At 68.2% G+C, this 54,231-nt stretch carries 47 protein-coding genes, 2 tRNA genes and 2 CRISPR repeat arrays (1 of these 51 cut by a window edge); of the genes, 29 read left to right on the top strand and 20 right to left on the bottom strand.

The features are described 5' to 3' along the window. The 6 genes from ABD901_RS43365 to ABD901_RS43390 all read right to left on the bottom strand — a co-directional run. Positions 1-1,465, bottom strand: partial view of a hypothetical protein gene (locus tag ABD901_RS43365; protein WP_345136907.1) — the 5' portion only. Its footprint begins 350 nt before the window's first position; 1,465 of the gene's 1,815 nt are visible here — the first part of the coding sequence; its start codon is at positions 1,463-1,465; its stop codon lies off the left edge, out of view. Between the two features lie 110 nt (positions 1,466-1,575). Then, positions 1,576-1,974, bottom strand: coding sequence for a hypothetical protein (locus ABD901_RS43370; RefSeq protein ID WP_345136909.1), 399 nt, complete (start codon positions 1,972-1,974; stop codon positions 1,576-1,578). A 627-nt stretch (positions 1,975-2,601) separates the two neighbouring features. Next, complete coding sequence (locus ABD901_RS43375) at positions 2,602-3,333, bottom strand: DUF6082 family protein (protein ID WP_345136910.1); 732 nt, start codon at positions 3,331-3,333, stop codon at positions 2,602-2,604. Between the two features lie 343 nt (positions 3,334-3,676). Next, on the bottom strand, positions 3,677-4,678 hold the full coding sequence (locus tag ABD901_RS43380) for an ATP-dependent DNA ligase (protein ID WP_345137014.1): 1,002 nt from the start codon (positions 4,676-4,678) through the stop codon (positions 3,677-3,679). Between the two features lie 364 nt (positions 4,679-5,042). Next, positions 5,043-5,606 carry a GNAT family N-acetyltransferase gene (locus tag ABD901_RS43385; protein WP_345136912.1) on the bottom strand — a complete coding sequence of 188 codons (564 nt, stop codon included), beginning with the start codon at positions 5,604-5,606 and terminating at the stop codon, positions 5,043-5,045. Beyond that, a complete protein-coding gene (locus ABD901_RS43390) occupies positions 5,599-6,957 on the bottom strand; it encodes a helix-turn-helix domain-containing protein (RefSeq protein ID WP_345136915.1) in 1,359 nt (452 codons plus the stop codon). Before ABD901_RS43390 ends, ABD901_RS43385 begins: the two co-directional genes overlap by 8 nt. Positions 6,958-7,707: 750 nt before the next feature. On the opposite strand from ABD901_RS43390, the gene ABD901_RS43395 reads away from it, so the two are divergent. The 9 genes from ABD901_RS43395 to ABD901_RS43435 all read left to right on the top strand — a co-directional run bounded on the left by ABD901_RS43395 (position 7,708) and on the right by ABD901_RS43435 (position 16,824). Next, positions 7,708-7,869: a hypothetical protein gene (locus ABD901_RS43395; RefSeq protein ID WP_345136919.1), complete on the top strand. Its 162-nt coding sequence runs from the start codon at positions 7,708-7,710 to the stop codon at positions 7,867-7,869. A 70-nt stretch (positions 7,870-7,939) separates the two neighbouring features. Then, a complete protein-coding gene (locus ABD901_RS43400) occupies positions 7,940-9,157 on the top strand; it encodes an NsdA family TPR-like regulatory protein (protein WP_345136922.1) in 1,218 nt (405 codons plus the stop codon). A gap of 1,206 nt (positions 9,158-10,363) precedes the next feature. Next, positions 10,364-10,636 (top strand): hypothetical protein, encoded by a 273-nt coding sequence (locus tag ABD901_RS43405; RefSeq protein ID WP_345136924.1) that lies wholly within the window; start codon positions 10,364-10,366, stop codon positions 10,634-10,636. Next, a complete protein-coding gene (locus tag ABD901_RS43410) occupies positions 10,633-12,111 on the top strand; it encodes an APC family permease (RefSeq protein ID WP_345136926.1) in 1,479 nt (492 codons plus the stop codon). Before ABD901_RS43405 ends, ABD901_RS43410 begins: the two co-directional genes overlap by 4 nt. Positions 12,112-12,280: 169 nt before the next feature. After that, complete coding sequence (locus ABD901_RS43415; protein WP_345136928.1) at positions 12,281-12,967, top strand: hypothetical protein; 687 nt, start codon at positions 12,281-12,283, stop codon at positions 12,965-12,967. Then, positions 12,964-14,244: a histidine decarboxylase gene (locus ABD901_RS43420; protein ID WP_345136931.1), complete on the top strand. Its 1,281-nt coding sequence runs from the start codon at positions 12,964-12,966 to the stop codon at positions 14,242-14,244. Before ABD901_RS43415 ends, ABD901_RS43420 begins: the two co-directional genes overlap by 4 nt. Positions 14,245-14,355: 111 nt before the next feature. Next, on the top strand, positions 14,356-14,841 hold the full coding sequence (locus ABD901_RS43425; protein WP_345136933.1) for a hypothetical protein: 486 nt from the start codon (positions 14,356-14,358) through the stop codon (positions 14,839-14,841). After that, on the top strand, positions 14,838-15,698 hold the full coding sequence (locus tag ABD901_RS43430; protein ID WP_345136935.1) for a hypothetical protein: 861 nt from the start codon (positions 14,838-14,840) through the stop codon (positions 15,696-15,698). Before ABD901_RS43425 ends, ABD901_RS43430 begins: the two co-directional genes overlap by 4 nt. Positions 15,699-16,116: 418 nt before the next feature. Continuing rightward, the gene (locus tag ABD901_RS43435; protein WP_345136937.1) at positions 16,117-16,824 is read left to right on the top strand and encodes a hypothetical protein; all 708 of its coding nucleotides are present in this window, start codon (positions 16,117-16,119) and stop codon (positions 16,822-16,824) included. 7 nt (positions 16,825-16,831) lie between these two features. Here ABD901_RS43435 and ABD901_RS43440 read toward each other — a convergent pair whose 3' ends face one another. The 3 genes from ABD901_RS43440 to ABD901_RS43450 all read right to left on the bottom strand — a co-directional run bounded on the left by ABD901_RS43440 (position 16,832) and on the right by ABD901_RS43450 (position 17,870). Then, a complete protein-coding gene (locus ABD901_RS43440) occupies positions 16,832-16,990 on the bottom strand; it encodes a hypothetical protein (protein ID WP_345136939.1) in 159 nt (52 codons plus the stop codon). Beyond that, positions 16,987-17,532 (bottom strand): hypothetical protein, encoded by a 546-nt coding sequence (locus ABD901_RS43445; RefSeq protein WP_345136941.1) that lies wholly within the window; start codon positions 17,530-17,532, stop codon positions 16,987-16,989. The genes ABD901_RS43440 and ABD901_RS43445 overlap by 4 nt, the downstream gene beginning before the upstream one ends. Before the next feature lie 146 nt (positions 17,533-17,678). After that, entirely contained in the window at positions 17,679-17,870 is a 192-nt protein-coding gene (locus ABD901_RS43450) for a hypothetical protein (RefSeq protein WP_345136943.1), read from the bottom strand. A gap of 257 nt (positions 17,871-18,127) precedes the next feature. Here ABD901_RS43450 and ABD901_RS43455 point away from each other — a divergent pair, with 257 nt between their 5' ends. Then, positions 18,128-18,670: a hypothetical protein gene (locus tag ABD901_RS43455; protein ID WP_345136945.1), complete on the top strand. Its 543-nt coding sequence runs from the start codon at positions 18,128-18,130 to the stop codon at positions 18,668-18,670. 152 nt (positions 18,671-18,822) lie between these two features. Here ABD901_RS43455 and ABD901_RS43460 read toward each other — a convergent pair whose 3' ends face one another. Beyond that, positions 18,823-19,104 (bottom strand): hypothetical protein, encoded by a 282-nt coding sequence (locus ABD901_RS43460; protein WP_345136948.1) that lies wholly within the window; start codon positions 19,102-19,104, stop codon positions 18,823-18,825. 816 nt (positions 19,105-19,920) lie between these two features. On the opposite strand from ABD901_RS43460, the gene ABD901_RS43465 reads away from it, so the two are divergent. Further along, positions 19,921-21,513 carry an ATP-dependent nuclease gene (locus tag ABD901_RS43465; protein ID WP_345136950.1) on the top strand — a complete coding sequence of 531 codons (1,593 nt, stop codon included), beginning with the start codon at positions 19,921-19,923 and terminating at the stop codon, positions 21,511-21,513. Beyond that, positions 21,497-22,561, top strand: coding sequence for a UvrD-helicase domain-containing protein (locus tag ABD901_RS43470; RefSeq protein WP_345136952.1), 1,065 nt, complete (start codon positions 21,497-21,499; stop codon positions 22,559-22,561). The genes ABD901_RS43465 and ABD901_RS43470 overlap by 17 nt, the downstream gene beginning before the upstream one ends. Positions 22,562-22,915: 354 nt before the next feature. Here the strand turns inward: ABD901_RS43470 and ABD901_RS43475 are convergent, their stop codons facing one another. After that, positions 22,916-24,340 carry a hypothetical protein gene (locus ABD901_RS43475; RefSeq protein ID WP_345136954.1) on the bottom strand — a complete coding sequence of 475 codons (1,425 nt, stop codon included), beginning with the start codon at positions 24,338-24,340 and terminating at the stop codon, positions 22,916-22,918. A 1,243-nt stretch (positions 24,341-25,583) separates the two neighbouring features. On the opposite strand from ABD901_RS43475, the gene cas3 reads away from it, so the two are divergent. The 8 genes from cas3 to ABD901_RS43515 all read left to right on the top strand — a co-directional run bounded on the left by cas3 (position 25,584) and on the right by ABD901_RS43515 (position 37,051). Further along, positions 25,584-27,842, top strand: coding sequence for a CRISPR-associated helicase Cas3' (cas3, locus tag ABD901_RS43480; protein WP_345136956.1), 2,259 nt, complete (start codon positions 25,584-25,586; stop codon positions 27,840-27,842). A 125-nt stretch (positions 27,843-27,967) separates the two neighbouring features. Further along, positions 27,968-28,600, top strand: a complete 633-nt coding sequence (gene cas5c / locus ABD901_RS43485; protein ID WP_345136958.1) for a type I-C CRISPR-associated protein Cas5c — start codon at positions 27,968-27,970, stop codon at positions 28,598-28,600. Further along, positions 28,600-30,489: a type I-C CRISPR-associated protein Cas8c/Csd1 gene (locus ABD901_RS43490; protein ID WP_345136960.1), complete on the top strand. Its 1,890-nt coding sequence runs from the start codon at positions 28,600-28,602 to the stop codon at positions 30,487-30,489. The genes cas5c and ABD901_RS43490 overlap by 1 nt, the downstream gene beginning before the upstream one ends. Beyond that, positions 30,486-31,382 carry a type I-C CRISPR-associated protein Cas7/Csd2 gene (gene cas7c, locus ABD901_RS43495; RefSeq protein ID WP_345136963.1) on the top strand — a complete coding sequence of 299 codons (897 nt, stop codon included), beginning with the start codon at positions 30,486-30,488 and terminating at the stop codon, positions 31,380-31,382. The genes ABD901_RS43490 and cas7c overlap by 4 nt, the downstream gene beginning before the upstream one ends. Positions 31,383-31,394: 12 nt before the next feature. Continuing rightward, positions 31,395-32,036 (top strand): CRISPR-associated protein Cas4, encoded by a 642-nt coding sequence (gene cas4, locus ABD901_RS43500; RefSeq protein WP_345136964.1) that lies wholly within the window; start codon positions 31,395-31,397, stop codon positions 32,034-32,036. Further along, the gene (cas1c, locus tag ABD901_RS43505) at positions 32,029-33,060 is read left to right on the top strand and encodes a type I-C CRISPR-associated endonuclease Cas1c (protein WP_345136966.1); all 1,032 of its coding nucleotides are present in this window, start codon (positions 32,029-32,031) and stop codon (positions 33,058-33,060) included. Before cas4 ends, cas1c begins: the two co-directional genes overlap by 8 nt. Further along, positions 33,060-33,350 (top strand): CRISPR-associated endonuclease Cas2, encoded by a 291-nt coding sequence (gene cas2, locus ABD901_RS43510; RefSeq protein ID WP_345136968.1) that lies wholly within the window; start codon positions 33,060-33,062, stop codon positions 33,348-33,350. The genes cas1c and cas2 overlap by 1 nt, the downstream gene beginning before the upstream one ends. Positions 33,351-33,488: 138 nt before the next feature. Continuing rightward, positions 33,489-35,350: direct repeats of the CRISPR family, unit length 37 nt; unit sequence GCAGCGCCGGCGGTTCGCCGTCGGCGAGGATCTCAAC. Positions 35,351-35,442: 92 nt separating this feature from the next. Next, a CRISPR array of direct repeats spans positions 35,443-36,138; the repeat unit is 37 nt; unit sequence GCAGCGCCGGCGGTTCGCCGTCGGCGAGGATCTCAAC. Positions 36,139-36,685: 547 nt separating this feature from the next. Next, entirely contained in the window at positions 36,686-37,051 is a 366-nt protein-coding gene (locus ABD901_RS43515; RefSeq protein ID WP_345136970.1) for a hypothetical protein, read from the top strand. A 162-nt stretch (positions 37,052-37,213) separates the two neighbouring features. Here the strand turns inward: ABD901_RS43515 and ABD901_RS43520 are convergent. Continuing rightward, a tRNA-Lys gene (locus tag ABD901_RS43520) sits at positions 37,214-37,302 on the bottom strand. A gap of 136 nt (positions 37,303-37,438) precedes the next feature. Here ABD901_RS43520 and ABD901_RS43525 point away from each other — a divergent pair. The 3 genes from ABD901_RS43525 (at position 37,439) to ABD901_RS43535 (ending at position 39,588) form a co-directional block, all read left to right on the top strand. Continuing rightward, positions 37,439-37,903, top strand: coding sequence for a hypothetical protein (locus ABD901_RS43525; RefSeq protein ID WP_345136974.1), 465 nt, complete (start codon positions 37,439-37,441; stop codon positions 37,901-37,903). Positions 37,904-38,648: 745 nt separating this feature from the next. After that, on the top strand, positions 38,649-38,873 hold the full coding sequence (locus tag ABD901_RS43530) for a hypothetical protein (protein WP_345136976.1): 225 nt from the start codon (positions 38,649-38,651) through the stop codon (positions 38,871-38,873). Positions 38,874-39,030: 157 nt separating this feature from the next. Next, entirely contained in the window at positions 39,031-39,588 is a 558-nt protein-coding gene (locus tag ABD901_RS43535; protein ID WP_345136979.1) for a hypothetical protein, read from the top strand. A gap of 204 nt (positions 39,589-39,792) precedes the next feature. Here the strand turns inward: ABD901_RS43535 and ABD901_RS43540 are convergent, their stop codons facing one another. From ABD901_RS43540 to ABD901_RS43560, 5 genes are all read right to left on the bottom strand, one after another. Then, on the bottom strand, positions 39,793-40,134 hold the full coding sequence (locus ABD901_RS43540) for a hypothetical protein (protein WP_345136980.1): 342 nt from the start codon (positions 40,132-40,134) through the stop codon (positions 39,793-39,795). Positions 40,135-40,431: 297 nt separating this feature from the next. Further along, entirely contained in the window at positions 40,432-41,562 is a 1,131-nt protein-coding gene (locus ABD901_RS43545) for an NUDIX hydrolase (protein ID WP_345136983.1), read from the bottom strand. Between the two features lie 493 nt (positions 41,563-42,055). Next, positions 42,056-42,520, bottom strand: a complete 465-nt coding sequence (locus ABD901_RS43550; protein WP_345136986.1) for an N-acetyltransferase — start codon at positions 42,518-42,520, stop codon at positions 42,056-42,058. Between the two features lie 403 nt (positions 42,521-42,923). Continuing rightward, a complete protein-coding gene (locus tag ABD901_RS43555; RefSeq protein WP_345136990.1) occupies positions 42,924-43,226 on the bottom strand; it encodes a hypothetical protein in 303 nt (100 codons plus the stop codon). Positions 43,227-43,317: 91 nt separating this feature from the next. Then, positions 43,318-43,818, bottom strand: a complete 501-nt coding sequence (locus tag ABD901_RS43560) for a hypothetical protein (RefSeq protein WP_345136992.1) — start codon at positions 43,816-43,818, stop codon at positions 43,318-43,320. Positions 43,819-43,911: 93 nt separating this feature from the next. Here ABD901_RS43560 and ABD901_RS43565 point away from each other — a divergent pair, with 93 nt between their 5' ends. After that, complete coding sequence (locus tag ABD901_RS43565) at positions 43,912-44,640, top strand: DinB family protein (protein WP_345136995.1); 729 nt, start codon at positions 43,912-43,914, stop codon at positions 44,638-44,640. A 447-nt stretch (positions 44,641-45,087) separates the two neighbouring features. Here ABD901_RS43565 and ABD901_RS43570 read toward each other — a convergent pair whose 3' ends face one another. The 3 genes from ABD901_RS43570 to ABD901_RS43580 all read right to left on the bottom strand — a co-directional run bounded on the left by ABD901_RS43570 (position 45,088) and on the right by ABD901_RS43580 (position 48,481). Beyond that, a complete protein-coding gene (locus ABD901_RS43570; RefSeq protein ID WP_345136997.1) occupies positions 45,088-45,327 on the bottom strand; it encodes a hypothetical protein in 240 nt (79 codons plus the stop codon). Positions 45,328-47,334: 2,007 nt separating this feature from the next. Next, entirely contained in the window at positions 47,335-48,294 is a 960-nt protein-coding gene (locus ABD901_RS43575) for a tyrosine-type recombinase/integrase (RefSeq protein ID WP_345137000.1), read from the bottom strand. A gap of 110 nt (positions 48,295-48,404) precedes the next feature. Next, positions 48,405-48,481, bottom strand: a tRNA-Pro gene (locus ABD901_RS43580). A 105-nt stretch (positions 48,482-48,586) separates the two neighbouring features. Between ABD901_RS43580 and ABD901_RS43585 the strand changes: the two genes are divergently transcribed. From ABD901_RS43585 to ABD901_RS43605, 5 genes are all read left to right on the top strand, one after another. Further along, on the top strand, positions 48,587-48,982 hold the full coding sequence (locus ABD901_RS43585) for a VOC family protein (RefSeq protein ID WP_345137001.1): 396 nt from the start codon (positions 48,587-48,589) through the stop codon (positions 48,980-48,982). Between the two features lie 354 nt (positions 48,983-49,336). Then, a complete protein-coding gene (locus ABD901_RS43590; RefSeq protein WP_345137002.1) occupies positions 49,337-50,149 on the top strand; it encodes a hypothetical protein in 813 nt (270 codons plus the stop codon). 32 nt (positions 50,150-50,181) lie between these two features. Beyond that, positions 50,182-50,574 carry a hypothetical protein gene (locus ABD901_RS43595; RefSeq protein WP_345137005.1) on the top strand — a complete coding sequence of 131 codons (393 nt, stop codon included), beginning with the start codon at positions 50,182-50,184 and terminating at the stop codon, positions 50,572-50,574. A 161-nt stretch (positions 50,575-50,735) separates the two neighbouring features. Continuing rightward, a complete protein-coding gene (locus ABD901_RS43600; protein WP_345137008.1) occupies positions 50,736-52,712 on the top strand; it encodes a diguanylate cyclase domain-containing protein in 1,977 nt (658 codons plus the stop codon). A 216-nt stretch (positions 52,713-52,928) separates the two neighbouring features. Then, positions 52,929-54,231 (top strand): discoidin domain-containing protein (locus tag ABD901_RS43605; protein ID WP_345137009.1); only part of this gene is annotated, 1,303 nt, incomplete at its 3' end.

Raw genomic sequence — 54,231 nt, forward strand, 5'->3', positions numbered from 1 at the left:
CAACCAGCGCGCCGCCGAGCCGCCCGACCGGGCCGATGACCGTGAGGGGCCCGCCCGGCATCCACTGATACAGCTGCCATGCCAGCGGCTGCACCAGCGACGGCACCCCGGTCTCGTCCCAACCGATCAGCGCCGCCCCGACACCCGCCGTCACCACCGCGAAGAGGGGAAACCGCAACCAGTCCGCCCAAGCCTTAGCCGGCGGCACCGCATGCCGCCACATCGCCATCGCCACTGCGGCCAGCGCTACCGCAGCTGGCAGCACCGGCAGTACTGACCAGCGCAACAACCCACCGATATCCAGATCGAAAAAGCTGGCCGCCATCAGCGCGTATACCGCTGCCAGCACCGTCCCACCAGCCGCGGCCCCGACCAGGGCCACGGCCTCCAACCGGCCACGCACCCACCCCAGCCCACCGCTGTCGGGCTCATCGGCCAGGTGAGAGCGGTCCGCGGCCAGCAGGAGACCCCCAGCGAGCGCGACCAGGCCGAACACGGCAGCGAACGCCAACACACCCCACGGCGCCAGCAAGAAACCCGACTCCAGCTTCTCCCGCGGCCCGTACCGCTGCCCCCCAGCCACGAACTGCGCGAACAACCCCAACGACGCCACCGCCGGCAGCGCCACCCCGGCCACGTCCCGCCACCCGGCCCCACCACCCATCGGCTGACCACCCCAACCGGCGACCGGCCCGCGCTGCACCGCCCCCAGCACCGGCGCCAGCTCCGGCTCCGCCACCAGCATCGGCTCCACCCCACACACCTGCGCCAGCTGCCGCCCCACCCCCGCATCCACATCCGGACCGACCGCACACACCAGGTCGAACATCCCCGACGGCACCTGCGCACCCACCATCGCCCGCCGCACCACCTCCCGCACCAGCACGGCACCCGCCGCCGCCACCCCGTCGGCCAGCTCCGCTGCGACGGTGCCCGCGTCCACCGACGCCACCACCTCGAACCCCTCCGCCGTGCGCCGCAACACCGCCGCGGCACAACCATCGTCCATCGTCAACACCAGCACCGACGCCCCAGCCGCCAACCACACCCCGCCAGCCAGCAGATGCCAGCCGACCGCCACCGGCACCGGCACAACATCGACGGCCCCCAGCCCAGCGATGGACGCCGCGTGCCGCAGCATCGGCAACTGTCGAGGCCCCTGCCCAGGAGACACCACCACCGTCACCGACGCGGGCACCCCGCCAGCCACCCCTAACGCAGCCCGCCGTACCCGGCGGAACCGCTCCACCAGGTCCGGCCCAGCCAGCGGCACATCACGCCGAACCCCGTCCCGGCCGGCATCCGACATCACCCCAGCACCGCCCGACCCGGCGTCCGGCCATCCGGCACTGTCGCCCAGCGCGGCCCGCGGCAGCACTGCCACGGTCGCGTCGGGCCAGCTCACCACGGCGCGGACCCCACCGCTGTGGACCTCAATTCCGAGGCATGCGGCTTCCATCGACACATTGACATTCTGCACTGTCAGATCACCGACAGATAGCCCTGCCGTTGCATACCGTGACAAATGTCGGAACTGATCGCGCCGACCATTGAGTGCACCCGCCAGCGGCTGGGCTAGGGCTGCGTCGTGTCCCAACCGGTGGCCTCGGCACGGGCTGCACGGACGTGCGCAAGCCGATGCATCACCACGGCACGCAACATCTCGACCGACTCGGCCAGCGGTCCAGCCGCGCCAGCTGACGTCGGCCAGAACCGGTTCAAGACCGGAGCGGCCAGGGCGGCAAGCTCGTCCACGGCCGCTGTCGGTCCGGCAAGCACCAACTGGTCACGGAGTGCGGCGAGGATCTCGACACGAGCGCGGTCCTGACGTTCCGGCGTGCTCGGCAGCACTGCAAGCCAGGCATCTCCGCACAGCAGGACCGCGATCAGCACGGTCCTGATCTCCGCAGCGAGCGCGACGTCACTGACGCTCGCAAGGCGGCGGGTCTCGGCCCCAACGCACTCATCGTACATACGTTCGATCATAGGCGCGGTCGGACATCCTCGAGCGCGAAGCCGGACCGATCGCCCGCTCCTCCAGGGAGGTCCTCGCTGCGTGGCCTGGTCGGTGCTGGGTGATGCACGGGTAGACGTGGTGGACGGCGGCGACGGCCTCTTGCTGGTCCGGCATCGCACCCAGACCCGCGAACAGCGGCACCCTGGCTACGCGGGTCGGTCATGCTCACTTTCCGTCTTCGTAGACCAGTGCCGCCACCACGTCGTCGTGCCGGGTACGCACCGACCGCCCGAGCTGGCCAGCGCCGTCCGCGCCAGCATTGACGGTCTCGCTTCCGACAGTGCGACGTGTTGCCACGCGTTCGTCGGAGGAGCCGAGGGAATCCGGTATGAAGGCAACGAACGGATGGCTCGGCGGTGGGGTGGGTGATCGCCGGGTGGCCGTCGGCGACAAGGACGTGACCGTCATGGCGGACAGTCCGGGGACGGCACGTTATGCGCGATGACTGCCGCGATAGGAGAGCTGCTCCCAACTCGTCGCAGCACGACCAGCGTGCCGGACTTGTTGCGCCAGCCAGACGCCCCACGGGCCCGCACGCCCGCGGGGCCATGTTGGCGCGGGTTCCCAGTGCCGACACAACGTTCTCACCGCCGCCCGCGGTCGCGTCGCCGCCCGGCGAGGTACCCGAGCGCTGCTGCGGCGACGAGACCTGCGCCAAGTGCTGTGGCCTTCGGCCCGGCCCGTCCAGGCATGCCCGGTCGTGCCGGGCGGTCGAGGGGGACGGCTGGCAGCGCTGGCATCGCAGCTGGCGGACCCGCGTGCTCGGCGTGGGCGTATTCGTCGTTGAGTACGGCGAGAAATCGGCGGGCGATCGGATCCGGTCGGACGATCCAGGTCGCACCGTTGCAGGTCCAGAACTCGCGGCCAATGGCGCCACGGAAGAAGTTGGCTGCATCGTTGCGGAGATCCGCTTCGCTGAAGTTGCCAATCCGCCACAGCATGTACCAGTGCGAGACGACCAGGTTGCTGAAGGTGTGCAACCCTCTGTCGTATTGCGCGGGCTGGCCGCCCGGGGCCGGGGCGCCCCAGACATCGAGGTACTCAGGATTGTGGATCGTGAACGTCAGCAGGTCGAAGTGCCGCTGGCGGACGGCCTGCTGCTCGGCAACCCGATACTGCTCACGCTGCATGTAGATCGAGATCGCGATACCGCAGAAGCCGAGCGCCGACAGCACCGCCGAGACGGTGCCGTATGCCTGTCCGACATCGCTGAGCTCAGGCCAACTCAGCGGCCACGACGACACCCAGGCCAGCAGCAGCGGCGAGGCTACCACCGCGGCAATCAGACCGGCGCTGAGCCAGAGCTGGAACAGCAACCGATGAACCCGGTACCGCTCTCCGCGAGCTCGACGCGCAGCCATCGCCACCTCCGCCACCCCACGGTACGGATCCATAGCAAATCGTCGATGGGACCGGATTGGGGGCGCGGCCTTGGGGGCCGGGCGGCCAACGACATCCAAAAAGTCGGGTGCAAGGCCGGTTTGGGCGGGCACGGCCGTGGATCTAACTCAGCTAGCGAGCCGCGAGGTCCCTGTGAAGCTGGCGCAGCTGCTCCGCGTACAAGGCAACCCCCCGATGAAGGTGCAGTGATCCTGCGCCGCCTTGCCGGCGCAGGCGGACGTGTACGTCCGTCGGGAGCCCGGCGCGGGCCGCCGGGTCTCAGAATCCGGCGGCCTGCGTCACGTCGTACACCGACAGGTCAGCGCGTACCCGCACAAACCCAGCACGGTGACGCCACCGGCCGGCCTCCTCGTCGAACGCGGCGTCGACTGCAACCTCGACAACGACGGTCGGCTGGACGGGGATATAGGCCAGCGGCTGCCGCTGCCCCAACTGCCCGGACCACGCAGCCGGCAGCGGTACCGGCCACGGGTGTGCCACGGTGCCGCCGCGCTGCTGGGCAACGTACCGGACGAACGCTTGGCCGAGTTCGCCCCACTGGGCCGCTGGGACCGGGTTCGTGAGGCCGACGTAGCGGAGCCGGCCAGCGGCGTCGTACCGGCCGAGTAGCAGCGCGCCCGGCGCCGATAGGCTGCCGGTGACACCGCCGACGATCGCCTCCGTCGTCGACCTGGTCTTCACCTTGACCCAGCCGCGGCCGCCCGGCACATACCGGCCGGCGGGGTCTTTGGCGACGACACCTTCGACGCCGGCGTGCTGCCAGTCCGCCATCCACGTACGGGCCTCGTCCGGGTCTGTGGTCTGCGGGCACAGCTGCAACTGCGGCGGGGCGCCGGCCAGGAGTCCCTCGAGCCGGGCCCGGCGCTCGGCCAGCGGCAACCCGGTGAGGTCACCGCCGGCATGATGGAGCAGGTCGAAGACGACGTAGTGGGCGGGCCGGTCCCGTGCCTCGGCAAGCAGCCGACGGCCGGCGACGACCCGCCGTTGCAGAGCGACAAAGTTGGTCCGGCCCCGATCCGGGTCCCAGACGACAAGCTCCCCATCGAGAACGCAGTCGACAGGCAGGAAGGTGCGCAGCAGCCGGGTGACGTCCGGGAAGTAGGGGCTAAGGTTGCGACCGTGCCGGGATTGCAGCACCACTCGACCCGGGTAGATCCAGGCCAAGCTGCGCCAGCCGTCCCACTTCGGTTCATACACCGCACCCGCAGGCAACTGGCTGCGACGGCGTGCATCGGCTCCAACGGCGGCCGCATGAAGCACCCCCGTGAACAGCGGAAACACCTGAAACGCTACCCGCCGAGCTGACCAGCCGCCGACGTCAGAACGCGACCAGCGGCCCAGCCGCGGCAACGTCGTTGAAGCCGGGAGCATGGCCAGCAGGCAACCACCGGCTGATGGTGTCATTCTGCGAGTGGAAGTATGCGGTCACCCCGGGTGATCCACACGCCGCTGAGCGGCTCGGATGACACATTCCGCCCGGTACAGCTCGATCTGGGTCGCCGATGACCCGCGTCGGAGCGTAGAGGTGCAGAGCTCGGTCCTGCGCCCGAGTGGCCAACGCAAACGTGTCGGCCGTCGGCTAGCCGGACAGCGGCGAGCCGGACGTCGCCTCTGACATGCGAGGTTAGTCTGCGGACGGGATGAGCGGTAGGAGTAACGCGTCGTAGTTCGGTGAGTCCGGGTATGGCTTGAGCTTGCCAATCTTGGTCCAGCCCCATTTTGCGTATGCGACTTGGGCGGCGGTGTTGTCCTCTCGGACGAGAAGGGTTGCGCGATCTTCTGGGCGTTTGTGAAGAAGTTCGTCATGGATGGCGCGAGCGATGCCCAGGCGTTGCAGCTCGGGGCGCACCATCAGTTCGCACAGCGCGAACGTACGGTGCCCGTTTTCGGCGATGGCATCGGGATCGACATGTGTGGTCAGTCCCTGCCACCAGCGGGCGCCTTCGGGTAACGCGTAGCCGAGAGCGAGCCCGGCAGGTTCCGTCTCGATGGTTGCGATGACCAGTTCGAACCCTGGTGAGCGCATGTATCCCCGCACGCGTTGTAGGAAGCGGTCCGGGTCGTAGAAGGCGCTCGGGATGACGTCTGCGTGTGTGGCCGCGTAGATAGGTGCGACGACCGATTCGAGGATCTGTTCGGCGTCGGCGGCCAAGTAGTGGGCGATCGTCAGGCTCTGCGAGTCAGTCATGCCGCGTTGCCATCGAGGTGAGCATGTGACGAGCTTCGCAGACAGCGGGGTCGTTCGCCGCCTTCACGGGTATTGCGTCGACCACGTGTTGAGCTGACCGGCGGATCAGGGCGTCGTGACGCAGTGGGGAGGCCAGGCCGGTGAGTGTCCGGACGGTGTGGCGCGCGCCTTCGATCGGATCGCCGCCCGCGACGAGGCAAGTGGCCCGGTGGAGTTCGATCTGCGCGCGTCCCTGGTAGAGCTGAGTGGGGTAGAGCGCAAGTGCGGATTCTTGAGCCTGGGTCGCGCGCGAGGTGTCGCCAGCGTGAGCGTAGACGAAGCTCGCGACATGTAGCAGGCGCTGTTGACCCCAGCCCCATTGCGATCGCCGGTCGTCGACGGTTGCTGCCTCGAGGCGGTCGAACGTCGCCTCGAGGTGGCTGAGCGCTCGGCGGGCATCGTTATGCAGTCCCAATTGGGCGAGTCCTTGAGCACGTGCGGCATAGCCGCTGGCGGAGCCGGCGGTGGCTTGTCCGTCCGAGACAGTGACCGCGTCCTCGGCCAAAGTGAGCGCAGTTGTAACGGGCAGGTCGTCGTACAGCGCGAACACCGCACGTCTGCCGCGGATGCGGGCCTGCAGTTCGTGGTCCGTCGTCTGGTCAGCGGCGCGAATTGCAGTTCGCCAGAAACGCCTGGCCTGTCCCGGCAAGTCTGAAGCGATGAGTGTGATAGCGGTGAGCGCGCTGAGTTCCGCGCACACCCGCGCAAGACGGTCGCGGAGTTTGTCGTCGGCCTCGGTCAGTCGTGCGTGTGCTTCATCTAGGTCGACGAGGAGTTCTGGAAGCACTGTTGCCGGAGAGACGACGCCGACATCGCAGGCGTACTGCCAGGCTGTACGTTCCCATTCCTCGACATCGCTGGGGGTGACCGGCGCACGCAATCCCCGATCGACATTCCGGCGCACCGCTTCCATGCGATCGCCCGCCGGGAGCGTATTTCGGGCGACGCTGAGCGCGCCGACAATGCCGTACAGGACCGTTCGTCGGTGCAACGGCTCCTCCTCGTCATCGGAGCCCGCACGGCCGGCGCCGTTGGAGGACTCGGCGGCATAGAGGCCGGACGCTGGGTCTGGCGGGTCTGGCTCCGCGACGATCGAGCCGTGCAGGGTCGGATGTGTGAACCAGAGTAGGTCGGCGGGGATGCCGAGGAGTCGTGCCCAGTGGATGAGGCGGTCGAGGTGGTGTTCGGGTTGTCCGTTTTCCAGGCGGCTGATTTGGCCTTGTGTGACGCCTACCCAGCTGCCGACGATCTCTTGGGAGATGGGGATGCCGTGGTGTGGGTGCCGGCGGTAGGCCGCGATGAGGTGGCCCATGTGGCGTCGGCGTGCGGCGTCGCGGATGGTCGGGTGGGACCAGAAGTCTGCGGGGACGGCTGGCGGGTGCTGGCGTAAGAGGTCCACGGTGGCGTCGCAGGATGCGCAGTAGATGCCGTGGTTGTCGCTGGCCAGCGACGTTCGGCACCTTCCGCAACGGCGCCGTTCGGTTGACACAAGCCGACCTCGCCATCCGTCAATGTCGCTGACGCAGTGAGTGTAGCTGCACTTGAGGGTTGGACGTCGCCGTCAGGAGGTTGATCAAACTCGGATGATGATGGACCGGAGGATCTGTACGTGCGGGGATCACGCATGGCGCGACACGCATGATCGATATGCGCGAAATGCATAGGCGCCTGTTGGTTCAATGGTGGCGACCATTGATGCGTGAAGGTCAAGGAAAGCCCGTTCGCGGGACGGGCGGCAGTGGGTCGAAGTGCGGCGGCGTAGCTCTCGACGGCGTGGATCCGGTGGCCCGGTGGCCGTTGTTGTGCATGGTGCACGCGCTCGGCGACGTTCTGACGGGGTCGTTGAGCGCAATAAGCGCGTGCTTCGGCTGCCTCACCCTGGAAGGCCGGATGCACTCCTGTCGCGGAGTGCGGCGATCAGGTCGTCAGGTCGTCTCGAGCAGCGCGTGCGGTTGACCCTTTTCGGACGTTCGGGCGTCGGCGCGTATGAACCGGACGTTTTCGCATTTGAGATGCGTCGAAGACAGTGCGTTAGTACGTCTGTTCGACTAGCGTCGCGGCCATGACTGATGCCACGGGCACATGTCCCGCGACGAAGACAACCACGACAGCAACCGGCGACATCGAGGTTCGCTGCTCCAAGATCCTGAAGCACGTCGCTCAGGGTGACCCTGTGCACGAGGCGAAGTTGGGCGTCTTCCCGATCCGCTGGCGGGACGCGTAGGCGGCTACGCTCGGGGTGGCCGAGTTGACACACCATGTGTCACATCCGCACCCGCCGGGGGACGGTGAACATGACCGAGGTCGACCCGCGGTTCGCCGGCCGCCTGCGCGAGCTGATCGAGCTGCGGCTGACGTCGTACCGGGCGCTCGCTGCACGCGTCCACCATGGCAAGACCCACGTCCACGACCTCGCCACAGGCCGGAAGACGCCCACCCCCGAGGTCGCGCAGCGGCTCGACGACGCACTCGGCGCGGGCGGTGAGTTGGCGGCGTTGGCCGCCGCGCAGACCGGGCCGGTGGCCGCGCACGACGCCCCCGCGCACGATGCCGAGATCGAGGCGCTGGAGCTGGCCCGCCGAGTCGAGGCGTCCGACGTTAGCGATGGCACCCTCGGCCGCCTGGAGCAAGTCGTCGACCGGTTAGCCATGGCGTACGCGGGCTCGCCGCCGGCCGAGCTGCTGCCGCGGGTCCGGCGGCACATCGCGTACGTCACGAAGCTCAGCCAGGCGCGCATGACCCTCGCGCAGCGGCGCCGACTGTTGGTCACCGGCGGGTGGCTCGCGCTGCTGGCCGCGACCCTGCACGTCGACCTGCGCCAGGGCAACGCCGCCGACGCGTGGCTGGCCACGGCCGAGCAGATGGCCGACCACGCCGGACACTTCGAGATCAGGGCGTGGTGCTTCGAGACCAGGGCGTGGGACGCGCTCACGGCCGGAAGGTACGGCGACGCCCTGGAGCTGTCCCAGCACGCCCAGGCCGTCGCCCCGGCGGGCTCGTCCGCGCTGATCCAGGCCACGGCTCAGGAAGGCCGCGCGTGGGCGCGCATCGGCGCCGCAGCCGATACCCGCGAGGCTTTGGAGCGTGTCGCGCGTCTGGTCGCCAACTTGACGACGCCGGAGAACCCCGAGCACCACTACCGGTACGAGCCGGCCAAGGCGATCAGCTACACCGCCACCACCTTGTCGTGGGTCGGGGACTCGGCCGCCGAGCAGTTCGCCCGGCACGCAATCGCCGAACTGGAGGCGGCGCCGGGCGGCGTCCCGCGGCCGCGCCGCCTGGCCAACGCGCGGCTCGATCTCGGCTTGGCCCTGCTCGCCGCAGGGCGGCCGGACGAGGCGTCGGCGGAGGCGCTGGCCGCGGTCACATCGGGCAGGCTTGTGCCGAGCACCTGGTGGCGCGCGGTGGAGGTCTACCGGGGCGTACAGCAGTCCGGCGCCCCAGAGGCGGCCGAGCTACGCGACGCGTTCGAGGCATACCGGCCCGCGCTCCCGGCCGGACCCGCAGCCTGACCTGTCCGCCTGTCCGCCTGTCCGCCTGTCCGCGGACAGGCGCGGACACCGGCGGACGCTCGAGCGCATCCGATCGCGGCCGGCATCCGGCACGCTACGCATCAACGCATGACGGCTCGCATGACCGTCGTGCGTTCCGTAGCAGGGTGCGCCGGCTGCTGAACGCTGCGAACCGTGGCCGGCGCGCCCACCCCACCCGAAATGCTGAGACGTGGAGCTGTCGGAGGCGGTCGACCTGCGCCGCCACCACCGCAAGGAGCCCGGCACCGTCCGGTGCCTGATCTGCCACGAGCGGCATCTGTGTACCGAGTGGCGCCGGGGCGCGAGCCGTTGCCCTCATGCTTGTCCGCCGGGCTTTCGCGGCCGCCCGGATCCGGGAGGCGTTGTGATCACAGCCCCCAAGCCTGGCTCGGCTGATGACGCGGATGAGCTGGGGCCGCGGTCGACGTCGACCTGCTCGGCCTGAAGGCAGCGATCCGACAGGAAGACGGCGACCTCGTGCTCGTTGCGTTCGACGGTGACGTCGGCGTCCGGTTCGTCACCGCCGTCGGGGGAGCCGCGACGACGTCGTCGGCGCCGAGCGGCTCGCTGGCGTGCTGGAGCACTTCGCCACGATGCTGCGCGATGTGATGGCCGCCGCGACCCTTCGCCCGCTCGGCCACCGCGGATACGACGCCTTGAGCGGCCGCCCACCGCTGGCGCGCCCTGTCTGGCTCTGGGCCTTTGGTATGCGGCCGGTGGGTCGATCTCGACCCGCCATGGGCGATGGGCGAGCCAGCTCATCCGCATACGTTGCGGACTGTACGCATGGCGTGGGTATCGATCATGCGCGTTTTGTTATGGCTGGGTTGGCCGCGGTTGTCGATGATCCATTGCATCGGGAATCGAGTGCAGTCATCGGTGTCCGGATTGTTTGGGTCGGGCAGGTTCGTCTGCGCGGCCTAGTTCGGCGGGCTGGTTGGTGGTGCTTGGCGGCGGTGCTGCCGTCGGGCGTCGCCTGTGTTGCTCCCTGCCGCTGTGTGTGCGGAGCCCGCGGCGGTAGGTGAAGGGGAGGGCGTGCTGTTCCGCGGGTCGCTAGGCGACGCGGTTCGTGTGCTGCGGCATGCCCTCCCCGATGCAGGGCCGAATGCTGTGCGTTGCGCGCCGGGTCGATGGGCGTGCGATGTCGAGACGCGGCGGACGTCGCGGTGATCTGGGGAGGCGATCTTGTTGTTTGTCATGCCGTTGAGCGGGTTTGCGGTGCGCCGGGACTGGCCGGACGGCACGCACGAGTTCTTCGGGCTGTCCGGCAGTCTGCGGCGGGTGTTGCGCAGGTTGGGCCGTGACGAGCGCTACTGGCGGCATGGGCCGGTGCGTCCGACGAGCCGGATCGTGGTGTGGCTCAGTGCCACGACGTTCCGAAGGCATCAGCAGGGCTGCCGTGACCTGGCTTGTGTGGGTGGCCTGTTGGTGCGGCGTGGCGTGGAGGTTGGCCGGTGATCCGGCGTGGGGAGCGGCCGGTGTCGGGCGTGTCGGTGGGGTTGGCGCGGCGGCGGATGAACGGTGCGATGCTGGCGTTGTACGAGATCGGCGCGTCGTCGCCGATGACGGTGCTCGTCGGCGGTGTCCTGGCGATGTATCAGACCGGGGTTGTTGGGGTGCCGCCGACGTTTCTGCTGGCCGGTTTGGCGCTGGGGCTATTGGTGGTCGGGTATGTGGCGATGAGTCGGCATGTGCCGCACGCCGCGCCCGGGTATGCGCTGCCGGCTCGGGGGTTGGGGCCGCGGTGGGGGCTGGTCGGTGCGGCGCTGGCGTTGCCGTCCTACAGCGCGATCGGGATCGCAATTCTAGGTTTGTTCGGGTCGACGTTGTCGGGGCTGGTCGGCGGGTCATGGGTGTGGTGGGCGGTGGTCGGCTGGGCGGTGATCGCGGTTGCGGGCGTGCTCAACGTGGCGTTGAACACGTGGGTGGTGGCGGTGGTGCTGTGCGCCGAGCTCGGCACGATCGCCGCGTTCATCCTGGCCGCGTTCACGCATCCGGCGGGCGGGGAGATCACGTTCACCCCGTTGTCGGTCGGGGCGATGTGGCGTGACGGCCTCGGCGGCGTGTTCACGTTCGCCATCGCCGCGTTCGTCGGGTTCGAGACGGCACCGGTGTTCAGCGAGGAGGCCAAGCACAGCCGCAGCGTCGCACGGTCGATCGCCGGGGTGTTGGCGTTCTACCCGCTGTTTCTGTTTATGGCGGCGTGGGCGGTGGCGGTTGGTGTGGGCGGTCTGTCGGAGGAGGTCAACGACCCGGCGTCGGGGCTGCCGTTCGTGGTGCTGGACCGTGCCTACGGCTCCGGGTTGAGTCTCCTCGCGACGATGCTGCTGGTGACGTCGATGTTGACGTCGATGCTGGCGTTTCACGGCACCGTGGCCCGTTACGTGTACGGGATGGCCCGGGAGAAGGTCCTGCCCGGCTGGCTGGACCTGGTCGGCGGTACGGGTGCCCGGGCGGGGGCGCCGATCGCGGGTTCGTTGACGCAGTCGGCGGTGGCGTTGATCGTCCTGGCGGTGGTCGCGGCGGTGCACGCCGACCCGGTCACGTTTCTGTTCACGTGGTTGTCGGCGGGGGCGGCGCTGGGTGTGCTGGTACTGCTGGTGCTGGCGTCGGTCGCGGCGGTGGTGTTCTTCCGGGCCGGTCGGGGCGGGCACGAGTCGGTGTGGGTGCGCACGGTGGCGCCGGTGCTGGGCGTGCTCGCCGGCGGTGCGGTGATCGTGGTGATGCTGGCGAACCAGTCGCTGTTGCTGCACGAGACCAAGGTCGGTCCGCAGCTGGTGCTGCCCGGGCTGATCGTCGTGGCGGTGGTGGCCGGGTTGGTGTGGGCGGCGCAGATGCGGCGGTCAAGACCACGCGTGTACGCGGAGATCGGTCACGGCAGGCCTGATCCGATCGCGCAGCCGGAGGCCCGGTTGGCGGTGCTGGATGTCTAACTCTCGGCACGCCGCCGTGTACCCGATGCAGCGCATGGCCCCGGCCAGTCAGCCGTGGGACCCGCGGACGGCCGGCCGGAGTCCGGGATCGTACGTCGCACCGGCAGCGTCGCAGTCTTGGCCGGCAGGCAGCGACTTCGAGCCGGCGGACCCGGCGGCTGACGCGGCCGTGCGGATCGCCTGGGCCGATCTTCGCTCGCAGGTCGTGGCCCGGCTGCGGTGGATGAACACCCACCACGCCCAGCATGCGTGGGATCAGCGGGTCCGTGACCCCCTTGCCGCGCACGCGTTGGCGTTCTTCGCCTACGAACCGGCGGCTGGCCGCTTCGAGCTGCGCACCGCAACCCGGCTGTTCCTGCACGGCGACGCCCCGTACGTGCTGCCGCGGCTGGTGCACGAGTTCACCGGCCAGGCCATCCGCTGCCAGCAACGGCGCCAGGACCCGATGGTGACGTTGACCGACCGCCGCGACCCACTGTCGCCGCAGGCGCGGTTTCTCGGTGTAGGGGTGTCGAGTCTGGACACCCGCTGGCAGTCCTGGGAGGTCACGCAGCGCACGGCGGCAGGGATCGTCGACATCCCGGGCCGCTGTGTGGCGGTGCTCAACGACGGCACGACGATGGTCATCGACCGGGGCGGCCGGAAGCAGTACGACCGGTTCACCGTGGCCAGCACGGCCGAGCTGGAGGTCGATCCGGGCATCGTCGGCTGGTTTCGCGGGTTCGACTGGCGTCGGGTGCCCGACGTCGCCGCGCTGCTGGGTGGGCCGCTGAGCGAGGTCGACCGGCGGGACCTGGGCGACGCGCTGAGCCTGCTGGCGAACCTGGCTCGGGTGCTGGGGGCGGATCGGCCGTGACCGCCCTCAACACCACCGCCGATCCGCTCGCCCTGGCCGCGCTGGACAAGCTGGCGGCGGATCTGCGCTACCACGCGACGAACAACATCGGGTTCCCGGACGCGACCGACTTGGACGTGCGGCCCTTGCTGCCGCTGCTCGGCACCCTGTTGAACAACGTCGGCGCGCCGTTCGGGCCGGCCGGCCCGTACCGCGGGCACAGCAAGCGTTTCGAACTCGCCGTGGTGCAACAGACCGCAGACCTGTTCCGAGCGCCGTGGGACGACCGGTGGGGCTACGTCACCTCCGGGGCGACGGAAGGCACCCACTGTGCGCTGTGGCAGGCCCGGACCCGGTTCCCCGACGCCCTGCTGGTGGCCTCAACGGCAGCGCACTACGGCGTGGCCAGGGTCGCCGACATGCTGCGCATGCCGCTGCTTACAGTGCCTACCGACGACCGCGACGAAATCGACTACGCCGCGCTGACCGACCTGGTGCGCCGCTATCGGCTGCCGCGCCGCCGCCGCGTGCCGGTCGTGGTCGTCGCGTCAGTCGGCACGACGATGACCGAAGCGGTCGACGACGTTCGCAAGGTCCACGCCGCCCTGGACACGGCAGGAGTGCCCCGGGACGCGCGGTGGGTGCACGCCGATGCGGCGCTGGCCGGTGTGCCGCTCGGCCTGCTTGATCCCGGCGCGCGGCCAGGGTTCGACTTCGCCGACGGAGCGACGTCGATCGTGGTGTCCGGGCACAAGTTCCTCGGCGTGCCGATGCCGTGCGCGGTCCTGGTCGTGCTGGACTCGGCGCGCCCGGCCGGCCACGACCGGCTGGTGAGCTACACCGGCAGTCTCGACGAGACGGTCACCGGTTCCCGCTCCGGGCATGCGCCGCTGATGCTGTGGTGGGCATGGCAGGTCTGGGGCCTGGACGGCCTCCGGCAGCGGGCGACAAGGACGCGCGCGTTAGCAGCGGCGACCACGGCCCGCCTCGACGCGATCGGCTGGCCGGCATGGCGACACCCCCTCGCCTTCACCGTCGTGTTGGACCGGCCACCCCGCACAGTGCTGGACCAATGGCCGCTCGGCGTGGACGGCAACCGAGCCCACCTGGTCTGCATGCCCGGCAAGACCACGACCATGCTCGACGCCTTTGTCGCCGACCTGCACCACGTCGTCACCGGTCAGGCCGGACCCGGCACAGCCGATGCCGGGCGGCTGCGGACAGCGGTGCCGGGTCCGCGCACGGAGCACCTCGCGGGTCCGGCGTTGGCGCCATATGAGAGCGCCGAGCCGTGCTGAGCGCTGCTACCCCAACCCGAGTGAGGAGATCCAGTCATGGCGCAGCCAGCAACGTCACCGCTGTGGCGTAACCACATGACGCACACCGGCCGCGTGTCGTATCTACCAACCATGGGGCAGGTAGCGGTGCCCGATGAGCAGGCCGGGGACCGGCGGTGGTGCGCGGTCCTGACGGGCCCGTCCGGGTCCTGCGCACCTGGCGCGAAGGCGCGGGTCACGGCGGGACAGATCGTCATCGCCTTGGCGGTGCCACTGGCCGATTCCGTTGCGGAACTCCCGGCTGACCGGTTCGCCCGGGTGCGGCTGGCGCAGGCCGAGGCGGGCGACAGCAACCCGAGCGGGACCGTGGTCGCGCGGGGATTGGCCGCGCCGCTGCGCGATGTCGACCGTCGGGTCGTCGTCGTGGATGCCGCCGCCCGGCGCCGGCTGATCGACGCGGCGCACATCCGCCAACCGCTGATCGTCACCCGCACCCTGACCCGGCTCGTCGACGACGGGTTCCTTGAGCCGCTGCCGCCACCGCTACCAACCGCACAGGCGTACAGGCTCGTCGTGCACCACGCACTCCGGAACATCGCCGACGGAGCAGACCTGTGAACGCGGACGAGGGCGCCCGCGACGACACGCTGAGCACGGTGCTTGCTGGGGCGTACGCAGCCACGATGGAGGGCCATACGGTCCGGGCGAAGGCGTTGATCGCTGGGACCCTCGCCCAACTCGACCCACGCGATGCCCCGGCGGACTTGGCGCTGATCGAGTTGGCGGTCTTGTGGACACACCTGGTCGCGGAGAGCAAGGACTGCGCCGACCCGCCGAAATCGGTGGTTGATTGGGCCGGGTGGGCAGTGCTGACCACGCGGTACCTGTACGGGCCGGGGCATCGGCAGACCGGCCGGGCGCTACTCGGGCTGGCGCGGGTCCACGCCGCCCGCGGCGAGCACCTCACGGCAGCAACGCAGTACCAAGCCCTGGCCGAACCGTGCTTCGCACGGGCGAACCCGGCCGCGGCCCTGCTGGGTCGGGAGGGTGCGGCAGCCGAGCTGCACGCCGGGGGCCAATGCCAGGCCGGCATCACCGAACTCACCGCGGTCGCCCAAGATGAGCGGGCCTGGCTGATCCGCACACCAGCCGAGTACCGGCACCAGCTCGCGGCGATGCTAGCCGCCTGCGAACGCTTCGCCGAGGCCCGCGCCGTTCTGGCCGGTGCTGACCCGTCGGCTTTGGCGGGACGGGATCTCCGCGAGGACCTGGGCGCCATCATCGCCACCGCGCCCCTAGCCGACATCGATCCCATGCATCCGTTGGTGTGTGAACGGCAGGCCGGTCGAACGGACCCAACGACGCGCAGGACCGAACATCGGCCACGTCGACCGGACCCGGACGACGGCGGCAGCCGGCGACCGTCCTTCTTCGACGACCTGCGGAAGCTCACCGACGGCTGGCCACAGAACTAGCCGCACTTGCCAGGCCTCGCGGCCGGGGTGAGTTCGAACAGCGTGTGGCTGTCGGGATCGGACAGGCACTAGACATGGGCGTGGTCGGCGGCGATCCAGCAGGCATCCGCCCGGCCGCATTGGGGGAGCAGTGGTAGACGTCGCCCGCCGGGGCCGCGGGGGAGGTGTCGTTGCACGAGCAGTCCTCGTTGGCCCGGTCGATGCGGCCCGTGAGCGTGCATCGGCCCGGATGGTTGTGTCATGGTGCGTGCACCGGCGTGATTCGCTCAGATCAGTCTCGGGACGTGGGTGACACGTCCGGCTAGACGATCTTGTGTGGATCACAGTAATCGGACGCGTTGACGGTTTCCAGGGATGGAACGTCCTTCAGAAACTAGGCGGCCTCGGCGGAGGCTCGCGGCGCGCGTAGGGTCCGGGTGTGCACGAGCTCATCGATCCACGAAGCGATAGCGTGCGAGTCTTTCTGCGCCGCTGGTACGGAGCGACAACAGCCGGTCGACCGGCGATCGCGCTGGAGTCTGACCAGATCCCGCGGGAGCTTGTCGACTGGCACGATGCGGTCGCCTCGACCGGAGTTGCGGTCACGTTCCATAACCGCCCCGTTGAGCTGTCCAAACTCGTTCGATCCGATAACGGAATGATGATCTTCTGGATGGAGAACCAGGGCAGCTACTACTGGGCCGTCGATCCGGACGACGAGCAGCCGGCCGTATTCGTGACCGTGTACCCCACCGAGGAGCCGTGGCAGGCGACCGGGGAGACGCTGAGGGGTTTCCTGCTGCACTGCACGATCGACGAGGCCATGCTCGGTGCTGCGGCCCGGTTCGTGGTCATGATCCCGGGGCGGGTTGCTCAGAGCTACCTATCGAACTGGTTCGTACCTCTGGGCTTTCCTCACCTGGCCAACCAAGACCCGTCGACGCAGCTTCTGTGTAGTCACGATGCGCTGGCGCAGGTGTGTCCGCCGCCCGTGGGATACAGCATCCCGGGCGACGCGACCCAGATGTTGTCGGTCGCGGTGACCAACCCCGACGACCTTGACAAGTACCAGGCAGACTTGCGCGATTACCTCTCCACAGTGCCTCGCCAACCACCCGTCGAGATCGACGAGCTCCCCCCGTTCTGAGATTCGGTCATCGCTTGCGGCGTGGTGGTTCGGGTTTGCGGACCTTGAATCGGGCGATCGGCACGGTGGCGGTGCGGGCGGCCTCGGTGAGTAGTTCGTCGCCGTCGTAGACCCGGAAGGTGTGGTCAGCGGACTCGACCGTGACCGTGCGGCCGGCGTGGATCATCCCGACGTGGATGCCGCAACGGTGAGGGAACCGCGGCAGCTGATCCGCCGCTGGACGCGGACGGGTTCGGGTGCCGGGGTCGGTGGCGGTCCGGCGGGGCGGGCGTCGCGGATGCGGGCCTGTTCGGCGGGGGTCAGCGGGTTGGGCAGGCTGCGCATCAGCACGCCGTTCTCGATCAGTTGCAGCAGGCCGCCGTCGAGGCGCACGGTCAGGCGCCGGCCGGCGAGGTGGTAGCCGATGGGGTGTTGCCGACCGGCCAGGCAGATCAGGCCGGTGGCGTTGACGGTGCGGTCGACCTCGATCGGGTCGCCGGGCTGACCGGTGGGGATGGGTGGCGGGCCGGCGGGGCGTCCGCCTTCGTCGAGGAGCCGTTGCAGGTGGGCGACGGTCAGCCGGGACGGGACGGTCTTGAGTCGCACGCCGTTGGTGAGCAGGTGCACCACGGTGGTGTCGGCCCAGAGCGTGACCGTCGCACCGGCCCGGTCAGGACCGAGCCAGAACTGCTGGCCGCACACGGTCAGATTCCCCGACAGGGGCACCACGCGGGTGAACTCGACGGCCAGGTCGACCGGGTCGATACCCTTGTCGAACGGACCAGCCGCTACGTGTTGCTCCTACACCTGCGGGGCGGGCGCGACGCCCACACCGTCCGGGACGCGATGCAACAGGCCATCCACCTTCGCGAAGATCAGATCGGTGAACGATCGGCCAGCCCCGGCGCCGGCGCCCGCCGACGGCCCGGCCGCTGCCCAGCGGTCCGCCGCTGCAGCACCCGCTTGACGGTCTTGTGGGTCGTGCCGCACAGGGCGGCCGCGGCCCGCAGGCTACCGGTCTCCTCGTAGGCGTTGATGATGTCCAACTCCTGCCTCGCAGTCTTCAATAGAGGGGTGCTTCGGGGCTTGCTGACGTGCTGGTTGGCACCGCAAGTCTCACGGCCCCGAAGGACCCCTTAAAAGATCAACTCATCCCCTGCGAGGTGGGGACATTCACTGGCCACGAGCGGAGACTTTGCCACGGCCACGGACATCAGTGGCACGGCGAGCCCGTGCCTATGTCGACCGTTGCGTTGGGAAGCTTGACTGGCACTCGTACTTTGTCAGTAGATGACGCGCGCTCTCCGTCCTTGGAGGAGACTCTGTGGCCCAAATCAACTGGCCTGAAGCACTCGTAGGATTCGGACTCGGTCTAGTTCCGCTGCTAGCGCGTCAGATCTATATCTTCGTAAAATACGTACGCATTCCGACGCGTCGCAAGTACCTCGGCGATTGGTGGCTTTATGACAAGAGTACAACCGGTTCTGGCAGCGTCCTAGAGCGGCATATCCGCGTTTCGTACTCCATTCTTCTGGATCGGCTCGCAGTCAAGACGCTGGATCGGGATCAGACGGGTGCCTCCCCCATGGCGGAGGCACTACAGTACACCGGTACCATTTCGGGCCGTCAGGGAATGGTGCGTTATCTATTTCTACGCGATCCCGGCTCTCACGAGAAATTTATATGCTACCTCTTTGATCCATTTTATGATCCGATCGAACAGACATTTGGACTCTATATTGCACTCGATCTACAGGGCATTCCTGCGGCTGGCCCCATGCTGATTAGCAGGAAGAGGCTCAGTGCCGACGAAGCCACGTCCCGTCTCGCTGGTGACGTCCTTCGCCTTGATCAATTGATCCGATAGCCGACTTTCGGCGGGCCTCCGGCTGTGCCCCGCGTGGTCTGTCGGTCAACCCCCGAAACATGGGAGCTGCCCCTTGTGGCGTTGCATGTCGGAGCCGTGTGGTTCGCCACGTACCCGGGCCATGTAGGCAGCGGGGATGTCGTCGGGTCGTGTTAGCCGGAGGTGCCACGGGTGCCGTGTTGGTAGACGACGTTGGGCTGAAGGTTGCACGCCCCGGGCACCGGTCCGCTGTGGTGCGCGACCCGACAGAGATAGGTGATGAGCGGGGCCAGCGGGCCAGGATCGTGCCGTAGGTGAGGTGCGGGTACGGCGGTGCGCCAGGGGACCGGGTCGCGGCCGACGTGGGTGGCGGCGTCGAGGATGTCGCGCCAGGTTGTGCGGACCAGGTACCGGCCTGACGGCGACGTCGGCAGCCCGCGCCACGGCGCCGCCACGGCATCGTGATGTTGCGTCCAGGGGCCCGGGCGGCTGGGTACGAACCTTGACGATGCCCAAGTGGCGGCCCGTGACGCATTCTGGTCGGCGCGCCCCCGAGCCTTCGGGGCGCCACCTGGAATCGTGGGGCCGATCGTCTGTTCGACGTTGTCCGTCGAACTACCAGCTGGCGCTGATGGTCGATGTGTCGAGGTGCTGTCTTAGCTAATGATGGGTTGGTGACGCGTCGGCTGTTTGCTCGTCGCCGGTCGCGGCGATGGCGCCGCCACGGAATTGGTCTTGCCGTTGTCGCGGCGTTATCCGCCGGCGTGCGGGGGGGTGTGTGTGGTGGCTGGTCGGATGGTCGATGCCGCAGTTGGGCTGGACGTCGTACTCCTAGCTGCCGACATTGCCCGAGTCGTGCAGCACCCGCAAGTCTCACGGTACGAACGGCTGCTGTACGTGCGGCGCTACACGACTGCGACGCCTTCGCGCAGGTGTCACCCGGCCGCTGGCAACTCGGGATACGCCGGCTCGCGTTGCCTCCACCTGCACACCGGGCGGCTTCGCTGCGTGGCTCGCCCGCTCCCGTTGCGCCACGCCGCCTCAACTGTCGACCGGTCTTGCGAGCACCAGCTCAGCTCCCTTGAGGCCAGTCGAGTGACGCCGACTCGCGGTGTCGGAGAGCAGCCCGTCAAGTCGCACCGGGTGTGCGATACATCGAGACCGATGTCGTGCATGGTCATCAGGATCCTTGATCACCGAGAGCCGGGTCGTTCGCCACTCGGCGAACGCTTTCGCGTGCCTCTAGCCGATAGTTGTGGAGCTACCGCGTCGTGCTGAAGAAGATCGTCATCAAGAACTACAAGGTGTTCCGGGACTTCTCGCTTGACCTCAACCCCGGCGTGAACGTAATCGTCGGCGATAACGACGCGGGCAAGTCCAACCTGCTGGAGGCAATCAACCTCGCCCTGACAGGCCGCCTTCGGGGCAACGCGGTGGCGGCGGAGCTGTCGCCGTTTCTGGTGAATCTGGAGGCTACCCGTAAGTACACCGAGGCCCTGTCCGCGAGTGGCGCGCCGCATCCTCCGGAGATCCTGATTGAGCTGTACTTTGACGACACCGAGGATCTGGCTGCGCTCAAAGGTACGAATAACTCCCTCCGGGAGAGCGCGCCAGGTGTCAAGATCCGAGTCTGCTTCAATATTGACTTTATCGATGAGTACATTGCCTACACGGCGGGCGCAGCCTCGGTCACGTGGGCGCCGACCGAGTACTACCAAGTTGAGTGGACCAACTTTGCCGGAGCGGCGATCACGGCGCGAGGAGTCCCGGCGACCGCGACCTTGATCGACGCGACGACCATCCGACTCCCGAACGGAGGAGACGCCTACCTCCAGTCGATCATCGCCGACTCCCTGGACACGCGTCAGCGGGTCGAGCTGTCTCGGGCCTACCGAAGCCTGCGGGAAACGTTCGGCGACATCGCGGCGGTCAAGGAGATCAACGACAAACTCGCCGGCGAGCGCGGCGAGATCAGCGACCGAGAGTTGAGCTTGTCCATCGACATCTCGCAGCGGGCCGGGTGGGAACGTAGCCTCGTTCCCCATCTCGACGAGCTGCCGTTCCCGTACGTTGGCAAGGGCGAGCAGAGCTCACTCAAGATCCTCCTGGCGTTGACCGAGAAAATCGCCGACACCCACGTCGTCCTCATCGAGGAACCCGAGAACCACCTCTCGTTCTCGTCGCTAAATCAGCTGGTCCACAAGATCAACCAGAAGTGCGCCGGGAAACAGGTTCTCGTGACGACCCACAGCGCCTACATCCTCAACAAACTCGGCCTCAACGAACTGATCTTGCTGACCAACATGGGCGGGCAACGCATCACCGACCTGCGCAACGAAACCGTCGACTACTTCAAGAAGCTTTCCGGCTACGACACCCTGCGCCTCGTGCTCGCGAAACGCGCGATCCTGGTCGAAGGCCCCTCGGACGAACTCATCGTGACTCGCGCCTACCGCGACGAGCACGGCCGCGACCCGATCGCCGACGGGGTGGACATCATCAACGTGCGCGGCCTGTCGGCCGCCCGCTTCCTTGACCTAGCCGTTCCCTTGGCCAAGCCCGTCGCCGTCATCAACGACAACGACGGCGACGCCGCCAAGATGGAGCAGCGCTACGACGACTACGCGGCATACGATTTTGTCTCGATCCACATCGGAGCCGGCGAAGCCGTCACGCTCGAGCCCCAGGTTCTAGCCGCGAACGACCTCGCGCGCATGAACGAGATCCTCGGCACGAACTACCCGACCGACGAAGCGATGCTCGCCCACATGAAGGCCGACAAGACCGGCTGGGCGCTGAAAGTGTTCGAGTCCGAGCAGCCCATCACGATGCCGCAGTACATCCGCGATGCCGTCCGCCGGTAACCGCGCGGTCATCGCCGCCGCCGGATCCCTAAAGACCCAACTGATCATCGAAGCCGCACTCGCCGACCAGTCCCAGCGTGTGCTCATCACCACCTACACGCAGGAGAACCTCGCCCAGATACGCCGACGACTTGCCGAGATCAAAGGTGTGATCCCCGCTCACATCACCATCACGACATGGTTCCAGTTCCTTATCCACCAGGGCGCCCGGCCCTTTCAAAGCAGTGTGACCAACAAGATCGACCACATCCGCTCGCTCAACTTCGACGGGCAGCGGTCACGGTTCGCTCGCCGCGACAACCCGCTCAACTACTACTTTGACCGCAATGGCGACATGTACCGCGACGGGGTCGCCGACTTCGTCTGCCGCGCCGACGACGCCTCGGACAACGGCGTCATGCGGCGGATGGAAGGTATGTACGACCACATCTACATCGACGAGTTCCAAGACCTTGTAGGCTACGACCTCGACTTCGTTGACAAGTTATTCGCCTCCAGCATCCACGTCACCGTCGTCGGTGATCCCCGCCAGCACACCTTCGCAACGAACAACGGACCACGGAACAGGCAGTACCGCGGCGCCGGCATTATGAACTGGCTCCGCCACAGGCAGGCGTCCTGCGTGCTGGAGATGCGCAGCGAGAGCTGGCGCTGCCACCAGCTCATCTGCGACTGGTCGGACCGCCTTTTCCCGAAGATGCCGACAACCAAGTCCCGCAATGTCATCGAGACAGGCCACGACGGCATCTTCATGATCGTCGCAGAGGATGTACCCGCTTACGTGGCGAAATACGGACCCCAAGTGCTGCGAGACCGAGTGACCACCTCAACACTCGGTATGCCAGCCCTCAACATCGGCGTGTCTAAGGGCAGCACCTACGACCGCGTACTGATCTTCCCCACTCAGCCGATGCTCAAATACCTGAAGACCGCCGACCTGTCGGCACTTAAGGCACCCGACCGGCTCTACGTCGCAGTAACCCGGGCCAGGCATAGTGTTGCTTTCGTTGTCAAGGCTGGCGAAGCGGACTTTAAGCCGACAGCATGAAGGACGCCTGCGAATCAAGCATCGCATTGACCGCCAGACGCCGACCGAATGGGCCGACTTGGCGACGTGACCGTTGGTCCTGCTGACGTCGGCCATTGCGGGGCTGCGGCAGAAGCTCCGGATCCCACATCGATCACACAAGTGTCCACATGGGACATGAAAAGACTCTGATCTGGCGCGAGCCGCCTGATCGGAGCCTTGCTCAACTGTGCCGCGTAGAACTTACCTACACCCGCAGGCTAAGCAAGAGCCTGCTGGTCTTGCAGCGTCGGGCGAACGAAACCACGCCCGGGGCCAGCTCGCGGACTTCCCAGCGAGGAACGCCCGGCAGGCGACATCCTCGCGGCGTCGATGTCACAGCCCGATCACGCCGACGGCCCGGCCACGCACGGCCAGATATGTGTCCTCGGTCGCGGCCTCGAGGTAGCCAGCCGGCGCTCGGGTCCGCAGTGGTGGGCTGGCGTCGATCAGGTTCTCCCAGGCGGCGTCGCGACCGCGGTCGAAGGCCAACGCCACCTCCTCGGCGATGTCGAATCGCTGCTGGCGTTCCCGCTGCCAATACAGTGCCTCGCGTTCCACGCGGAACTGCTCGAGCTCATCCTCGCCGGAACCCAATGTTTCGGGGGGTCGGTCCTCGTCGACACTCCGCGCCAGCGCGCTCTCCGTGGCCGCGAGCTGGTCGCAGGCGGCGTAGAGGCGTCGGGACATGCCGAGAATCAGTTCGGTGCCGGGAACGCGTGCGGTGAGCATGTCGAACCGTCCTGACGGCGGCCGTTGGCGGTACCGGCCGGCCTCCTCGGCATCGGCCCGGGCGCGGGCTGTGGAGGTGTCGCGTTCCAGCAGCAGCACGGCACCGGCGGCCTGTGCGGACCGGTACTGCTGCACTTGTGGCCCGACCGGGGTGATCTGCAGTTCATCGGGTCGTGTCTCGCGCAGCAGCAGGTAGTACAGCATCCTGGAGCGGGCCAGGTCGAGCAGGCTGTCCGGGTCGGTGCCGTCGTAGATCGGGTCGGGCTCGCTGCCGGGCGATCCAATGATCTCCATGTCGAGGGTGACGAAGACCCGGTGCTCGAGGCTGGTGCCGCACAACACGCGCACGTGCGGACCCGCCATGAGACCGGGACGGCACAGCTGGACCGCGCCCTCACGCAGCTTCGGCAGGCCGAGCCGCCGACCGCCCTTTGCCTCGATCAGCCAGGGCAGATCGAACCCGGGGCGGAAGGCCACCAGGTCGGGCAGGCCGTCCGCCGAGTTCCACTTCGGCCCGGCGTTCTGCGGTGTGAACGCCTCGGCGTGCGCGGTCGGCCCGAGCCGCAGCAGCCCAGAAGCGGCCCACTGAGCCATCGTCATACCCATCCGATAGCCGAAGACGGTCTGCGCCGACACCTCGGTGCCATGGGTGTACACGACGTTGGGCCGCAGGTGATAGCCGGCGCTGGGCGCCGCGGCCGGCCGGTCGCGGCCGAGGTAGGCGAACAGCGGCGCGCAGCGCGCCATAATCTCCGCATAGGCCAGGCCCGGCACCGCCGCGAGCCAGCCGACCGGATCCCGGCCGACCAGGGTCGCGGCGTCGAGCACGTCGCGCCACGTGGTCGGTACTAAGTAGTCGCCCGGTTGCGTCCACGGCCAGGTGGGCCACGGTGCCGAGGCCGCGTCCACGCGGACAGGCCTAGGACGCGGGGCCGGCTGCAGCGGATGACTGTGTCGCACGATCACGGGGATGTCTAGGGCGTCGTCGGCTGCGAGGAGGGCGTCGGCGGCGCCGGGTGGCGGCTGCATAGCTAGACTCTGGCAGGGCGTCACACCCTGCGCTACGCCGGTCGATGCGACCGTCGCGCACCATAACGGCACCGCCGGCCGGCTAATGGTGTAGCCGCCGGCCGCCCGCGGCCGTCGCGGCGCGGTCGGCCGTCATCGCGGCGCCTGCACGACGCCGTCGCCGGATCCGGAAGCGAGGCGAGGCGAGGCCGGAGTTGCGTGCGGGTCTGGACCAGTCCTCGGCGAACTGTCGGAGCAGTGTGAATAGGTCGGGCCCCGACTTGCCCGTAGTGCAGGCGTGCAGGTCCGCCAGCGGCCGCTGGGCGAGGTAGCCGAACCGGGCGAAGGAACGCCCACGCTCCGCAGGGCGTCCCGGTCGGACGTGTCCAGCAGCTGGTAGACGTCGGTGCGGGCGAGGGTGGCGGATTGGTGCCATCCCGCCGCGGGTGGCCGCCTTTGCCGGCTCTGTTGTTGAGCAGCGTGTCGGCGACGATCAGTTCGGCGTCGGCGGGCACCAGGCGGCTGGTCGAAGCTCGTGCCGGTATAGACCGGCCGAGTCGGGAGGTGCGGCAGCAGGCGATCCTGTGCGAGATCACGCATCGCAGTCAGGTCCGCGACCGTCGACGGCCCGGCCAGAGCGCGAAGGTCCGCGGCCGTCGCGTCCGGCGGCAGCCGCAACAGCGGTGAGCCGGCGATCATCGGGTTGCGGTAGATCTCGACCAGCAGCGCCAGGGCGTAACAGGTGCCGGCCCTCCAGGCGTCCGACCGTTCGGCGAAGCAAGCGGGCGGGCTGCAGCCCGGTCTGGTCCGGATCGAACTTTGTGAGCCCTTTGCGGGTCTTGATGTCACGCTTGTGGCTGGGGGTGCGGTAGCTGTGGGTGGCCCAGATGGCTTCGTTCCGATCGGCAAAGCAGGGGTCGGAGGCGAGGAAACGGGCTGGGTGTGACGCGCGGCGATCAGGGCGGCGCGGGGACCGGGTTGTGTGGCTTCGGCTCGTGCAACGCTGTCGGCGCGTTGTCCTTTTCGTTCACGGTCACGGCCGGGCGGCTGCGCCACCGACCGCCGCTGCTCTGCGGGTTGTTAGCCGGAATCAGGCCGCTCGATCGGCTCCGCGCTCGGACCGATTGGGTACGCAGTGGCGCCGGTTATCCACATACGTACTGACCTGATGGTCATAGCTTCGGCGTCGACGTTTAGGGCGGCCGAGTTTTGTCGTACCCGTGTGGTTGTGTGCCGGGTGTCAGTGCGCGGGAGGAGTCGAGTCGTGTGGGCACACAGCAAGAACCAGCTTGGCGTCCGTCATCGCATTGAGGACCATCTTCGCGGGACAGCGCAGTTGGCGAGCCGATTCGCCTCATCGTTCGGCATGGCGGAGTTGGCGTGGTGGGCGGGGCTGGTCCACGACGGCGGCAAGTGCTGGCAGGACTGGCAGGACAAGCTGTTGCTGGTGGAGCCGACGGGTGGCCGGGTGGGGCTGGACCACAAGTCCTTCGGGGTGCAGCTTGCTCGGCGTCATGGGTTGAAGCCGGTCGAGTTCGCGGTCGCGGGGCATCACGGTGGATTGACGAATCGCGGCCAGGTCGACGACCTGTTCGGTGAGGACCACGCGCATCAGCAGTGGCTGCGCCAGGGGCCGTGGGCGGACGCTGAACGGAAGCTGCGGGTGGTGGTGCCGGAAATGTTTTCCCGGGTGCCGCCACCGCCTGGTGAGTTCGGTCCGGACGGCGACAAGATGGGCCAGGACTTCCTGCTGCGGTTTCTGTTTTCCTGTCTCGTGGACGCCGACGTGGTTGACACGCAAGCGCACAGGGACAACGCGGCGCCGAGGGTAGGGCCGGACCTGGACGCCGCAGTCGTGCTCGACCGATTCCTGGCTCGTCGCGCGGACTTTCTGCGCCGACGCCAGCCGGGAGCGATGGACGCCCGGCGGGAGCGCATCTTCGCTGCTGCCATAGCCGCTGCGGAGCGTGAGCCGGGCATCTTCCGGTTAACCGCGCCGACTGGTACGGCGAAGACGATCGCGGCCGCGGGATTCGCGCTGAAACATGCGGCGCTGCACGGTAAGCGACGGGTGATCGTCTCGGTACCGTTTATCACGATTACCGAGCAGAACGCGGCGGTGTACCGGTCGCTGCTCGATCCGGACGACGCGGATGGCGAACCGATCGTCCTGGAACATCACAGCCACGTCGAGATGACCGAGCCCGGTACGGGTGACCGGCACCATTCGTGGCAGCGCCTCGCGGCGGAGAACTGGGACGCGCCGTTCATCGTGACCACCACGGTGCAGTTGTTCGAGTCGCTGTTCGGCCGGACCCAGTCCCGGATGCGCAAGCTGCACCGCCTCGCCAACTCGGTGCTCGTGCTGGACGAGGTACAGGCCCTGCCGCACCGGTTGCTACCGCAGATCGCTGATGCGCTGCGCATCCTGTCACAGCGGTTCGGCGTGACGGTCGTGCTGTCGTCGGCCACCCAGCCGGCGGTGCACGCGCTGGGCCCACTGAAGGATCTGCACGCGCACGAGATCGTGCCGGAGCCTGAGGCGTTCTTCGCCGAGTGTCAGCGGGTCCGGTTCGAGTGGCGGCTCGACTCGAAGCCGACGCTTGGCGAGATAGTACAGGCGGCCGCCGCCCACCCACAGGCGCTCATGGTGGTCAACACGGTCCGGGACGCGCGAACGGCATTCGAGCACGCCCGGCAGGACGGCCCGGACGGGACGACCGTGCTGCACCTGTCCACCGGCATGTGCCCGGCGCACCGTCAGCGCGTGCTGGCTAGCGTCCGGCGCCTGCTGCGGGACCGGGAACCGGTACTGCTGGTCAGCACCTCCCTGGTGGAAGCCGGTGTTGACCTGGACTTTCCAGCGGCGTTCCGCGCCATCGGGCCGCCTGAGTCAATGGCCCAGGTCGCCGGACGGTGCAACCGGGAAGGTGATCTCGGCGACCGTGGGGGTCTGGTCGTGATCTTCGACCCGGCCGACGGCGGGCTTCCGCCGTCGTACCCGACGCAAATCCGTAAGGCGCTGATACATTTCGGCCCGGAAAAGGCCGAGCCGGAGGACCAGACGGCACTGGCGGCGTACTTCCCGGAGCTCTACCGGACGCTGCGCATCGAGGACCGTGGCAGCCCCGCCAAGGTCATCGCGGCCAACCGTCGCAAGTGGGACTTCATTGCGGTCGCCGACGGGCCGCTGAAGTCCATCGGCGGGACGCAACGGGACCGGGACCTGGCCTTCCGGATGATCAACGACGACACCGTGCCCGTGGTCGTGCCGTACGGCGAGGTCGCTGCACGCCGAACCGTCCAGCAGTGCCTGGTCAGCCTGTGCGGGCCACAGCCGGACATGAGCGCGCTGCGGCAACTGCAGCCCTACATCACCACCCTGCGACGCCGCACCACCCAGCGCGCGGACATTGCCGCGAATCTCGATCCGGTGATCGGAGACCTGCTGCAGTGGCACGGCGACTACGACGACGGGTACGGCATCGTGCTCGAATCCCGAGAGGAGGACTACCTGCTATGACGGTTCCGTGCCAGCGCCCCCGTCATCCGTACGCTCCTCAGCCGGAGCTGCGGTAACGCGATCACATGGCCTAAGGAGCACTATCTGCCGTGATCAATTCAACGCGTGAGCGGAGGCACCCCCCGGTGGCGGTGCAGGTCAGGGCCGACGGTGCCCTGTTCACCCGGCCGGAGCTACGGGTCGAACGGGTCAGCTATCCGGTGATGACCCCGACGGCCGCTACCGGTGTGCTAGAAGCCATTTTCTGGAAGCCAGAGTTCCGGTGGGTGCCCGTGAAGATCGAGGTGCTTCGGCCGATCAGGCAGTTCACCCTGCGCCGGAACGAAACCCATGACCTGCCCAGCCTCGTGGAAGCGGTCGGCAAGGGCCGGCGGGTCGACACGGTAGCCAATCGAGACCAGCGAAGCGCGCTGTGCCTGCGAGATGTGGAGTACCGCATCCACGCGCAGGTGGAGCTGTTCGCCCACGCTGAGAAGACGGAGGCGGCCTACCGAGAGCAGTTCCGGCGGCGGGTCAACCGGGGCGCCTGCTTCCAACAGCCGTTCATGGGAGCCAAGGAGTTCCCCGCGGCGTTCCTCCCGCCGGACGAGCGCGCCCCGATCGACCTCACACAGGACCTGGGCATCATGCTCCACCGGATCCACTACGGCCCGCCGGCCCGATTCGACTGGTTCACCGCACGCCTTGATCGCGGAGTGTTGAACGTCCCGGCACACGGCATCCCGGGTGGCGTGCCGCAGTCGTCCGGGGTGGCCTAATGCTACTGCGCCGACTGGTCGGCTACCGTCGCCCGGCCGACGATGACGACGATGAGCAGCGCCCGTACAGCCGGACGCGGGTCGTCGGATGGGAGCTGAACCTCGACGAGACCGGCGCGGTCACCGCGCTGGTACCGCTTGCCGACGCTTCCCAGCGGTCGACGAAGTTCGGCCAGCCGATCCGCGTCCCGAACGCGGGGCGCACCTCAGGTATCGCACCCACACTCGGCGCCGACGACGCGCAGTACGTCGTGGGCTGGGTCGATGCCAAGGCGAAACCGGAGCGGGTCGCGGATGCGCACGAAGCGTTCGCCGAGCTGACCCGCAGGTGGGCCCGCGAGCATCCCGGTGACTCGGCCGCGCGGGCGGTTGCCGCGTTCTACGACCGGGCGCAGATGCCCTCGCCGCCGGGCGATCTGAAATGGACGTCTCGGGATCTGATGGTCATCGCCGTCAACGGCCGGCAGGTCACCGACTGCGACTCGATGTGGGCCGTGTGGGCAACGGTGGTCCAGGAGCGCAAGAGTGGTGGTGGAGCCGAAGGCGGTGGACGGCACGGGCTGTGCCTAGTCTGCGGCGAGCCGGACCGGCCGCTGCTGGACCGGATGCCCCAGGCGCTGCCGAAAGCACTGATTCCGAGTGCCGAGCAGGAGATCGCCCTGCTGTCGGCGAACAAGCGTATCCACACCTACGACTTCAACGAAGGCCTGATTGGATCACCGATCTGCGTGGACTGCGGCCAGGCGGCGGTCGCCAACCTGTACGCGGTCCTGTCCGAGCCGCATAACAACTTCGTCTACCCCCGCCAGCGCACCCGCCTGGCCTGGTGGGTCAGCGACGGCGCGAGCAGCGACACCATCGCGATGCTCGACGAAACCCCGGAGACGATCGGTGAACACCTCCAGGCGCTGGTCACCGGACGCCAACGCCGCCGAGCCGAGCAGCACACGTTCTGCTCGGTGACATTGTCGGGCAATGTCGCGCGACTGGTCGTGCACCGATGGATCGAGATGCCGTTGGCTGACGCGGAGGACAACGTCCGAACCTGGTTCGACGAGCACAGGATCCTGCCGCGAGGCAGCGACCGGCCGGTCGGCTACCCCATCTGGCTGCTGGTCCTCAGCGCCGGGCAGTGGCTACCCGACCGGTCCGAACGCGGCGGCCGGTACATCCCGCTGGCCGACAAGGCCGCGGACCGCCCCGGCGACCTGGCCCAGCTGCTGCTGCACAGCGGACTGAACGGCGACCCCCTGCCCCCGTATGTGCTGGCCCACATGGTCCGGCGCATCCGCACCGACCTGAAGCTCGACGGTCCGCGCGCCGCCCTGCTGCGGGTCGCGCTCCACCGACACCCGCAACGCAGAGGAGAAGGACCCACAGCCGTGCTCAACGAGAAACAGGACAACCCCGCCTACCTGTACGGGCGGCTGTTCGCGGTGCTCGAGTCGCTGCAGCGCAGCGCCTACCCCAAGGACGAGCAGCCCAACACCACCTTCTTCCACCGCTACTTCGCCGGCGCGGTCGCCAACCCCCGCGTGGCGCTGGTCCAGGGCTGCCAGCTCTACCCGGCCTGGATCAAGAAGCTGGACAGCACCGCCAGCACCGCCGGCAGCGACCCAACGGAGCGGCAAGGGGCGGAGAAGGCCCGCCGGGCCGCAAGCCGATACCGGGCCCGGATCCGTGAGCTGCAGGACCGCCTCGACACTCCAGTCGCTCCGCTCGCCGATGCCCAGAGCCAGTCGTGGTTCATCCTCGGCTACTTCCACCAGCAGGCCCACGACATCCGCATGGCCAAGGCCGGCAAGGCTCCCGAAGTGCCGATCGACCAACTGCCCAGCACCGACGATGAACACGCCGAAGAGACCAACGAAGGGAACGACGAACAGTGAAGCCCGAGACCATCGACCCCCGGGTCCGCCACGACGCAGTCATGTTCTTCGACGTCATCGACGGCAACCCCAACGGCGACCCCGACGGCGGCAACCGCCCCCGAGTCGACGAGGCCACCGGCCACGGCCTGGTCACCGACGTCGCCATCAAACGCAAGATCCGCGACACGATCGGGCTGACCGCCGACCACCTCGGCTACCCGGCCGACCGCTACCAGGTGTTCGTCGAAGCCGGGCACGCGCTCAACACCCGCACCGCCGAGTCCTACACCGCTACCGGCATCGAGCTAAAGGCTCGCAAGATCACAGCGGAGCAGGCGGAGGCCGCGCGGCAATGGATGAGTGACCGCTACGTCGACGTCCGGCTCTTCGGCGCAGTGCTGTCCACCGGCGATACCAAAGCCCTGGGTCAGATCCGCGGCCCGCTGCAGTTCGGCATGGCCCGCTCGCTCGACCCTGTCCTGCCGGTGTCGCACGCCATCACCCGCGTCACGCAGACCAAGCAGGAAGATATCGACCAGGGCCAGCGAACCGAGATGGGTAGCAAATGGACCGTCCCCTACGGCCTCTACCGCGTCCAGTTCCACTACTCCGCAGCCCTGGCCACCAAGACCGGGGTCACCGGTGAGGACCTGACCGCACTCTACCGGACCCTGCAGGTCATGTTCGACCATGACCGGACCGCGACCCGCGGCATCATGACCCTGCGCGGACTCTACGTGTTCAGCCACGCCGACGCGTTCGGCAACGCCCCCGCCCAGACCCTGCTCGAACGGGTTCAGGTGGAACGGGTGACCGGCGCTGACACGCCACGCGCGTTCACCGACTACAAGATCACCGAGGATCTCGCCGACCTGCCCACCGGCATCACCTTCGAAGCCCTGGCCAGCTGAGGAGACCTCACGATGACCTGGTGGCCTGACGGGGACGACAACGCCGGCCGCATCCCACTCTCGGCACTGGAACACCACGCCTACTGTCCCCGCCAGGCAGCCCTCATCCACGTCGAAGGCGTATTCACCGACGACGTCAACACGGTACGTGGCAACCTGGCCCACGAACGCGTCGACCGGCCAGGCGTGCGGGCAACCGCAGCACCGGGATACCGGCAGCACTACGCCGTCCCGGTGTGGAGCGCCACACTCGGGCTGTACGGCCGCTGCGACGTCGTCGAGATCGGCAACGGCACCGCCATACCCGTCGAACACAAGATCGGCCGATACCAGCCCGGCGGACCAGCCGACGTCCAAGTCGCCGCACAAGCACTCTGCCTGCGCGAAATGCTCGACCTCGATGTGCCCCACGGCGAAGTCTTCACCCACGCCGACCGTCGTCGGCACCGAGTTGATCTCACCGACGAACTGCTCGCCGCCGTCACCCAGACTGTCACGGCACTGCGCACCGTACTGACTGCCCCACAACTACCCGAACCTGCCGCCGACCGACGGTGCCGCCACTGCTCCCTGCTCGACGACTGCCTACCCCGCGCACTGACAGACCCGGCTGACCTGTATTCCCCACGACCCCTCGGCGACTGGCATGCCTGAACTGATCAAGAACACGCTCTACGTCATGACCCCGGGCAGCAGCATCCATTTCGACACCGACGCCGTACGCATCTACCACCCCGACAACGGCGCCAAACGACTCCCACTCGTCCGCATCGACCACGTCGTGGCATTCGGCGGCGTCACCGTGACCGACGACTTCCTCCACCGCTGCGCCGCCGACCAACGCTCCGTGACCTGGCTGTCCGGCAACGGCCGGTTCCGAGCATGCGTAATCGGCCCACAAGGCGGCAACCCGCTGCTACGAGTCGCACAGCACGACGCACTCCGCGACCAAGGACGCCGGCTAGACATCGCACGAACCATCGTCGCCGGCAAACTCCACAACACCCGCCAGGTCCTGCTGCGCGCCGCGGCTGACGCCAAAGGCATCCGCCAACAGACGCTGCGCACCGTGGCACAAGCCATCACTCAAGACCTCGCAGCCCTACCAGTCACCGACAACATCAACGTCGTACTCGGCATCGAAGGCCAGGCCGCCAAACGATATGTCAGCACGTGGCGACACCTACTCACGGAACACTCGCCGGTGGCCGCACCAACACACCGGATCAGCCTACCGCCCACTGACCCTGTCAACGCCGCCCTCTCCTTCGGCTACGGCATGCTTCGCATCGCCGTGCACGGAGCGCTCGAACACGTCGGACTGGACCCCTACATCGGCTACCTGCACGGCATCCGACCAAGCAAGCCAGCACTCGCACTCGACATGATGGAAGAATTGCGCCAACTGCTGGTCGACCGATTGGTGTTCACCGCGTTCAACCGCCGTCAACTCCTCCCACAGCACTTCACGCACCACCCCGGCGGCGCCTGCGAACTCAACGACGACGGTCGACGCACCTACCTCGCCCTATGGAGCGAAGCACGGTCACGCACCTGGCCACACCGCCAATTCGGCCGCGACCTCCCCGCCGCCGTCTTACCCCTCATCCAGGCCCGGCTACTTGCCCGGCACCTCCGCGGCGACACACCGCAATACCACCCATGGAACCCCGCCTGATGGAATACCTGCTCACCTACGACGTTGACACCACCACCACGGAAGGCCAGCGCCGACTGCGCCGCGTCGCCAAAATCTGCGAAGGATACGGCATCAGGGTCCAGAAGTCCGTCTTCGAGGTCACCTGCACCACCGCTCAAATGCCATCGCTGCGCCAGCAACTCGCCGACGTCATCGACCACACACTCGACAACATCCGGCTGTACCGCCTCGCCACAGGCACTCTGCAAACCGTCGACCGTCTCGGCGTCGCACAGCTCGCACCGCACCACGGCGACCACATTGTCTGAGAAAATGATCTAGGAACCTACAGTGCGACGGCGCCAAGCGCGAGGCTCCCAGCGGGGAAAGGTAGCAAACCGGACTCGCCTTTACGTCGCATCCGAGCTCGGCGACATGGCCTTCGCCATTGCCGCAGCCCAGGAAGCGCAGCGCCGGCGGTTCGCCGTCGGCGAGGATCTCAACATCAGCTCGGAGCCGTCGACGTTCTCCAGCTTGATGCAGCGCCGGCGGTTCGCCGTCGGCGAGGATCTCAACACTGGGTGTCCCCGCTTCCGTGGGCGGTGGTCATGGTGCAGCGCCGGCGGTTCGCCGTCGGCGAGGATCTCAACGGGCAGTACGTCGGCGTCGGCGAGGCTGCCGCCGTCGTGCAGCGCCGGCGGTTCGCCGTCGGCGAGGATCTCAACGTCGACCCTGCACCACTCCTCGAGCACGTCGAGCGGCAGCGCCGGCGGTTCGCCGTCGGCGAGGATCTCAACCGTGGGGCTGCTCGGTCGGTGGCGTACGCACCGGCGGCAGCGCCGGCGGTTCGCCGTCGGCGAGGATCTCAACGGGTGGTACAGCAGGCGGTGGAGCAGTGAGCGAAGGCAGCGCCGGCGGTTCGCCGTCGGCGAGGATCTCAACAGCTTCCGGATCCACACCTGTGACCTGTCGTCGGAGAGGCAGCGCCGGCGGTTCGCCGTCGGCGAGGATCTCAACGAGGCGTACCGCATCGCGTAGGCCCGCGTGCCGGTGAAGCAGCGCCGGCGGTTCGCCGTCGGCGAGGATCTCAACAAGAGCCGCAAGGCCGTCGAGCGTCAGGAGGCCAGGCAGCGCCGGCGGTTCGCCGTCGGCGAGGATCTCAACCTGCGGCAGATCCTTGATACGCGGGACGTAACCGGCAGCGCCGGCGGTTCGCCGTCGGCGAGGATCTCAACGTGAACGTGAACGATGGCGCGCCCGGGAGCGTCAGCAGCGCCGGCGGTTCGCCGTCGGCGAGGATCTCAACACCTGGACCGCTGCCTCACGCACGACGGTCGCTCTCTGCAGCGCCGGCGGTTCGCCGTCTGCGAGGATCTCAACACGTCCAACGGCGGGCCGGAGCGGGGCGGGGCGCTGGCAGCGCCGGCGGTTCGCCGTCGGCGAGGATCTCAACAAGGACCTCCGGGGCCAGCAGCGTGAGCTGCGCAAGCTGCAGCGCCGGCGGTTCGCAGTCGGCGAGGATCTCAACACCTTGTACGGGCAGCCGCGCCGCCCGGTCTTCGCGGCAGCGCCGGCGGTTCGCCGTCGGCGAGGATCTCAACATGACTGCGATGTTCAGTCCTCCCCCGGCAGCAACACGCAGCGCCGGCGGTTCGCCGTCGGCGAGGATCTCAACTGTCCAGCTGGGCCTTCGCGTCGGCGATGTCGAGGCAGCGCCGGCGGTTCGCCGTCGGCGAGGATCTCAACGAGCGCGTGCACGCCGACATGCGGCGCCTCACCCCGCAGCGCCGGCGGTTCGCCGTCGGCGAGGATCTCAACAGTTCGACGAGCTCGGCGACCGCGGAGTAGACCGCGTGCAGCGCCGGCGGTTCGCCGTCGGCGAGGATCTCAACATGTTGCGGTCACCTCTCTCGGTGTCGGGGGTGGTGGCAGCGCCGGCAGTTCGCCGTCGGCGAGGATCTCAACACGACGAGCGTGCCCACGACGCCACACGCCGGGCGCAGCGCCGGCGGTTCGCCGTCGGCGAGGATCTCAACTCGTGCCCCTTGGTGACGGCGCGGGCGGCGTCCCAGTGCAGCGCCGGCGGTTCGCCGTCGGCGAGGATCTCAACGACTGGGCCTGCTCGTTGAAGATCGTCCCGTTGGGGCAGCGCCGGCGGTTCGCCGTCGGCGAGGATCTCAACGTTGTACATCTCGCCTCCTGGGCGTCTGTCTCCGTGGGCAGCGCCGGCGGTTCGCCGTCGGCGAGGATCTCAACATGTCGCGCAGGGTGCCGCCCTCCATGAACCGGAAGCAGCGCCGGCGGTTCGCCGTCGGCGAGGATCTCAACAGCTTCCCCGTTTTCAGGTCGCCCCGGGTCAGTTCGCAGCGCCGGCCGTTCGCCAACTCCATCGGCCGGCTCGGCGCGCTCATCGCACTCGGCGCAGCGCCGGCGGTTCGCCGTCGGCGAGGATCTCAACTGCGCGCCGCGCCCGAAGACCATGAACACGCTCGTAGGCAGCGCCGGCGGTTCGCCGTCGGCGAGGATCTCAACCACAAGTGGCAGTCGGGCGAGGGCGGCCTACCGAAGGCAGCGCCGGCGGTTCGCCGTCGGCGAGGATCTCAACCAATGGGGACCTCGGGCTAGAAGCTACGGGACCAGCAGCGCCGGCGGTTCGCCGTCGGCGAGGATCTCAACTCGCCGGCCACCCACCAGCAGTACGGCTCTTGCGTCGGCAGCGCCGGCGGTTCGCCGTCGGCGAGGATCTCAACCCCGTGCCCGCCGCGGTCGCTGGGCAGAACGTCTACCTGCAGCGCCGGCGGTTCGCCGTCGGCGAGGATCTCAACGTGGTGTGCCTGGTGATCGTGGCGCTCAGCCCGGCCGGCAGCGCCGGCGGTTCGCCGTCGGCGAGTTTCTCAACTGCATGCCGCGCGTGCACACGGCAAACACCCTCATGCAGCGCCGGCGGTGCGCCGTCGGCGAGGATCTCAACATCTGGGATGACGCGGTGTCGCAGTCCACTGCCTATGCAGCGCCGGCGGTTCGCCGTCGGCGAGGATCTCAACTTGAGGTACAGGAAGAACACGAACCCGACCACGATGCAGCGCCGGCGGTTCGCCGTCGGCGAGGATCTCAACTGGGCTGCGGAGCCCATGTGCAGCTTTGCGGAGGCCTGCAGCGCCGGCGTTCGCCGTCGGCGAGGATCTCAACCTCTCCCACGCCGCCCAGTAGAAGTCCGGCTCCAAGCAGCGCCGGCGGTTCGCCGTCGGCGAGGATCTCAACATGCCGACGGACACGAGGTCGCCCGCAAAAGTGCGGGCAGCGCCGGCGGTTCGCCGTCGGCGAGGATCTCAACGGCGGCGCGGCCGCGCTGGAAAAGCCGACGGCCTTCGCGCAGCGCCGGCGGTTCGCCGTCGGCGAGGATCTCAACGCCTGTTCACGTTCGGCGGTCGCCTCGTGGTTGACGCGGGCAGCGCCGGCGGTTCGCCGTCGGTGTGCTGCGCCGCCTCGAACACCTCGACGAGATCATCGCCAAGCCCGTGACGTCAACCGCCGGCTGCTGGACACTATCCGGGTCGGTCAGGGTTGCGTCCTTGCGAGCCCAGCCCTTGAGCGGGTCGCGCAGCCCACCCTCACCGAGGATGGCAGGAGTGCCCCGGCACTACGCTTCGGCGACCCTCGGGTCATGGCCCTGACCGGCGCCCTCTGCCTGCACCTCTTCGCCGTCACCGGCGTCACCAACAAGCGCCTCCGTGCCTTGACCGCCCGGCTACTCGGCCGCACCTACACCACCGCCCAGATGACCTACGACCTACGCCGCCTGCGGCTCAACGGCCTGATCACCCGCGTCGAGCACACCCACACCTACGTCCTGACCCCCGACGGGCAACGCCTCGCGATCTTCTACACCAAACTCCACGACCGTCTCCTACGCCCGCTCATGGCAGCCGACCAACCCCAAGCCCCACCCGCCCTCCGCCACGCGCTGACCACCATCGACCAGCACGTGGCGGACTACATCGCCCACGCACGACTCAAAACCGCAGCCTGAAATCCTGACTCTCATGTTCAGATTCTCAAACCCAAGGATCTAGCCGTGGACAGGGCGGCTGGATCCGGACGAGCACCCACCGATCACCCAACCGGACCGGCATGCACGAGAAGAGGCCCTGACCCAGTGAATAATCCCAGGTCAGAGCCTTGATCAATTGTACGCCGCGTAGGACTTGAACCTACAACCCGCAGATTAAGAGTCTGCTGGCCGCTCGTGTCGCTAGCCAGCGACCGTCTCGCCCCCTCGGCCGTCACGCCGGCTGATTGCCAACTCGGACGACGTAAAGCCCGTTATCAACCGCATTAGGTAGGCCCGCGCGCACGTTCTCCATCCCGGCGTCGCATCCGCCGCCGCGCCGGGGAGGCTGTCGGCCATAGTGGGCTGATGTCGACCGGGTTCGCTCTCGAGCACATCGAGCAGATGATCAGCGCACTGACCGATGACGAGCGTCAGCGCCTGGCGGTTCTAGTGGCGCCGATCCGGGATCGTCTCCTGGCGCAGCGTCCCCGGGACGCGAAGGCCCTGCGGCGCGACATGGCCGCCGCCGCGCGGGCGCACGCGAACGACGCCGCCATGAGGGACCATGTCAAGCGTGTGGTCGATGCCGCGCCACCGCTGAGCGAGGAACAGCGGGCGCGGCTGGCCGCACTGCTCGCCTCGGCCAGGGGCGCGACGCCGAAGCGGCGAGCGCCGCAGGTCAGTGTGCGCCCGGAGGACACGATCGTCGACGGGCTCAAGCAGCTCCTGCAGGCCGACCCGATCGAACCTGCTCTGCGGGAACGGGTGGTTACGCTGCTGGCCGGTGTATGCGGGGACACCAGCAGCGCTGTGCCGTGGCCGAGGTCATGATCGAGCGTTTCCAGCGGCAGGGGCCGTTGCGGGTGCCCGACCCGCCGGCTGAAGTCCGGGCGGCATGGCGGCGGACAATCTTCGCGGCGATGTAACGGCGGCTGGTGCCGGAGGGCTACGAGCTGTGCCACCAGGCCGGGACCGCGGAGACCTGGTCATCGAGCTCCAGCCGCCGATTCTGCGACCGCGCCCGCACCGGAACGGCCAGCGGTCGCGGTGCCCGCCGACCTGGATGCGGATCATCTGGTGGTGCGGGCCCTGCAGGCGCGCCCTGCGGCGTTTGCCGTGTCGCCGGACGCCCGCCCTCGTGCGCTGCGGCTGGTCCAGGCGCTGGCCGCGGCCGCGATCGCGCGTGGGCATGCCGCCGACGTGCAACCCGGCGATCAACCCGGGGTGCGGTTCACCACGGGTGGGTTCGTCGCCGTGGTCGTGGTGTCGGAGGAGGACGACACGGTCGACTACCTGCCTGGCGCCGACGAGCTCGACGGGCAGGAGGTCTACGACTGGCAGCGCATCGCCCCGCAACGGCGCCGGGTGCCCTCTGGCCGGCTCGTGATCGAGCTGCTGCGACGACTACCGGTTCCATGGCCGGCGTCGCCGGTGGGCCGACCGCCGACGGTGGCGGCTCGAGGACAAACTCGGGGACGTCCTGGCCGAGTTCGAGTACCGCGCCGCCGTCCTCGCGCAGGCCGAAGAGGCAGCCCGGCTGGCCGCTGCCGACCAGCGCCGCGGCTGGGAGGCCGCCATGACCGCCGCCCGCGCCGCCTACACCGACGCGCAATACGACCGGGCCGGGCGCCAGCAGGTCGACGACTGGCAACGGTCGCGGGCCGCGCGGGCCTACGCAGCCGCCTTGGCCACCGTGGTCACGGGCGGAGACCTGCCCGGGGCGCGCAGGGGAGCAACCCGCGGCGGCCGACGGCTGGTCGGGGTGGATCGAGCGGATCCTGTGGTACGCCGACAGCGCTGATCCGCTGTTGCCGCTGCCACGGCTTCCGGTGCCGCCGCCGGATCCGGAGCCTGAGCAGCTCAAGCCGTTCCTCGACGGGTGGAGTCCGTACGGCCCGGACAGCGCCCGGTAGCCTGGGCGCCCGCCGGTCGGCGCATGGTGTCCCGGCGAGTTACCGGTGCTGCCGGGCTTTGCGGAGCTGGGCGACTGGCACGCCGAGGCGGCGTTCGAGGTCGTTGGTCTGCCGGGTCCGGCCGGCGTGACGCAGTTCGGTGATCGCCTCGTCGATCAGGCCCGCCGAGGCGAAGCACTTCGGCGCGAAGCGGGATCAGCTCATCTATCCGTCGCCGCACCACTGCCGTACCAGTGTCCGCGCCGGCCGGCCACCACGGCCGAAGAGATGACGCTGGGGGGCCTGCCCGGTGGCGGTGCCGGTGCGCTGCCAGCGCTGGACCTGCTCGAGGAAATGTCGGCGGCGTTCGGCCCCCACGTACGCGGCCTCGGCCTGGTCGAGGGCCGCGTGGTGGCGCTCGTGGGCGGCCCGCTCCTGGCTGCGGATCTGTTCGAAGACGCGGTGTTACGCGGCGGCGCGCCGCTCGATCTCGGCCAGGATGGCGGCGAGCTGTCCTCGAGCCGGTCGTGGCTGCCGTCGGCCCCACCGCCCGGCGTAGCCGTCGCCGCCGCTGTATCCGGCGATCGCCAGGTGGAGTCGGCCGGTGCCCCCGCGGGTCGGTAGGGGGTTCGGGGCGCTTCGTGCGGTTGAACTGGCCGCGGGCGGGCAGGCGGCGCTCGTGGATGCGCAGCGGGTACGTGCGCCCGTGGACGCCGACGCGACTCCGAGACCGGCCACGCCAATTCCTGCGCGAGCAGTTCACCGACGTCCGCAGCCAAAAAGCGCTCCACCGCGGATCAGGCGCACGCCGAACGGTGCGCGGCGTTGTCAGTCGGTGTCTGGGATCAGCTCTGCGCTGTCCGGACCGGGTTCGGTGACGAGCATCGGATCGGTGTCTTCGACGGACTCCTCGAGGATGTCGCTGGCGGTGTCGGCCTCGGTCGGAGGCGTGCTGTCGGCGGCAGGTGCGATCTTCCATCGCTGCAATGCCCACTCGGTGAGGCGCGCCTGCCGGGCGACGAGTTCGTCTGGGGTCCAGTCGACGATCTTGGTGAGTTCCTGCTCCTGCTTGAGGGCTGAGGTGGCGTAGCAGGCGGTGTGGTTGCCGTTGACGTCGACGCCGTCGCGTTTGCGGGTGAAGCAGTGGTTGCTGTAGGCGCTGTCGAGCACCGCGCCCCGGACCGCGACGCCGTCGAGGTGTCCAGCCTCGCGAGTCCGAGGCGTCGGCGGCACACCTACCTGCGGTGCCTCAAGCAGGCCGTGCGTCCGGCACGCCATAAGTGTGATTTCGGTGCAGCATCCAGGAAGGACCCACGGCAGTCCGTTGCCCGACATGGTGCGGCGCGGTCCGGGCGGCGGTCACGCAGGCCGAGCCAGCGCCGATCGGTTCTGCAAGCAGTCTGTCCCGGGCGTCACTGCCAGCGCTCTGTGATCTTGCGCCATCCGGGATGGGCTGATGTTCAGAACTTAGGAGGACTGACGCGCGGTGCGCTTGGCGTACTGCCGGCCCGATCGTTCCACCCGCCACCTTCCGTACTCGTGCACCAAAGCGAGATAGAGGGCCACGGGCGCAATCGGGGTCCACCATTGACCGGAGCGATTGGCATGAAGGCGCTCCAGAATAGACTTCGTGTCAAAGGGTATGAACTCCCACGACGCAATCTCGAGCGTGCTGTCTTTCGCGCCGCGCCTCAGGCGCTGGTCCAGGTCCGACGAACTGAGGTCATCAGCGTACGCCACGAAGACGGAATCCCATTGGTGTCTTTCAGTGTCAATGGTGACGCCTAGAAGATACAGCTGGTATTCGTGGTCCTCGAGGGAAAGTTCCTCACCCAGTCCTCGTCTGGCGGCGGCGTGTAGCCGTGGAGGCAGCCCGCTCGGTGAGTCGAGTGCGCCACTCAGGCCCTCGTCTGCCGACACTCCCCAGTGCAGCGGTCGGGAGCCCACGTCCGAACCGCGTTGACAGACAAGGACTCGGTTGTCGGTAGTAATCACCAGAACGCTGGTCCCCAAGCTAAGGGACATGAACGCAGGCGCTCGCCGGTGACCAACTGGATCGATGTACCGGCTCCGAGGCGTGCTGCCGTCCCGGAACCGTCGATCGAGGTGCTGGGTCGCTAGGAAGCTGTAGTAGTCTGTGCGTCTAAGCTTCAGGAATATCTCGATCTCTTCGTTGTGGATTGTCCGCTCCTCGACCAGGTCTTCAACCGCGAAACAATTGCCATTCCACTTGTGCGGTAACCGGGCTTCAGCCTTCGCCTGTTCCTCCGCTTCCACCTCGGAGCGCCAAGCGGCTAATTCTGCGGGCAGTTCGAGCGGTTCGTTGCTGACGACGAGGTGCACAAGCTCTTCTCGGATGCGACTGGAACCATCGCCTGCCACGATGATGCACTGGGAAGAGATACCTCCGAAATGGAAGTCGGCGGTTTTTGGTGCGGCAGGCTTGGCAAGCAGTGAACGCATTTTTCGAATTGCTCTATCCAACATTCTCTTGAGCCGGTCTTCGAAAGCCACGGTGACGAGCAGGCCAAGAATCGCTCCAATTATCAGACCCGCAAATCCAGACGAGATCCACGCTGCCGCTTCCTTGATGGCCATACGGTCAGCGTATCGATAGGGGTCGGTCCTGCCGCCAGTCGGCAGGACGGCGCGCTTCGCCGATTGGTCCGGAATCGGTACCCACCGAGAGCCTTGCGTCTGCGTCGCGAGTGCGCCAATTTCGGGACGCTGGGCCATCGGCGTCCTGTGCTACGAGCCGCGTTGCCGGCTGGCGGTCAGCCCGCGACAGGGCAGCCACAGCTGGGGCTTCCGCTTCGAGTCGGGCCGACCGCCCCTCAAAAGCCGCGACTCGCTGTCCTGACATAAGGGGTCTTATCGACCAGCCCGCCAGGCGGAGCGGTGCGTACGCCGAGGGGTTCTTCGGCCCAGAGGGGTGCTGCGGCAGGGTGGCGCTGCTGACCGAGTAGATGACACTCTCACCTTCTCGTTCCCCAAACCCGAGGACGATCCGTGCGGTCACTGAGGTACCCCTGCACACGGCGGCCATGACGTCGATATACCGGCAGGAGCAACGGCACCGGCCAGCCGTGTGTTACGCCTCTGGCTGGATAAAGAGCGGCCGGAAGCGCAACGCATCGTCGGGATTGGCGTGAAGGTGCCGACGCCAACCGAGAGATGACCAGAAGCCGTCGGCGCCTTCGGAGAAGGCCACGAGTCGACGGTCTGGATAGCGGCTGCGGAGGAGGCCGATGACGGCGCGGCCGATGCCGCGGCCGCGGTGATCGTTGTGCACCTCAATGAACTGGATCTCGAGTGCGGTGGCTCCAAGTGGCGGAACCTCAGCGTAGTGATCGATTCCGACCTCGTCGTCCAACTCAACCCGCGCGACCTCGTCGAGGTTATCCAGGACTCGCAGAATGATTCGCTGGGAGTGGGGATAGACCGGGCGGCCATACCACCATCCGTGGTTGAACCCGAGACCTGCTTCCTCGTACGTGAAAGGGAGCCAAAACCGCTCGCCCGGTGGACGGTCGAGTTCGATCAGAGTGAGGCTCATGCTGTGATTGTGCCAGGAAGCGCTGCCGACACTCGGGTGGGAAGCCACGGTCCACGTACGCCCAGCGAACTGCTCCCGCGACTCCGCGAGGGCCTGCTTCCGCGCGGCCAGGGCGGCCGTCTGGGAGGTGAAGCCGCCGCGGCGCACCTGCAACCGCCCGGCGTGCGGAGCGGCGGCCCCGTCGGGTAACCGACCTGCGTACTTGGCTGCGCCGACCCATGACCATGATCGCGCGCTCCGTCATCGGCGGTCGGCCACCGTCGCACCCTCAATCGGAAGTCACCGATCATGACGAGGCGGCTATTAGATGCGTACGCGGTGCCGCATCTGTAAACCGGACAGGACCTGAACACACTGATCATGCCGCCCGTTATGCCGGGACCGCGGCGCGGAGGGGCAGTCGCTAGGGTGCTCGACGATGAAGGGTCGACTCATCGCGCTGTGCGCCCTGGCCCTGCCTCCGTTCGTGTGTGTCGGCCTCGGGGTCGCGTTCCTCGACGGGCGCCTGACCGGCGATCATCCGGAGGCGATCACCGCGGTGCGCAATTACCTCGAGCTTCTTCGCGTCGGCGACGTTGCCGGAGCGTACGGCCTGCTGTGCCCCGAGATCGTGAACGACGGCACTTACACGGTCGCCGACCACCGGTACTACCTTCGCAGCCGCCCCAGTATCGGGTCCGTCGGCATGCTCGATGATGTCGACCACTCCTCGACCATGGACGGCACATACGTCTACGTCCGGGCCACCGGTACCGACGTCGGCGGGCAGCCGTTCGACGAGGGGTACACGGTGGGCATTAACACAGTGGGCGCGCGGGTGTGCGACGCAGTGGGCTGGTCGGACATGGGCATGTCCGTCGACGGGGGCCCTCGCCATCCCCGCTGCCCGGCCGCTGACGCCAGCCAGGCGTCCAGCGTGCGGCGAGGCTGGACCGGCCTGACCGGTGCGCACCGGCAGCGGTCCGTCGTCGGCGGACGTAGTCGGCTGGCGAGTGGGGCAGGATGCCGTCGATGGCGCAGACCCGGTAGAACCCGACCAGGATGGACAGCCGGCGCGACACGGTGGACGGCTGGTAGCAGCGCAGGTCCTGCAGCCAGCGTACGTAGCGTTCGATGTCGACCCGGACCGCGTTGAGCGGATCGAGGTCCTGGTCGAGGCACCAGCGCTGGACGACCCGCAGCTCCGACTCGCAGTGCAGCCGGGACTGACCGCGGTAGCGGCCGAGGTTGGCGGCTGTCGCCGCACGGAGCACGAGCTCGCTCGGCGATGCGACGCCAGGTATCGGAAGGGCGGCCATGTACTACGATCCGTCACCACCCGCGATGAACACCAGTGCGCCCGCCGCGGCAGATCCGGGCGTGGCGTGTGCGGTGCGACCTAGCCTGTCTGCATGCGACGCTTCCACGATGAGGACCTCACCGGCGCAGAATTCCGCGAATGCGACCTGAGTAGAGCGCGGATGGTCGGCGTGGTTATGCAGGACGCCGAGATCGACGGCCTGGTCACCAATCTTGTGGTCAACGGGGTCGAGGTGATGTCGTACGTCGAGGCGGAGCTCGACCGTCGTCACCCGGTACGGCTGCTGATCCGCTCAGATCAGCCGGACGACCTGCGAGAGGCCTGGCGGCAACTGCGGGACGATTGGGCGACGACTACCGAGCGGGTTCGGTCCATGCCCGAGAATAGCGAACATCACGGCGTCGACGGCGAGTGGTCGATGGTCGAAACCCTGCGCCACCTTGTCTTCGTGCACGACTCTTGGTTCCGACGCTGCGTGTTCGGGCTCACCGAGCCGTTCACGGCCATGGGACTGGGTCCACCGTTCGTCATGGACGAGGAGGACGGGCTCGACCCGTCCGCCCAACCGAGCCTCGACGAGGTGCTCGCCGTACGAGTCCGGCAGGCTTCAGAGATCAAGACCTGGCTGGCCGAGGTCACGCCTGATCAGCTCGCGAAGACCGCGCCGGTCCCGGACGACGACAGATGGCCCCCGTACGCCAAGGGGCGCACAGTGCGGCAATGCCTCGGCACTGTGCTCAACGAGGAATGGGCTCACCACCGGTTCTGCAAGCGCGACCTAGACAAACTGTCGCATCAGGGTTCTTCACAGGGTTCATGAGCGAACTCTGAGCCTCTGCTGCCGTACTTCGTGACAGTCGCGGTCACGTGGATACCCTCGGGTTTTGCTCATCGATCTGGACACCACTGAACTCGTGACGGGTAGGTCACGACTGGCGGCGCTTTCGGCCGAACCGCAGAAAACCTGCCGCCGTGATCACCCAGCACTGGCACCGTGAGTCATAGTCCTCACCGAGAATCGCGAGTGTCTGAACGCGCGGATCTCGGCAGAACAGGAAGCCTCGCTTTCGCCGAGCCTGCTACCGGCAGTAACGAAGGCTGACGGGCCGCCGCGCATCAACTGCGGCATGCGCGGACCCCAAGATCAGTAAAGTTGTCCTGATGGAGTAGCACGCCTGCTGGGTCGCCAGGCTCTGAAGCGCCTGCTGGAGTCAGGTCAATGAGCGGAGCGCCATGGACTCAAATATTGGCTTTGCCAATTGAACGGCTAGCCCGAATCGCGAGTACGTTGTTTAAGCGCTTGTGCCGCCACCAAGTCGCCCGCCTTAATTGCTTCAAAGCGGTCCACAATCAGCGTCAGATTCTCGCGTAGTCGGCGGTCTTGTTGGTCGGTTACCTCAAACGCAAGTAGCCGGGCATCAGTCGCAATTGTTGAGAATGAGGCCGAGCGTTGCGTTGCCGCCACGGCCCGCGCATCGCTGTTGAGGAAACTCGCGGCAGCAGACATGGCCGCTGCCGCAAGGGCCAGGATTCCTGCCGGAAGGCGTCCAGCCGTTGAGATCAGCGCCGTCGCACCCGCAGTGGCTGCGATAACTGCGGTCGGCAATCCGAGTGTGATATGGACCTTGGACCAGCGTCGTGCGCTCCGCGATTGCTCTTGAGCAGATTCGAGCGCGCTGGTCGCAATGGAGAGGATCTCGGAGCGTAGCTCCTCACGTACACTAGGATCTGTTGCGATCGTGGTAACGTGTACATCGCCATGAATGACGCCATACGCAATACCGCCTCCGACAGCACTTATAGGGCTGCGGACAGTCTCACCGATTCCAGTTCCGAGTGACTGCCCTCGTCCCCCATTAGTGGCGTCCAACTGCCCTCCTAGCTTCGGGACTGGTCCAACATCAATCGTTGGTGTGCGTGGTACTCAAGATAGCGTTCGGATGTAGACGCGAGTAGGTCTACCAAATCACAGATGGGTTCAGGTCGGCAGGCCCCGATCGTCTATCATCGCGTCCGCTCATCGGCAGATGAGTGAATTGATCAAGCACACTCTTCGGTCAGGCCGTAACCCACCGTAGGCGTCTTGTCTCGACGGATCCGGGTGTAGGCGAGACTGCGGAGGCCCGCTCGGGCCTGGGCTCCGCATGAGCGGTTGCTCGCTGGTTGCTCGGATGTTCGCTACCTGGCACGGACGGAGCCGTACGGCTTAGGAACTTCGGTGTCCGATCCAACGCGGGTATCAGTGTTTGCGGGAATCTGGGCCAGCTGACCAGCACGGACGTTGTCGGACGACTTCGGAGGTGCCGCGCCATTCACGGAATTTTCCTTACTATGCTTGGACTTCGGCTAGTTGATCGTCCACTTCGGACTTTTAATCCGTTGGTCTAGAGGTCGAGTCGTGGCGACGTGCCATCCGGGTGTCGAAGCGGATGCCGCGACCGCGTGCGCAGTTGTCCGAGGCCAAGCGGCGACCGCTTCCGATCCGGCTGTCCTGGCTCACGGCGGCCGCCCGGCTCACCCCGATCTGTTGGTGAAGCTTGTGCCGCGGCGAAGTTCTGCAAGCGCTTGGCGATCACCGGCTAGTTGACGCGCTGCGCTGGCCGGTTCGCCCCCGACGGCGGGCCGCTTGTCGTCGACGGTGTGTGGGCGATTGCTGACCCGACGTGGGCGCCGTCCGGGGCTGGATGGGCAGCCCGGAGGACTGAGACTTGGCGACGGCGGGATGATGCTGACGCCAGCGGGGGATGGTCGGACGCGGTCGGCGTGCCGCTGGTGGTGCTCGACCATGCCTGGTCCGGCGCCGGGCGGCGCACGTCGCTGGTCGTTGAGCTCGTCGGTGCCCGCGCGGCGGTGCCGCAGTACCACGATCGCGACGAAGCCGAAGCGGACCAGCGGCACGCCGAGCGCCATCCGGACCTGGCTCACGCCGCCGGCGCCGAACTCGTCGTGGTGCAGCGAGGGAGTGCCAGGCGCTCGGAGCTGGTGCGTTGGCCACGGTGCCGGTGCGGACCTGCTGGTCCCAGAAGTAGTCCGTCACCAGGCCGTCGCGATGGCCAAGGCGGCGATCGGCTGGGGCGGATCGAACTGTCCCCGCTGATGATCTTGTGCTCCCCGTTTGCTCCCCAGATAAGGAGCAACAAGCAAATAGCCCGTTACCAACAACTCCGGCAACGGGCTAGCTAGCTGCGAAAACATGCGGTGGGCGATACTGGGATCGAACCAGTGACCTCTTCGGTGTGAAGGAAGTGGTCACACGCCGGGTGCACGTCCTGTCGACGCTCGCGTAATTCGGTTCTGTCGCAGGAAGTGTGGTGGGCGATCGCGCCTCACTGATCGCCGACACCGTCCCGCAATCGCCCAACCGGACGACCGTGCGGGAATACGATCGGCCCCGCCGGTCGGACCGGTGGCTGCGGCCGAGCCGCCGCACACGGCTCGCAAGGCGGGGCGGCGGCGAGGTCATCCGTGGTTTGCCTGGGAAGGTCGCTCACGCCAGGTCGGCCGCGTCCTTCAGTTAGACACGTTCGCCTATGCCTAGCCGCGCTTGCACCTCCTGCGCTCGCTCGGCCGCTGCGCTGGCGCCGTAGTGGCGGGGCATGTCGTCGGAGGCCCAGCCGAGCAGGAGCATGAGGTCGCCGGTGTCGCCGCCGGCGAGTTTCCACTCGTGGGCGTAGCTGTGCCGCCAGCGGTGGGCGTGCAGGGTGTCGATGCCGGCGGCGGTACCGAGGCGCTTGAGCATGATCTTGATGCCGTTCGGGCGGAGCGGCTTCAGGCCGCGCTCGGCGAGCCACAGTTCGGGCACCTGGTCGGCGCCCTGGCGCTTGTTGCGGGCTCGGAGGTATTTGGAGATGGCTCTGGCGGTCTTCGGGCCGAATCGGACCCGGCGGTCCTTGGCGCCCTTGCCGTGGAAGTGCACCGATTCGGTGGCGAGATCGACGTCGCCGACGTGGAGGTTGCCTACCTCGGAGAGGCGGGCGCCGGTGTTGTAGTAGAGGCGGATGAGGGCCTCGTTGCGCAGGCCGGCAAAGCCGGTGCCGCGGCAGGCGTCCAGGACGCGGCGGGTGTCGTCGTCGCGGATGACCGGGATGAGCTTCTGCGGCGTCTTGGGCTGGCGGACCCGGTCCATGGGGGAGTGGGTGATCTCGTTCTCGTCGAGCAGCCACCGGAAGAACTGCTGTAGGCCCTTGTGCTTGTTCAATGCGGTGGACGCGGAGCGGGTCTCGATCATCCAGGCCTGGAACGCCTCGACGTGGGCCTTGGTGACCGCGGTCGGGTCGCCGGCGGCGTCGTCGGCGTCTGGGTCGGGGGAGTGCTCGGCCAGGTACCGGGCAAGCTGCGCGGCGGCGAGGAGGTAGTTGTACCGGGTGGTCTCCGGGTAGTTGCCCGCGCGCAGGGAGCGGTCCCAGTCCCGCAGGAACCCGGACCAGTCCCGGGCGAGCCCTTCAGTGAGCTTGTCGATTTTCAGCAGCGGCATTCAAAACCTGCCTAGTCAAGGGGTCCAACAGCGGCGTGCTAGACCTGGCAGTGATGCCGAGCAATGAAGAAGGGGCTCCCGCAAGTCGCTGACCTGCGGAAACCCCTAGCTGGTCGGGACAGCGGGATTTGAACCCACGACCCCTTGACCCCCAGTCAAGTGCGCTACCAAACTGCGCTATGTCCCGGCGCCGTCCGCTCCCGCGGGCAGCCGATACAGACTACCGCATCCCCGACGAGCCCGGCCACGCGGTATCCCCCGGTCCCCCTGCCCGGGTGGTTACGCTCTGGGGATGCGGCTGGATCTTGTGGCGATCGTGGTTGAGGAGTACGACCCGGCCATTGCGTTCTTCGTCGGTGTGCTCGGGTTTGAGCTGGTCGAAGACTCGCCCTCGCTTACCTCCGTCGGAGGAAAGGCCAAGCGGTGGGTGATCGTGCGGCCGCCCGGGGGAGGGACCGGGCTGCTGCTGGCCCGAGCCGACGGGGAGCGGCAACTGGCCGGCGTGGGGGAGCAGGCCGCCGGACGGGTGGGATTCTTCCTCCAGGTCGACGACTTCAACGAGACCTACGCGCGGATGGTCGAACACGGGGTGACGTTCGAAGGGTTACCGCGCGTGGAGGCCTACGGCAAGATCGTCGTCTTCCGTGACATTTCCGGGAATCGGTGGGACCTGCTCGGACCCGCCTAGAGTCCGTACAAAACGCACTAAAACGGACTGGCCAGAGGTGATGGCAACCGCCTAGCGTTCCGGCGTGCTGGTGGGGGTTGATCTTTATTCGTTGTGGCGGGCGGGGCGGGTTGAGCTGCCGGCGCTCGCGGGGGTCTATCGGCGTGCCGGGCAAGGGCTGTTCGATGTCCGGCATGACGATGCGGACTGGTGTGCGGTGCGGGATCGGCTCGCCGCGACGCTTCGGGACGCTCAGAACTGCGTTGAGGAGACGGCGGGCGCAGTGTGCCTTGCCGTTGAGGAGTACGCGCGAGCGGATGGCGGGGCGCGGAACGAGTTCGACAGGCTGCGGCGGGAGTCGGGGTGGGGGCCTCGATGACGTACGAGCGGCTGATGGAGCATGCCGAGGATATCCGGCGGGAAGCGGTCGCGGTCACCATGGCGATGGTGGGGGGCGATCCGCGGCGGCGGGCGGGGGTCGAGCGGGAGTTCGCTGATGTGCCGGATGCGTTCCGGGTGCTCACCGGGTTTCCCGATCCGGAGCGCATTGGCGTCGACGAGATGGACGATGTCCTTTGTGGACTGTCCATGGGGGACTCCGCGGATCTAGCGGTGCCGGCGAATCCGGAGTTGGCGCGGATCGCTGCGGTGAACGCCGCGCTGGACAAGTGGGTCGGGCCGGCGGGGGAGCGGGTGCGGCGTGGGTTTGTCGAGCCCTGGCCGGCGTTCGTGCGCAACCAGTTCGCCGTCGGAGTTGTGTTGCGGTCGGCGCTGCTGGCGCATCGGGAGATCTGGGCCCGTGCGCGGCAGGACGCGGATCAGATTGCGGAGCAAGGGCTGGCCGCCGTGGGCGCGTGTCCGGACTGTACGCGTACCGAATGGACGGTCACCTTCACCGTCGTCTCGTCGGTGGCTGCCGTCGTGGCCGTGCCGCTCGGTGGGGTGGCGGCCCTGGCGGCGGGGGGTGTCGCGGGGGTGTCGCAGGTGGTGGCGGCCGCCGGGCCCGGTGAGGGGCCGCGGACCTCGTTCGGGGCCGACGATCCCGGCGAGGTGGTCGAGCGGGTGCGGGAGGCGATCGGGCTGCTGCGCGGGCACATCCGGGAACAGCGAGCCACGGTGGCCGGCACGCTGCGGCAGGCCGGGCAGCTGATGGCGGATCGGCCGGAGCTGTTCGGGTGGCGACGATAACGCGCAGCGCGGGGGGCGTCACCGTCGCGCTCGTGGACGATGTGCGGCTGGAGGTGTCGCTCCGTGACATGTCGGGGGTGGCGCGGAATCTCGAAACGGTCGGGCGGGCGCTGTGGGTGGCGCGGACGCGGGCGGTGCTCGACTCGGCGGGGGTCGCTGCCGAGCCGGTCCCGCTCGGATGGCGGGCCGAGGCGTACGTTGCCGGACGGGCGGCCATCGTCGCCCGTGGGAGGTCGCGGGACGGGCTGGTCGAGCTCGAGGTGGTGGGGATGCGGCGGTGGCGGGCCGGCGTGGCGCGTGCGGGCCGGGCCGATACGGCGCGGGCGATACAGGAGGCGGGGGAGGCGTTGCTGGCCGACCAATGGGCGCAGATCAGGGTGTTGAAACGAACGATCTGGCAACCGGGTCGCGTGCAAACTGAGTAATGATCCACTAATCCGGCATACTGGATCGTGCCGCGTACAGGGCGCTACCCTGTGCGCACCGCCCGCGTAAGCGGGGCGGTACCGCTCATCTCTGCACTGGATCAGCCGAAGGTAAGGCGGCCGGAAAGTGCCGGCCGGGGCGAAGGCGGTGATGACAGGCGGTGAAATCGAGCCGACTGCTCGCCGTGTACGCACCGCTGTTCGCCGTTGCCGCGGGGTGGGGTCTGGCCCGGCTCGCCGGGTTCGAGGGGCTGAGGCTGCTCGGCTGGCTGCCCGGTGCGCTCGGCATCGCCATCGGCGGCGGATATCTGCTGCTCGCGGCCCGCACGCCCGGTCTCGATCCGGCGGGGCGCCGCTTCTGGCGGCAGATCGCCGTCGCTGCCCTGCTGATCGCGCCCGCGACCCAGCCGCTGACCGAGGCGAGCCTCGGCGGGCACAAGACCGGCCCGATTCTGACCGGCGCCGTGGTACTGCTGAGCGTCGCCCTTGTGCTCGTACTCTGGGCGCTGTTGCGCCTGCCCGCGCGTAGCCGCAGCCGCGGTGACTGGCTGCGGCTGGGGCTCGACGGGGCCACCGTGCTGGTCTGCTCCGCGTCGTTTCTGTGGCATTTCGTGCTCCGCCCGCTCGTCGACGCCCGGATCGAGCTGCCCAAGGCGCTCGGCATGCTGGTCCTGAGCGTGCTGTGCCTGCTCGCCGTCCTGGCGGTGGTCAAGCTGATCCTGGTCGGCACCGAGGCCGTCGACGTGCGGGCGCTGCAGGCCCTCGCGCTCGTGGTGCTCATCGGTGCGGTCGGGTCGGCGCTGGTGCCGGTGCTGCGGAGTCCCCGGCTGGCGGGGGTCTCGGACCTGATCACGGTGGCCGAGGCGGTCATGGTGGGCGTCGCCGGCGTGCTGCAGAGCCGCCGGGCCGCTTCGGTGCCGGCTGCGGCGCGGCATCGCCGGCCCTACTCGGTCCTGCCGTACTTCGCGGTCGCCGCCGTCAACCTGCTGCTCGTCGCGGTCATGCTCAGCGGCGTCGGTGCCCTGCCCGTCCTCGTCGGTGCCGTGGTGGCGACCGGCGCCGTGGTGGCCCGTCAGCTGCTGGCGCTGCGCGACAACGACGGGCTGCTCAAGTCGCTGCGGGAGCACCAGCGGCTGCTGCACGAGCAGGCGACCCACGACGCGCTGACCGGGCTGCCGAACCGGACGCTGTTCAACGAGCGGCTGGAGAGCGCGACGGCGGCGATCCTGATCGACCTGGACGACTTCAAGGCGGTCAACGACACGCTCGGGCACCCCGTCGGCGACGGCCTGCTGATCGAGGCCGGCCGGCGGCTGCGGGCCGCGGTGCGCCCCGCCGATCTGGTCGCGCGCCTCGGCGGCGACGAGTTCGCGATTCTGGTGACCGACCTGGTGGACGACACGCCCGGCGGGCGTCATCTCGACGCCCTCGCGGTGCGGATCCTGCGGGAGCTGGCCGCGCCCGTGCGCAGCCACGGCCATGTGCTCGCGGTGACGGCCAGCGTGGGCGTCGCCGCCCGGCAACCCGGCGACGGCGCGCAGGACCTGCTCCGGCACGCCGACATCGCGATGTATGCGGCGAAGAAGCGCGGGAAGGGCACCTATGCGCGGTACACCCCGGATCTCAGCGGCCTGCTGATGACCCCGGAGTCGCGCCTGGCCGACCTGCGCCGGGCGATCTCCCGGGCGCGGGCGCCGTTCGTGCTCGAGGTCGGCCGGGCGGCGCTGGTCTCGCCCGGGTTCGCCGGCGAGCTCGCCGGGCTGCTCGATGAGGCGGGCCTCGCGCCGGCCGGGCTCACCGTCGCGCTGCCCGCGGCGCAGCTCGCCGACGACGAGGCGGTGGCCCGCGCGATGCGGGAGCTGCGCTCGGCCGGCGTCGGGCTGGCGCTGGACCACTCCGGTACCGGGACGGTGCGCCTCGACCTGCTGGCCGCGCTGCCGTTCACCGCACTGATCGTCGACCGGGACTTCGGCCCGCCGATGGACGATCTCGGCCTGGCCATCGACGGCGATGACGATGCGGGGCCGCGTGACGCGCGTTCGCGGGCGTTTGCCGAGGCTGTGTCCCGGTTCGCGCGGGACGCCGGGATCGACTACAGGGTTCGATACGAGGGGGCTCTCCAGGAGAGCGCTCTCTAAATTTCAGTTCCGGAACCGTACACCTCTTGACAGCGGCGCCTTGGCGGATAACTCTCATCGATGGGAGAGCGCTCTCCCAAACCCCACCCCGGTTCCCGGGCCGCCCGTACCCGGTCTCGTGAGCCTGACACCCCGTCGGCCGGAACACAAGTGCAACCACCGCGCTCCGCGGTGGCACTTCCGGCTGCCGACCATGCCCTGGATCAGGAGCAAAGAATGCACACCGCCGCACCGCCAACGGCGAACCGCCGCCGCCGAAATCTGATCCTCGCCGCCATCGCCACCCTCGTGGTGCTGGCGACGTACGCGATCACCACGACCCTGACGGCCTCCGCCGCCGATACCCTGATCTCGCAGGGCAAGCCGGCGACGTCCTCGTCCGACGAGAACGCGGGCACGCCCGCGTCCGCCGCCTTCGACGGCAACACGACCGGCACCCGCTGGTCCAGCGCGTTCAGCGACCCGCAGTGGATCCGGGTCGACCTGGGCCAGACCGCGACCATCTCCCAGGTGAAGCTCTACTGGGAGGCCGCGTACGCCACGGCGTTCCAGATCCAGACCTCGCCGGACGGCAACACCTGGACGAACGTCTACTCGACCACGACGAGCACCGGCGGCACGCAGACGCTGAACGTCACCGGCAGCGGCCGGTACGTGCGCATGAACGGCACCGCCCGCGCCACCGGCTACGGGTACTCGCTGTACGAGTTCCAGGTCTACGGCTCCTTCGGCGGCACGAACCCGTCCTCGGGCCCCTGCAACACGGCCGCCAACGCCGCGCAGGGCAAGGCGGCCGACGCCTCCAGCACCGAGAACGCCGGCACGCCGGCCTCCTCCGCGGTCGACGGCAACGGCGGCACCCGCTGGTCGAGCGCCGCGAGCGACCCGCAGTGGCTGCGCGTCGACCTCGGCTCAGTCCAGTCGATCTGCCAGGTCACGATCAACTGGGAGGCCGCCTACGCGACGGCGTTCCAGATCCAGACGTCGACCGACAACACCAACTGGACCACCATCAAGACGGTAACCGGCGGCACCGGCGGCAACCAGGTGCTCAGCGGGCTGAGCGGCTCCGGCCGCTGGATCCGCGTCTACGGCACCGCCCGCGCCACCCAATGGGGCTACTCGATCTGGGAGCTCATCGTCAACACCGGCGGCAGCGGCCCGACCTCGACCTCGCCGTCGGCGTCACCGTCGGCGTCGCCCAGCACCACCCCGTCCGGTCCGCAGCTGCCCGGCGGCGGTGACCTGGGTGCGAACGTGATCGTGTTCGATCCGTCGCAGTCGTCGGCGACGATCCAGGCGAAGCTGGACCAGATCTTCACCCAGCAGGAGCAGAACCAGTTCGGTACGGAGCGTTACCAGTTCCTGTTCAAGCCCGGCTCCTACAGTGGTCTGAACGCGCAGATCGGGTTCTACACGTCGATCAACGGTCTGGGGCAGAACCCGCAGGATGTGCAGATCCACGGTGACATCACCGTCGATGCGGGCTGGATGGCCGGCAACGCCACCCAGAACTTCT

Origin of the sequence: Dactylosporangium darangshiense (assembly GCF_039537565.1) — a bacterium.
Lineage (GTDB): Bacteria > Actinomycetota > Actinomycetes > Mycobacteriales > Micromonosporaceae > Dactylosporangium > Dactylosporangium darangshiense.

Excerpts from the sequence above, each read along its gene's own strand:
- ABD901_RS43525 (WP_345136974.1), top strand. The coding sequence starts at position 37,439 with ATGTCGACCGGGTTCGCTCTCGAGCACATCGAGCAGATGATCAGCGCA.
- ABD901_RS43425 (WP_345136933.1), top strand. The coding sequence starts at position 14,356 with ATGGGGCAGGTAGCGGTGCCCGATGAGCAGGCCGGGGACCGGCGGTGG.
- cas4 (WP_345136964.1), top strand. The coding sequence starts at position 31,395 with ATGACCTGGTGGCCTGACGGGGACGACAACGCCGGCCGCATCCCACTC.
- ABD901_RS43440 (WP_345136939.1), bottom strand. The coding sequence starts at position 16,990 with ATGATCCACGCCGGCCGCACGGTCACGGTCGAGTCCGCTGACCACACC.
- ABD901_RS43575 (WP_345137000.1), bottom strand. The coding sequence starts at position 48,294 with ATGCCGCTGCTGAAAATCGACAAGCTCACTGAAGGGCTCGCCCGGGAC.
- ABD901_RS43470 (WP_345136952.1), top strand. The coding sequence starts at position 21,497 with ATGCCGTCCGCCGGTAACCGCGCGGTCATCGCCGCCGCCGGATCCCTA.
- ABD901_RS43395 (WP_345136919.1), top strand. The coding sequence starts at position 7,708 with ATGACTGATGCCACGGGCACATGTCCCGCGACGAAGACAACCACGACA.
- ABD901_RS43370 (WP_345136909.1), bottom strand. The coding sequence starts at position 1,974 with ATGTACGATGAGTGCGTTGGGGCCGAGACCCGCCGCCTTGCGAGCGTC.
- ABD901_RS43400 (WP_345136922.1), top strand. The coding sequence starts at position 7,940 with ATGACCGAGGTCGACCCGCGGTTCGCCGGCCGCCTGCGCGAGCTGATC.
- ABD901_RS43550 (WP_345136986.1), bottom strand. The coding sequence starts at position 42,520 with ATGAGCCTCACTCTGATCGAACTCGACCGTCCACCGGGCGAGCGGTTT.
- cas2 (WP_345136968.1), top strand. The coding sequence starts at position 33,060 with ATGGAATACCTGCTCACCTACGACGTTGACACCACCACCACGGAAGGC.
- ABD901_RS43545 (WP_345136983.1), bottom strand. The coding sequence starts at position 41,562 with ATGGCCATCAAGGAAGCGGCAGCGTGGATCTCGTCTGGATTTGCGGGT.
- ABD901_RS43590 (WP_345137002.1), top strand. The coding sequence starts at position 49,337 with ATGACGTACGAGCGGCTGATGGAGCATGCCGAGGATATCCGGCGGGAA.
- ABD901_RS43565 (WP_345136995.1), top strand. The coding sequence starts at position 43,912 with ATGCGACGCTTCCACGATGAGGACCTCACCGGCGCAGAATTCCGCGAA.
- ABD901_RS43490 (WP_345136960.1), top strand. The coding sequence starts at position 28,600 with ATGCTACTGCGCCGACTGGTCGGCTACCGTCGCCCGGCCGACGATGAC.
- ABD901_RS43585 (WP_345137001.1), top strand. The coding sequence starts at position 48,587 with ATGCGGCTGGATCTTGTGGCGATCGTGGTTGAGGAGTACGACCCGGCC.
- cas1c (WP_345136966.1), top strand. The coding sequence starts at position 32,029 with ATGCCTGAACTGATCAAGAACACGCTCTACGTCATGACCCCGGGCAGC.
- ABD901_RS43385 (WP_345136912.1), bottom strand. The coding sequence starts at position 5,606 with ATGACTGACTCGCAGAGCCTGACGATCGCCCACTACTTGGCCGCCGAC.
- ABD901_RS43515 (WP_345136970.1), top strand. The coding sequence starts at position 36,686 with ATGGCCCTGACCGGCGCCCTCTGCCTGCACCTCTTCGCCGTCACCGGC.
- ABD901_RS43560 (WP_345136992.1), bottom strand. The coding sequence starts at position 43,818 with ATGGCCGCCCTTCCGATACCTGGCGTCGCATCGCCGAGCGAGCTCGTG.
- ABD901_RS43530 (WP_345136976.1), top strand. The coding sequence starts at position 38,649 with ATGACCGCCGCCCGCGCCGCCTACACCGACGCGCAATACGACCGGGCC.
- ABD901_RS43475 (WP_345136954.1), bottom strand. The coding sequence starts at position 24,340 with ATGCAGCCGCCACCCGGCGCCGCCGACGCCCTCCTCGCAGCCGACGAC.
- ABD901_RS43570 (WP_345136997.1), bottom strand. The coding sequence starts at position 45,327 with ATGTCTGCTGCCGCGAGTTTCCTCAACAGCGATGCGCGGGCCGTGGCG.
- ABD901_RS43390 (WP_345136915.1), bottom strand. The coding sequence starts at position 6,957 with ATGGGCCACCTCATCGCGGCCTACCGCCGGCACCCACACCACGGCATC.